The sequence below is a fragment of the Micromonospora sp. DT44 genome (assembly GCF_049841635.1).
Classification (GTDB): Bacteria; Actinomycetota; Actinomycetes; order Mycobacteriales; family Micromonosporaceae; genus Micromonospora.
On sequence record NZ_JBNCKS010000012.1, the window covers coordinates 90,505 to 134,120 of the forward strand.

The following is a 43,616-nucleotide window of genomic DNA, read 5'->3' on the forward strand; positions in this document are numbered from 1 at the left end:
CGGCGACCGTCGCCAGCGGCAGGTGACCGATGTGCCAAAACCCGTCGACCAGGTCGCAGCGGTACTCCCGCATGCCCTTGTTGTTGCGGTGGGTACGCAGGTGCCGCTTGGCGAGCTTGCGGGTGGAGAAGAGGCGCTTCTGGTGGGTGTCGCAGTAGCCGACGTATCCGGGTTCAGCCACGGTCCACCGTCCGGAGGGCGACGGTGAGGCGGTGGATCTCCTCACGCAGGGCTGGCACGTCCTCGACGAGCGCCGCGGTGAGGAACCGGACGGTCGCCTCGTCGCCGCGCTCGCGGGCGTCGAGCAGGTCGGTCCACCGGTCGGCGACCGCGTCCAGGTCGAGGGCCTGGGCGGGCGGCCCGGCCGGGGCCGGCGCGAGGCCGGCCCCGGGGAACAGCTCGATCACGGTGTCGGGCTCGTACTTCTTGCACCCGGCGGCGGGAATGCCGCCGCGACGGCCGGGCCCGACGACGGGGTGGAGGGTTTCCATCCGCCCGCACCGGCAGCGGCGCATCGGCCGGACCGCGCCACCGTTCGCGGCGCCCGGGTCGCGGCGGGTCACCGGGCGCCGCCGGGCTGCGCCGCCTCGGGCCAGTCGTCCTCGGCGAAGCCGGCGGCGGTGTCCGGGCCGGCCGGCTCGGCCGACGCGTCGTCGACGACCTCACCGTCGACGTAGTCCGTCTGGACGGTCGCGGCGCCCGCCGGGGCGTCCGGGGCGGTGGCGATCCGCTGCGCCTCGGCGGCGGCGCGGAGCTGCTCGCGGCGGAACTCGGCGGAGGTGGGCACCCACTTCTGCAACTGCCGGACGCTGGACTTGAGCCACATTGCGGCCTCGTGGTTGACCCACGGGCTGTACTTGCTGCTCGACCCCTGCGACGACTTCTTGATCCGGTCGATGTCGTCCTGGCCCAGCTCGACGACCCGGGACACCGCACCGTTGAGCATCCGGGCGTAGGCGTAGACGCCGATGAGCTTGCCCCGCTGCTTCTCGCTGCCGAAGTTCCCGCCGGCCTTCTTGTGCCAGGGGATCTCCTGCGGCCCGACCCACCGGGCCGGGTGCCGGTGGTCGAGCTGGCCGGGCGCGTACTCGTACTCGTCGTTCTCCCGGACCACCTCGGCGACCACGCTGGACACCGCGCCGGCCCGGTACATCAGCTCGATGTGGCCCTGGTAGCCGGTGATGCCCAGGATCTCCAGCCGCTCACCGACCGCACGGGGGGTGAGGTAGTACTGCTCGGTGCCGGGCTCGAGGCCCTGCCGGGCGGCGTCGAGGAGGGCGGCGAGGAACACGCCGGGGTTGTTGGCGGCGGCGATCTCCAGCTCGAAGCGGCCGTCGTCGCCCCGCTTGCCCTTCTTGAGGGCGCCCTGGGCGAGGCGAACCCAGGTGGCCGGCTTGACGTGGGACGGCAACACCTGGGCGAAGCTGTCGGAGTACTGCTTGATGAGGCCGGCGGGGCTGTTGTCCCGGGTGGCCACGGCCTGGCTGACGGTCTGCGTCACTTCTTGCTCCTGGCGGGTGTGAGTCGGTCGGTGGTGGAGGTGGCGAGGTACGCGGCGGCCACCTCCGGCTGTTCCGCCTTCAGGCGGGTCGAGTCGAGCCGCGTCGTGTCGTAGATCGAGCGGGTGGCGACCTTGACGCCGTCGTGCACGGCCACCCGGTTGGCGCCCATCTCGGCCCGGAGGCGGGCCTCGAAGCGGTCGCATAGCTTCTCGGCGGCCTTCTTGAGGGCGCGGGCCCGGCGGTACCCGGCGGCGGTCGTGTGGCTGATCTCCGCCTCGGCGTCGACGAGGTCCGGGTGGAGGCGCTTCACTGCGGCGAGGGTCGCCCGGTGGCCGTCGACGTCCGGCGGGTCGTCAGCCGCAAGACGGTCGAGGAACCGGCGGGCGGCGTCCCGCATCACGGTCAGGTCCCGCTCGTCACGGCGGATCCGGTACGCCCGGAACCCGCCGGGGCCGAGCATCGAGAGGTGTCCCTCGTCGGTGCCGAGGACGTCCATCTGCCAGAGCACCTGGCAGCGGTAGTAGACCGGGACGTCGTCGGTGCCCGGGTCGCCCCAGCCGTCCCAGGACGCGGTCCACTTGCACTCCAGCGGTGCCAGCACCTGCCCGGTGGTGCCGGAGGGCCGGCCGAGGCAGTCGGGGCACGAACCGATCCCGGTCTCGAGGTCACCATCCAGGCCGGTCCCGTCGCATCCCGGGCACACCCGGTAGACGAGCCGGTCGGGGGTGGCGAGCTGCCACGGCCGGCTCGGGTGGGCGTACAGGCCGGCGCGGGCACCGGTCAGGTTCTCGTTCGGGTCGTGGGTGTCGAGCCACCAGTCGGCTACGACGGGCTCGACGCGGCGGCCGGTGGCCATCTCCTCGTTGTCGGGGGTCTCCCACCCGTTGCGCTTCTGCCAGAACAGGGAGAACGGCGACTCCCACGGGGACAGGCCGAGCACGGCGGCGATCTCCGACGCGGACACGCCCTCGCGGCGCAGCTTGTGCCACTCCGGGTTGTCGGGGGTGGCGACCGCTGCGGGTAGCACCTCGATGGCGGTCACGCGGCACGTCGCTTGATGGCCCGGCGCTCACGCTCGGACAGTCCGCCCCACACGCCGAACGGCTCCATGCGCTGCATGGCGGCCTCTCTGCACTCGGTCTGGACCTCGCAGCGGGCGCAGATGCTCTTCGCCGGGCGGGTCGACTCGCCCTTGTCGGGGAAGAAGATCTCCGGGTCGACCTGGCGGCAGAGACCGCGGTCCTCCCACCGGCCGCCGGTGTCGACTGGGGCGACCTGGAGGGCTTCGTCGTTGCGGATGACCCGAAGGTGTGGGCTGCTCACTGCCCCTCCCCAGTGGTGTCGGCCGGGCGGGCGTGGGTGGCGAAGATGTCCGCGACGGCGGCGGCCGGGTCGGCGAGGGCGCCGCGCATCTCGGCCAGCACCTGGCCGCGGTCGACGGGTTGCGTCCACTGGTTGGTGAGCCGCACCTCGGCCGGGTTGAGCAGCCCGGTGGCCTCGTCGGAGCCGACGGGCAGGAACTGCTCGGTGCGGGTGGCGAGCTGCTGGGCGGCGGGGCTGATCCGATGGCCGGGTCCGACCGGGTTGGGGATCTGCTTGCGGCCGTTGTCGTCGACGGGGCCGCCCTTGTCCCAGCGGTGCCGGCCACCCGGGCGGGGCTGCTCGACGGTGTCGGTGCCGGACCAGGGCAGGCCGAGCGCAGCGGCGGTCTCAACGTCGATGCTCACCTCAGGTCCTCCCGGTCGAAGTCGGCGGCGCTGGCGTAGTCGAGCCAGGTGCGGAAGTCGCTGACCATCGCCTGCTGCTCGACGGTGAGGAACACCTCGGCGTCGGGGTTGAGGGCGGCCTGCGCGGTCAGTTCCTGGCAGGTGTCGGTGAGTCGGCGGCCCTGCATCCGGACCTCAAGGAGCGCGTCGATAAGGAGCAGCAGGGCCAGGAGGGCACAGCAGCCGAGGGAGGCGATGGCCCAGATGATCAGCGCGGTGCTCACGCGGCCCACCCGCTGACCTGCCCGGTGGCGCGGCCCGCGCGGTCCGTCCACATGTATTCGCGGTCCAGCTCGGCGCGCTCGTCGTCGGTCAGCGCGGCCAGGGCCTGGCCGAGGAGTCCGGACAGCCACAGGACGCGGGCGATGGGGTCCTCGCCGAGGCCGCAGTTGGCGGGGGTGACCTCGATGTGCTCGCCGGGGCCGAGCAGCGCCGGATCAGTAGCGACCGGGAAGCACGGGTCGTCGGCGAGGGCGAAGGGCTGCACATCGGGCATTGGACGGATCGGGGCTGCGGCGGGGAACACGGTGGTGCGGGGCAGGGGCGGGATCTGCGGCGGGTTCGGCCAGGGTGACGTCATCGGGTCGCCACCTGTCCCGTGTGGATGTTGGCGGAGTACGACTGACGCAAGGCGTGGTCCGCCATGGTGGCGGCCGGGATATGGAGGACACCGACCTCGATCGGGCCGAAGTACCGCTGCGCCCGGAAGTGCCCACGGCGGCCGGTCCTCTCCGGCTCCACGCCGAGCAGCTCGGCAGCCACACGAACCTGCTCGGCCTGGGTCTCGTCGTCGCCCTCGGCGTGCACGACGAGGTTCGGGTAGAGCGGGATCGGCATGGTCGTGTTGGCCTCGTAGAAGTCGGCCGCTGCGCGCAGGCCAGCGATGAACCGCTGGCGCGGGTCCGGCTCAACCCGAGTGACGACGAACCGGGGCGGCTCCGGCTCGATCCGGGTGATGGAGCCGTGTTCGATCACCCGGCCGTCGACCAGCACGTTGACCGTGCCGATGCCCATTTCGGTGTTCTCGATCGTCACGGCGAACCGGTGGCCGTCGCGGATGACGTCGGCGGCGAGGAACGCGGCGCGGAGCCGGTCGGTGATCTCGGCGGTGGTGGCGCTGGACGGGAACGTCAGCGGCTCGATGCCGGCATTCACGTCGAACGCGACGCGCACGGTGGCCGTCTGCTGGTCGGGTAGGGTCTGCGGTTGCATCTGGACTCCTTGCTGGTAGGTGGGTGTCCGGGTGGGAAGCCCTTCGTCGTGTCCGCGGCGGGGGGCTTCGTTCGTTCAGGCCCTGGCGGGCTGACGGCGTGCGCGCTGGCGGGTGACCCGCTCACGGGTCTGCTGGATGGCCTGCTCCCGATCGCTCGGCGGGGCAGCCTCAGTGCTGACGGTGTGGCTGGCGAGGAACGCGGCCAGCTGCTCGTCGGTGAGGTACCGCTCCTTGCCGATCCGCACGTGCGTGAACTTGCGGTTGCGGGCCCGGTCGGCCAGTCGGCGCGGCGGGATCCCGAGCTTGGCGGCGATCTCGCCGAGGGGGGTGAGGTTGGGCAGGGCGCTGAGGGGGGTGGTCATCGCGTCCTCTCTTCCGCGGTGACGGTGTGGGCGTCGATGTACGCCCGGTAGCTGCTGATGGGGATCCGGACGGGGCCGTTGCGGCCGTCGCCCTTGATCGCGTGGAGGGCGCCCGACGTGATGTAGCGGCCGACGCTCCAGCGGGAGACCCGCAGCCGCGCGGCGACCTCATCGACGGTCAGGAATTCCTCTTCCACGCGACGCCTCCAAGCTGCTTCATGTTGCTTCGTGATGTGCGATGCCTACGTTAACTTACGACGCATCACGAAGCAACATGAAGCAGCGAAAGCGCGAGAAGTTGTGCGATGGCTTAAGTTGCGTCGCCTTGCTATGTCCGATACGGCACGTCGTGCTACAACCTGCTACATGGCTGAGCGGGGACCGGCGTACGCCTTCTGGGCGCGTGTGAAAGCCGAACAGGCGACCAGGGGATGGACGGACTCCGAACTCTTCCGCCGATCAGGCGTCACCCGTAACACGATCAACGGGCTCAAGACGCGTGAGCGGGTCACGGCCTCGACCGTGAACGACTTGGCCGATGCCCTGGAGATCCCCCGCGACGAGGCGCACAAGCTGGCCGGCCTCGTACCGGCGGACGACGAGCCCGACGGGGAAGCAGCCAACGCCCGAGAGGCGATCCTGCGCGACCCGATCTACAACGACGAGCAGCGCGCCGCGATGTTGCAGCTACACGACCTGTTCGCCCGCGCCAACCGCCCCGACTAGGGTCGCGACCGTGAATGACGAACTGGTGACCTGGCTCCGCGCCCAGCTCGACAAGGACGAGCGGGTGGCCAAGCGCGCGGGCGTGCATCACCCGTCGTGGGCCTACGACCGTGAGACGTTCACCGTCTCCAGCGACGGCGGGTGGTCCATCGCAGCCCGCAAGGATGACGGCTCACCGATCAACGACGTCGACGGCGAGCACATCACCAACCACGATCCGGCCCGGGCGCTGGCCGAGGTGGACGCCAAGCGGCGCACCCTCGACCGCTGCGTGCACTACCTCCGCTACGAGGACTACGGCGGCCCGCTCGCCGAGGAGGTCCTCGCCCTGCTCGCCTTGCCGTACGCCGGCCGGCCCGGCTACCGCCGCGAATGGGCGCCCGACGCCTAACCCTCCGGCTGCGGCTCGCCCTGGTCGTCGTTGAGGAGGTCGTCGAGCGCGTCGACCGCAGCCTCCTCGGCCTCGGGCATCAGGTCGCCGTAGATCTCCGACGTCGTCGACAGCTGGGCGTGTCCGAGCCGCCGACTGATCGCCAGCGGCGTCATCCGCCGATCCGAGAACAGCCAGGCCGCGTGCGTGTGGCGTAGGTCGTGAGGGGTCGGCCGGCGCCGCAGCACCCCGGGGCAGTCGCACGTGGATGCCACGCCGGGCTCAGGGCCGAGATGGTCACGGCAGCGCGTCCAGCCGGCGGCCGCGAGGGCACCGCACGGCTTGCCACGATCGTTGGTGCCGCCGAAGTCCCGGCAGCGGGCCCGGACCGGCCCACCGTCGGGGCGAGGCTCACCGCGGTTGGGCGGCGGGTGCTCGGCGCAGCGGCCGGCAGCGTCGAGTGCCGGGTTCCAGCGACGCTGCAAGAAGTTGGAGTAGTGGATCGGCCCGCCGCCAGGTGCCGTGAGGAGGAAGGCGTCGTCGGGCCGGTCGGCTATGCAGGGCTTGAGGGTGGTCATCAGGCTGGAGCGCACGGGTGGATGGCGCCGGCGGCGACCCTTGGTCGTGCCCAAGTACCAGCCACCTCGTCCGTCGCGCTTCCAGGCACGCCAGATGCGGACGCGGTCTTTCTCGCCCGGCGTCGTGGCTGGGCGGATGTGCCCGACGCTCAGCGCGGTCGCCTCGGACCATCGGGCGCCGGTCGCCGCGAGCACCTCGACGAGCGGCCGGTCCTCGGGGTTGAAGGCGTGCAGCAGGATCTTGTACTCGACCGGGGTGAGCCGGACCTGGGTGGGTTCGCCGGTGTCGTCGTGTTCGATCTGGTCGCGCTTGTACTTGACGCCCTCGGCCGGGTTGTCGGTGATGACCTTGTCGCGGACGGCCGCTTCGAAGATCTGGTTGATCAGCGTGAAGTAGCGGGTGACCGTTGTGTTCTTCAGGCCGGGCTCGTCGTCCTCGTCGGGGTCGTGCAGCTGGTTGAGCAGCGTGCCGATGTTGGTGGCGGTGACCTTGTCCATCGGCTTCTTGCCGAACGCGGGGAAGATGCGGTTCTCCAGCTGGCTCTTGTAGCCCGCTCGCGTGCCGGGGGTGATACCGGTCTTGGCCGCGAGCCACTCCGGGGCGTACTCCTCGAAGGTCGGCACGATGGGGCCGGCGTCAGGGTCGATGACGCCCATGTCGACGTAGACCTGGTCCTCGGTGCGGTTGCCGCGGTAGCCCTCGACGATGGCCTTGGCCTCCAGGGCGACTTCTTCGGTGGGCCAGGTCGTACGCTGCTTCTTGCCTTGGTAGCGCCAGATCACGCGGTACGACGGGCCGTGCTTCTCGATCGACGCCACGCGGCGAACCTATGTCCCCATGGGGACAGCGGCAAGGTCCGAGACGGTAAATCCCCGTCACCTACCGTACGGATCGCACATGGGGAATCGGGACAGAATCGGACACCGACAGGTCATGATCACTAGCCGTGGCAGACTGAAAATCGGAAGGTCGGCGGTTCGACCCCGCCCCTGGCCACATAGCCTTTCGCCGGGCTACAGGAGCGCCGACCAGCGGAAACGCCGGTCGGCGTTCTGCATTACCTCGTGCAACGGCAGACGCCGGTTTGACCTAGAAGGACCGCTGTAGACCCTCGGTTGCCGTTGCTCGCTGCACGTTGGCTGCACGACCAAGCGGGTCGAGGGGATCGGAGGCACGTCGTGACCGAGTGGCAACGGTTGTCAGTTCGACGTGGCGCTTCGGCCGATGACGGCCCTTACGAGGGCGTACCTGATCACCTTTTGGCCTCCCTGGACCATTGGGTGAAGATCACCCTGATGACTGTGCAGGGGGTAGGCGTACACCAACGAAGGGTGATCGACACCAACATGATCCGGCGGGTCGCTCTGGCCGTGCGACTTCCCCTCCGCACCGAGATCCAGCCCCTGGACCTCAGGAACACTTTCCTCCAGAGCTGCCGGTCCGCCGGCGACCGGTACTTGGACGTTCTGGACGCAATCCTTCACCTGGCACGAGCAGACTCCGCCGCACTCGCCAAGATTTTGAGTGAAGGCGGCTCCGTCTGGAGAGTGCGGGAGGACGGCAAGGCCCTCGAACGGCGCGTGGACCCAGTGTCGACTGACGCGTTCGGGCAGGCGACGGCAGTGGAGGACCTCGCGAGTGCAGAGCTTCGCCAAGCCTGGTCCCGTGCCTTCGGACGGGACTCGGACGCGTCTGACGCTTGGGACCATGCGATCAAGGCGGTAGAGGCCATCCTCGCGCCGCTCATCGTGCCAGCGCAGGACAAACCTCAAGTAGGGCACGTGCTAGGCCAACTCCGCAGCCAGGGTGAGCGGTGGCGACTCGTAGTCCCCGGTCCGGGCGAAGATCACTCCGTTGGCCCGTTGATCACGATGCTGCAGACCATCTGGCCGAACCCCGACCGTCACGCGGCCGGCAATCCCCGTACACCGTCAATGGCCGAGGCGCAGGCAGTGTTGCACCTAGCTGTGACAATCGTCCAGTGGGCACGATCCGGAGCAATCGCCCGCGCCTGACGTATTGAGACGATGCATATGCAGGGCGCGTGACTGCCTAGGGCAGAGCTACTATGGTCGGATCGACTAGGCCGCCGCACCTAATTGACGAGGCCGTCGAAAGATCCTCAGGTCAGGAGGAGAGCGTGCCACTCGATTTCGATTCATCTCGCGCCCCCATGACTTCCAGAGATTACCTCTCCCTCGCCATGGCCGTAAAGGATGCGCGAGATAGCGATGAATCGGATTGGATCGAATGGAAATCCACCCTCGATCTAGCATCAGTTGATGGCAAGGTAGCGGTCGCTCGGGGCATCATAGGCATGGCCAACCGATCCCCTTCGGTGGCCTCAAGCCACTGCGAGGGCAGGTCCTTCTTTGTGGTGGGCATCCATCCGGGAGCGGTGCCAGGAATCGATGAAATCGATCCGGCCGTATTGGAGGATCGGCTTCGACCGTATCTCGGAGATGACGGCCCACGCTTCGCCGCTCATTGGGTTTCTGTTGAGGGTCGGACCGCTCTGGTCATAGAGGTCGCCGCGCCTCGCGACGGCGATCCTGTGCACCACATTCGGAAAGAGGGGCCGGGTGTCCGGGACGGGGACATCTTCGTCCGCCGTGGAGCCAAGACGACTCGCGCATCATCAGTGGAGCTTCAACGGCTATTTCAGCGCGCTCGGAGTACGTCTGGACTTCGTGGAATAAGCCTGACTATGACTGGGCCACCCGAGGTCTCTACTGTAGATTTCTCCGACGAGATGCTGGACCGTTGGATCTCGACCACGAGACGTAGCCTGCTCGCGAGCCTCCCCGGTCCGCCTGAGAGTGGAATAGAATTCAACCCCGGGCTTGAGATATCGCGGCAAATACAAAGCACGCTTGTCAGAATTTCGCGCCTCTTTCCTCAAACCGAAGAGGACCGCACTCCGGAAGAATACCGGAGTGAAGTTACAAAATATTTGGAGAAGTGTAGGGTTGCGCTTCCACATGTTCTGCGTCGAACTGCGTACTCGAAATTGCCTCCAGTTCAACTAGCGCTCACGAACGATACGGAAGAAAATTATTCCGCAGTTCAGGTGGTCGTATACCTACCTGGCACAGTGAGTGCCGAGCGCCCGTTAATGCTTGCGGCGAACGAGGCACGGCTACCCAAGCCTCCTCGCCCCTACGGCCCTTACATGGATTCGCCACTCGGCAGGCAAGTTGACATATACAGGCACTCTGCGTTTCAGGGCAGTTCCGAGAACGTGATTTTCGGGAACGTGAATGTGACGGGTCCGCCGGGCGTCCAGATAGACAATGGCGGGTCGGTCACACTGACTTTCTCGCCGGTCGACCTTCGCCCTCTGGAATGTGATGTATTGCTGACTCCGGTGGTGCTGCTGCCCCAGGTGCCGATTGACGGGTCAATCGTTGCTACCTGGACAGCCACTTCCAAGAGCGTGCGTGGCGTCGAGAAAGGAAGCCTTGAGATTCCGCTTGCGATAGAGCCTGCATCAATTAGTGACTTCATCCAGTAGGACCAGCGGACGCTGCGGAGCGACAACCCCCGCTGCCATCCCGTCTGCCGCCGACCCACGCACCGTGGAGCGGGCCAGGGCCAGGGTGACAAGGTCGTTCGTCCGGTAGGGCGCTCCACCGCCTTCCGATTGCTGAGAACGGACAGAGGCGTCCGACCCGGCCACGGTCTTTCGGGCCCCGTCACCGGGTCACCTCACTGGCCCAGGGGTGACGCGCGGGGTGGGGTGTGAGGTTCGGGGCAGGCTGACTTTCCGCCCCGGCGCCGTAGGCGGCCGGGGCGGCGGCTCCGTCAGGAGCCGGTTACCGCGCCCCGGCCCGCGCCGCGCGGAGCGCCTTGATCGAGTACAGGCAAATTCGGCAACAGATCGCAGGCAGGCAGTGTCCCGTCACGGCTGATGCTTGACACTCGCGTCCCACCTGATGCTTGACATGATCACCGTTTGGCTTCTTGATCGCGTGTTGTTGCGGTAGCACTCGATCTGGGAGCCGGGATTGGCACTGGTGGAGATGTCGATCGTGGAACAGCGGTATCAGGCCGTGATGGCGGTCCTGGCTGGTGATCCGGTCGTGGACGTGGCCGAGAGGGTCGGGGTGTCGCGGCAGAGTGTGCATGGGTGGCTGCGCCGTTATGCCGACGAGGGTCTGGTTGGCTTGCAGGACCCGGTCTCATCGTCCGGACGGGTGTGCTCATCAGGCGTCGCCGGAGGTGGAGGCGTTGGTGTGTGAGCTGCGCCGGCACCATCCGAAGTGGGGGTCGCGGCGGATCGCGTTCGAGTTGGGCCGTCATGGCTGTCCCGAGCCGGTGCCGTCGCGGATGACGGTCTATCGGATCTTGATCCGTCACGGTCTGATGACCCCGGCCAAGCGTCGTCGGGGCCGCAAGGACTACGTGCGCTGGGAACGTGATCGGCCGATGGAGTTGTGGCAGATGGACATCGTCGGCGGGATCTTCCTGCCTGACGGTTCGGAGGCCAAGGTCGTCACCGGCGTTGATGACCATTCCCGTTATTGCGTGATCGCTTCGGTGGTGCGCCGGGCCACCGGCCGTGCGGTCTGCCTCGCGTTCGCCGAAGCGCTGCTGGAGTTCGGCGTGCCCGAGGAAGTGCTGACCGACAACGGCAAGCAGTTCACCGCCCGGTTCGGTAACGGCGGTGAGGTGATGTTTGACCGGATCTGTCGGGAGAACGGCATCGTGCACCGGCTCACCCAGCCCGCGACACCGACCACCACGGGCAAGGTGGAACGGTTTCACCAGAGCCTGCGACGTGAGCTGCTTGATGACGTGCCGGTCTGGCCGGACATCGATACCGCTCAGGCGGCGATCGAGGTGTTCCGGCACGAATACAACACCGACCGGCCGCATCAGTCCCTCGACATGGCGTTTCCCGCCAGCCGCTTCCGGCCCGCCGAACCCGGCGTGGTGCCGGTCAAGTTGCCCGCCTCGGTGACGACACCGGCCCAACCACCGGCCTGGCCTGAGCCAGTCATGGCCCCGCAGCCGGTGGAGCACTGGTCGCCGTCAGCGGTGGAGTTCGACCGGGTCGTCCCACCGTCTGGCAATCTGCAGGTGGCCGGGAAACAGTTCTAGCTCGGACCGGCCCGTTCCGGAGTCACGGTGACGTTCTGGGCCGACACCGACGTCATCCACCTGCTGATCGCCGGCGCCCGGATCAAGTCAGTGCGTTCGCACCTGTCGGTCGCCGACCTCGCTGCCCTGCTGCGTCAGGGTGGCCGCCCGGCCGGTCCGCCACCGCTGCCGCCAGCCGAGCAGGGTGAAGCGGTCGAGGTGGACCGGACCGTGAACCGGACCGGCAGCGTGTCGCTGGGTCAGCACCTGGTCCTGGCCGCGGACATCCTCGGCGGGCGCCGAGTCGGGATCCGCATCGACGCAGCGACGTTGAGCTTCTTCGACCTCGACACCCGGCAGCTGCTGCGCACCCGGTCGAACCCGCTGACCCCCGCCGACATCAGCCGACTGCGAGGTGTCCGCCCCGCCGGCCCACCACCACAACCAGCAACCGGACCAGTGCCCGTTCAACGCCGCGCGTCGAACTCCGGCGTGGTCATGGTCGTCGGGCAGAAAGTCGCGCTCGGCCGAAACCACGCCGGCAAGACCGTCAGAATCGACGTCACCGCCACCGACCTGACCATCCACACCGACGCCGGACCCCGCACCGTCAGACGCACCAACGACCAACCCGTCCGTAGCATCAAAGCCCACCGACCCCGCAAGGTCAGCAACAAAACCTAGACCAACCGTCAAGCAACACCCGGGACGGATCCGTCAAGCATCAGGTGGGACTAGACAATGCAGGCAGGCAGGCTGCTATCGCTTCTCGGCCGACCGCTTCCGGGTGAGGGTGACCCCAGCGAGGACCAGGACGATGCCGGCCACGATCGCGACGGTGACGGCTTCGTGCAGGAAGATCCCGCCGAGGATCACGGCGGCGATGGGCAAAAGGTAGGTGACCACCGATGCGGCGGTCGGGCCTTCATCATCGATGATGCGGTAGTTCAGGACGTAGGCCGCTCCGGTGCCGAGTGCGCCGAGGACGAGCAGGCTTGCGACGGCGTCGAATCGCCATGTCGGTGCGTCCAGTCCTGCGAACGGGAGGGCCAGGCCGAGCAGGACTGTGGCTGCGCCCAGCTGGGCCGCCGACAGCAGGAGCGGAGGAATTCCACGGCCGGTCAGGAACCTGCCCATGTAGACGTAGCCGAGTCCGTAGCTGGCGGCGGCGGCGAGGCAGGCAAGGCCGCCCCAACTGGCGATCTCACTCGCGGACTCCCACGGCGAGAAGATGACCACGACGCCGAGGAACCCGAGGGCAAACCCGGCGGCCTTCTTCACGGTGACGGCCCGGTCGACGCCGACGAGGAGGGCTAGGAGCAGCGTCCACAGCGGCGTGGTTGCGTTCAGCACGCCTGCCACGTTCGATCCGACCGTCGCCTCCCCGATACCGAACAGCACGTACGGCACGGCGTTGGAGACCAGGCCCGCGACGAGCAGATGCCACCAGACATGTCGCTCTCTCGGAAAGCGCAACCCCCGGGACAGGGCGATGGGCGCCAGAACCACGAAGCCGAGCAAGAGCCGGGCGAACACGATCTGCACCGGGTTGAAGCCCCGCAGCGCGAGCTTGATCCACAAAAAGCTGGAACCCCACAGCAGCGCCAGAGCAGCCACCCGAACGATGCCCGTCCGGGTGACGCCTTGGTGGTCAGTCTTCAACGGGCATCTCGTAGTCCAAGCCGTTCACGTCGGCTCGCATGACGAATTTCGTCACCTCGAATGCTCGCCCCTCGCCGTCGGTGCTGGTGTGCAGCACCTCGATCACGGGCACGCCCGGCGGCATCACCAGGCCCTTCACTTCTTCGGGCGTCGGCATGCGGGAGCTCACCTCCTCGCGGATACGCACGATCGGGTAGCCGAGATCCTCCAACCGCTGGTAGATGCTGCCTCGACCGAGCTTCTTCTCACTCGCCAGCGGCGATCCCTCGACCACCGCCGTAGGGATGTAGGTGACCGCGACTTGCACCGGTTCGTCATCAGCGAAGTACCAGTTCTCGCGCCGGACGACCTCTTGGCCGGCGTTCAGTCCCAATCGCTCGGCAACATCAGGCGGTGGCTGGACGGTCGTGACTGACCGGCACTCCGTGTGCGGGACCCGCCCTTGTCGCTCGACCTCGATTCGGAACGGCGAAAGGCCGGTCTCGTTCCGTGCTCGTCGGGAGTACCGGTCCCGGCCCATCCTCACCAGCGGCCGGCGCTGGCGTACGAAGACGCCTCGGCCATGCTGAGCCTGCGCAAGCCCCTCGGCTTGCAGGATGCCCAACGCCTCGCGCGCCGTGTTTCGGGCAGTGGCGTACCTGGACGCCAATTCACGCTCGGACGGAAGCTGGTCGCCGTCTACGAGATCACCGCGCATGATCGCGGCCCGTAGCTCCTCGGCGATACGGCGGCTCGGGGGCTGCCGTTCTTCCTGATTACTCATCGGATCACCCGTTCCTCAAGGTGATCCCAGGCTACCGCTACTGGCTCAAGCCAGCTATTGACAGATGCCCGCCCCTTCACCCAAGCTGGCTTAAGCCACTACTGGCTCAAGCCAGTTGGCCGGCGGGCAAGTCGCCCGCCAACGCCGGGAAGCCGGCGCAACCAAGAGAGGGCGGGGGCGGCCGCGCCGAGAGAGACCGGCCGGCCACCTCAGTCCTGATGAGGCGAGAGGGCAACCCGCGATGAGGATCCGCAATCCGTTCCGCCGGCACGGACGCCGGCTCGCGCAGCTCGACCAGACCGGCCCGGCCACCTGCTACCCGCACGGCTTCGGCGCGTACCCCGCTCCGCCCGCGTGGGCCGGCCCCACCCTCATGACGACCGTGTCCCCGCTGCTCACCCCCGGACAGCGTCACCGTGCCGGCGGCAACTGGTGATGGGCGAGGAGCCGACCACCGCACGCGCGGCCCGTATCGAAGTCGGCCAGCGTTCGGTCCGGGCGCTCGCGAACCACCTGCAAGGTGAGCACCTGCCGCGGCGGCCGGACTGGGACTGCCTGACGTGTGACCCTTCCACGCCCTGGCCGTGCGACCCGGCGCGGGTGCGCCTCGCCGAAATGTACGAGGAGCACGACAACCGGATCGGCCTGTCGATGTACATGGGTTCGCTGCTGCACGCTGCGCTCGAGGAGATGCCGGACACCCCGGCGAACGAGTTGCACGAGAGGTTCGTCGCCTGGACGCGATGAGCGACACATCGCCGCAGTCGAGTCGATCAACTCTCGCCCGAGGCCCCGTCGGACGGGTCGGCGCACGGCAGCCCGGTCACTGGTCGCTGCGGCCCTGTTGGCGGTGCTGGGCGATCCCACCCTGGATCGCCTCCCACACGCTGCGGCCCGCTTGCCGGAGGCTCTCGCCGGCCTGCTCGGCGAGCTGCGCCGCGCTCTGGGCTGCCGCCTGCGCCCCACCCGCGACACCGCCGCCATCCTGCTCACCACCTCGCTGCTGACCACCACCTGGCTGCTGGCCGCCGCCCTGCTGATGCTGGCCACCACGGCCCTGCTGACCACCACCGCCGTCCTGCTGACCTCCGCCCCGCTGCTCACCGCTCGGGCTGCCCTCAGGCCGACCGTCCCCGCCTCGGCTCGTCGTGCCACCACCAGTCGGACCACCCGCGGTAGGGCCACCACCGCCCGGGCCACCACCGCCCGGACCACCACGGCCGGGACCGCCACCAGCCGGACGGCCTGCGCCCGGGCCACCGCCGGTAGGGTTACCGCCGCCCGGGCCGCCACCGGTCGGACCACCGCCGGTCGGACCACCGCCGGTCGGACCCTTGACACCCCTAGCGCCCCCGGGAGGCCCGGACGGGCCAGGTGCGGAGGTGGGAGCGGGCGGACCGGCCGGACCCGCCGGGCGGGCGGGTCGTGCCGGCGACTGGTCGCCAATGGGTACACCGCTTCGCCCGGCCAGTTCGTCGCGTACCCCGGCATGTTCTGCCCGGGCGGTGATCTCGGCGGCGGCGGCCGCCAACTGCTCGCTACTGCGGTTCACGTCGTCGAGCGCGCCGGTGCCCGCGCGGGCGAGAGACTCGATGACCTGCGGGTTGTTGTCGATGGTGTCGAGCGCGCGGCCCAGGAGCGACACCAACTGCTCCAGTCGTACCCGCAGTTGCGCCTCGGCGTGTACCCCGTCGATGTCCAGTTCGACACCGTGCAGGTGGACCCGTACGCCCGCGTCGAGTTGGAGCAGGTTGGCCAGCCGGGCACGCAGCGAGATGTCGGCGTCCAGCCCGTCCACGGCCAGCCGGATCGAGTCGACCGAGACCTTCGGGATGTCGAGGAGGACGTCCGGGTCTCCGGCGTCGGCGTCCCGCTCCGGCCGTCGCTGCTGCGCGTTCTCGCTCATGCTCTCCCGCTCCGCCCGTGCGCCGTCCCGGGGGTCCGGGCCGTCCGGCGCGGTTACCCGCTTTCCGGCGGGCCATCCCGTCCGTGACGACTCGGCAACCCACTGTCTGGAAAAGGGCACGCGCGAAGCTGCACACCCGGGCATCAGCCGGTATGGTCCGGGCCTATGGGACAGGGGATGGCTGATCCGGCCGACATTCGGCAGGACCTGGAGCGCTTCTCCTTACGGTGCAGTCTCCTCGTCCCCGGTTCGGCCGAGCGGGCGTTCGCCGTGTTCACCGATGAGCTGACCGAGTGGTGGGTCACCGAGTACACCTGGTCCGGTCCGGAAGCTCTCGCCGAGCTGGGCATGGAGCCCCGGGCCGGCGGAATGCTCTACGAGATCGGCCCGTACGGCTTCCGCGCCGACTGGGGTCGGGTGCTCACGTGGGATCCGCCTCGCCGGTTGGTCTTCGCCTGGCAGCTCGGGCCGGACCGGGTGCCGGTGCCGGATCCGGCGAAGGCGAGCGAGGTCGAGGTGCTGTTCCTGCCCGACGGGCCCGAACGGACCCGGGTCGAGCTGGAGCACCGGCACTTCGACCGGCACGGCGAGGCGGCCGAGGGCTATCGCAAGGCGCTCACGGCGGGCTGGCACGAGTTGCTCACCCGCTATCTCGCCACGGTGTCGCGCGGCCCGCACACCGCCTGAGCCCTGCCGGGCCGGAGTCAGTGGCCGAGTTGTCGACCGACCCGGCCGGTGTCGAGATTCCGGCCGCCCAGGTGAGCGCGGCTGCCCGCCTCGGCGCCGGAGCCGAAGCCCGTGCCGCCGAGGCGACGAGCCGGTGCGGTGCGCAGTCGCGGGTACTCCTCGGTGAGCCGTCGCTGCACCCGGTCGGAGCGGTCGGCCAGCACCAACGCCATCGACGGGGCGCCTGACTCGCTGACCGCCGCCGACTCGGCCGCCCAGAGCCGTCCCCCGATCACCTCCGCGAAGCCCGCGAGCCAGGAGCGTCGGAAGGCGGCCGGATGGTCGTCCGCCGGCACCGCCGTGGCCGCCAGCCCGTGTGCGGCCTGTACGAGCAGCGATGTGAAGAGCAGATCCACGCGTTCGAGGTCGCTGGCGAAGCCGAACAGGTGGGCGACGAAGCCGTTGCCCTGCTTACGCCGGACGCAGCGGCAGCGCAGCGGCTCGGCGACCGCCGCGAGCAGGCCGACCTTGTCCCGGGCGTACGGGGCGACGATGTCGAGCACGCGGTCGCCGACCGGGTCGGTGGTCGGGTCGCGGACCGCGAGCAGCGCCCTGTCGACGCCGTAGCGGGCGATCAGCTCGGTCGCCTTGGCGGTGAACGCCGCCGACTCGGCGGGAGTGCAGGCCGGGTCCTCGGCCTGGGCGAGCAGCTTGCGCACCTTGCTGAGCATGGCCTCGGACATGCCCCAGAGCTATCACACCCGACCGACGATCCCGGACCACGCCACGATTGATCGATCAGTATCATCGTCACGGTCAGCTCGTCCGTCCAATACGGACAGTCAGTTAACTGTTTTCGGAGGCCGCCTGCATGTCATCCCCGACCGCTCGCCTGCTCGCCGTCGCCACGGCCGCCGCGCTGCTCGCCACCGGCGCACCCGCCCAGGCCGCCACGGCCACCCCGGGCGCCGACTCCACCGATTTCGCCTCGGGGCCGAACCTCTTCGCGCCGCTCGCCACCTGCTACGGCGGCGCGGTCCGCTCGTTCTTCCAGACCGGCGGGTACGGCGGCCAGGCCGGCCCGTACCGCACCACAACCCGGTGCCGCGACATCAACGTCCGCAACACCAGCGCGTACGCCACCGAAGCCTGCGTGATCTTCATCGACAAGACCAGCAACTGCAACTACTGGACCTACCTGCCGGCCAACTCCGGGTGGACCACCGTCGCGACGAACGTCCGGGACGGGGTCAACTTCCGGGTCCGCTTCGACAACCTCCGCTACGAGTACGAGCCGCTGGTCGCGTACCACGCCTTCTGAACGGCCCGCGCGGACGCGGCACCCAAAGCGGTGCCGCGTTCATTCGGCGCGGCTGCGCAGGGTGGCGATTGTCGAGCCGGCGAGCGTGAGCAGGCAGTCGGAGAGCAGCCCGTCGGCCGCCGCCGCGCCGAACAGGGCCTCGCCGGTCGATACGTCCCGGTTGGCGTAGGCGCTCACGAAGCGGGCCACCCAGCGGGTGTCGTAGTCCGCCTGCTCGATGCCCGGGAACTCCAGCGCGCATCCGGTGCTCGTCGGCGCGTCACCGACCATCGTCGCGGCCAGGCACCAGGCGACCCCGTACGCCCCGGACAGGCCGGCCCGGTCGACGACGGCGTCGAACGTACCTGTCACGGCGTCCCCGTCCCCGGCCAGCGCCCATCGGAGCACGGCGGTCGCGTCGTCGAACGTCTGCTGTGGTAGGTCCGTCACGCAGCGCACAGTAGGACGGGGGGTCAAGCCACGGTGTTTCCGTCACTGTGTGTATTCACAGTGAGCTACCTACGCATTGCGCCGCCTCCACGGTCCCGCGACCGGCCGCGGCACGCTAATGTGCGCAGCGGACCTTCGCCGGAGGAAGGACGACCATGCTCGTATCACGCCGCTCGCGGGTGGCCACACTGGCTGCCTGCGCGACGATCCTGCTCGCCACAAGCGCTTGCGGGGATGACAAGGCCCAGGAGGGGAGCGCCCAACAGGTGCGCCTCTACGGCACGGACGGCAACATGCTCAACTCCTACCCAGCGGAGTTGAAGGAACGCGCCGACCTCGTCGACGGAATGAAGGGGACCACGCCACTCACCCCACTGCCCGACGACTTCAAGGGCCGGCTACGGTCCGTCAATCCGGCGCTGACGGACTACCTGTACTCCGCCGAGACGTACGACGCGGTGGTCATCGGTGTGCTCGCCGCTCAACTGGCCGGCAGCACCGACCCGGCGGCTATCGCCAAGCAGATCGTCGGCGTGACCAACAACGGACAGCGCTGCGAGACCCCGGCCAACTGCCTCGCGCTGGCCCGGGCCGGGCAGGACATCGAGTACCGCAGCGTGTCGCTGACCCGCGCCGGCTTCACCGACAAGGGTGAGCCGGCCACCGCGAGCTACGCCACGCTGACCTTCGACGGCCAGCAGCTCAACGACGGCAAGACCGAGTTCGTCGGCGCGGGCTCCGAATCGGCGGCGAGCACCAAGACGCCGCCGAAGGGCAAGAAGCCGCGCCCCGGTGACGCCGCCGACCAGAAGCCGCTGATCGTCGGCGGTCTGCTGCCGAAGACCGGCGACCTGGCGATCGCGTACCCGCCGATGGCGGCCGGCGCGGCGCTGGCCATCCGGGAGATCAACGCCGCGGGCGGCGTGCTGGGCAAGCCGGTGACGTGGAAGGACGGCGACGACGGCACCAACCCGGCGGTGGCCAAGGCGACCGTCGCCAAGCACGTGGCGGACGGGGTCAGCATCATCATCGGCGCGGGCGCGTCGGGCATCTCCCGCGAGGTGCTGCCGGACGTGGTCAAGGCCGGGAGGATCCTCTTCTCGTCGTCGAACACCGACGCCGGCCTGACCGACGTCGAGGACAAGGGCCTCTACTTCCGTACCGCCCCACCGGACAGCCTCCAGGGCCGGGCGCTGGCCGACGTGGTCCTCCGCGACGGGTCGCAGAAGATCGTGATCGTCGCCCGTAAGGACTCCTACGGTGAGGGCCTGCAGGCCACCGTCCGTGACGAGCTGGAGAAGGCCGGCATTCCCGGTGACCGACTCAAGCTGCTCACGTACGACCCGCCAGCCGACGCCAAGGCCGCGCCGGTGGACTTCTCCGGCGGCGCGAAGGCGATCAAGCAGTTCGGCGCGGACGCCGTCCTGATCATCGGCTTCGGTGAGTCGGCCCAGGTGATCCGGGCGCTCGCCGACGGCGGGGTGCAGATCCGGCACTGAGCAGTACCCGCGGACCGCGTACGGCCGCACCGGCTCGACAGCCGGTGCGGCCGTTCCCGTTGCCGCGTCAGCGGGCCCGGCGGCGTTCCAGGAACTCGGTCATGCGGCGGTGCTTCTCCTCGTCCTCGAAGAGCACCGCCTGACTCACCAGGTCGAGCTGCGGGTGCGCGGCGGCCGGCGCGTCGACGGCCAGTTTGGTGAGCCGCAACGCCAGGGGCGAGGCCTTGGCCATCTCGTCCAGCAGCCCGTGCGCCGTCGTCAGCAATTCCCCGGGCTCGTCCACCACCCGGTTCACCAGACCGATCCGCAGGGCCTCCGCCGCGTCCACCCGACGGCCGGTGAACAGCAGTTCCTTGGCCCGACCTTCGCCGATGAGGGCGGGCAGTCGGTGGGTCGCGCCAGCGCCGGCCAGGATGCCCAACCGCACCTCCGGCTGACCGAAAACCGCCCGGGCCGTGCACACCCGAAGATCGCAGGCGTACGCCAGTTCCGCGCCGCCGCCCAGCGCCGGCCCGTCCACGGCGGCCACGCTCGGCATGGGTAGTGCCCTGATCCGCGCGAAGGCCGCCGAGTTGATCGCGGCCAGGGCGTCCGTGCGGCCCCGTTCGCGGAGCTGGCCGATGTCGGCCCCACCGGCGAAGATGCCCTCCGCGCCGCCGGTCAGGAGCAGCAGCCGGGGGCGGGCCTCCAACTCGGCGCAGACCTCGTGCAGCTCGGCGATCAGGTCGGCGTCGATGGCGTTGCGCTTCTCCGGTCGGGCCAGCGTCACCACGAGCCGGTCCGACCGCTCCTCGATCCGCAGACCACTCATTGCTTGACGCCACCTTCCCAGCGGTAGAAGCCGTGCCCCGACTTCTTGCCCAGCCGTCCGGCCGCCACCATCTCCACCAGCAGCTCCGGTGGCGCGAAGCGGTCCCCGTACGCGGCCTGGAGGGTACGGGCGATGTCGAGGCGCACATCGAGGCCGACCAGGTCGGTGAGTTCCAGTGGCCCGATCGGGTGCCGGTAGCCGAGCACCATCGCCTTGTCGATGTCGGCCGGGCTGGCCACCTGGTCGGCGACCATCCGGATCGCCTCCAGCCCGAGGGTGACCCCGAGGCGGGAGGTCGCGAAGCCGGGCATGTCGCGTACCACGACGGGGTCCTTGCCCAGCCGGCCGGCGAGCGCGACGGCCGCGGTGGTGGTCCCCTCGGCGGTGGCCGGGCCGACCACGATCTCCAGCAGCGCCATCGCCCAGACGGGGTTGAAGAAGTGCAGGCCGAGGAAGCGCTCGGGCGCGTCCAGATCCACGGCCAGCTCGCCGATCGCGATGCTGGACGTGTTGCTGCCGAGCAGGCCCGGGTCCAGGGCGGCGGCGGCGCGCAACACGGCCCGCTTCAGGTCCAGCCGCTCCGGCACCGCCTCCACGACCACTCCGGGGGCGGGGGCGACCTCGGCGAGGCTCGGCCGCAGGATCACCCGTTCCCGGTTCGCGGCGGCCTCGTCGGCGGTCAGCCTGCCGCGCTGTACCGCGCGCTCCCCCAGGTCGGCGAGCCGGGTCAGCGCGGTCGCGCCCCGGTCCGCGTCCACCTCGACGAGCTCGACGGCGTGGCCGGCGCCGGCCGCCACGTACGCGATGCCGAGCCCCATCGTGCCCGCACCGACGACCACGAAACGATCGTTCATCACGCCTCCCTGTCGGTCCCGGTGGCGCGCGGGGTCTCCGCCACGCCGGCCCGGGTGCCCGGTCCGCTGCGCTCGCTCATGGTGCGACCCTAGACAGCCCGGGCCCCCGCCCATGCGTGGGGGAGCGCGGGATCGGGTACGTACGGCCCGTCAACTCAAGGGGAAGGACCGCATCGAGATGAGCCAGGCACCGGAGAGCGTCACCACCGACTCGGAGACCGTGGAGACCCGTGGCGACGAGCGGGTCGACCTACTGCGCGCCGACACCAACAACGACGGCAAGACCGACGTGTGGGTGGTGGACACCGACGGCGACGGTAAGGCCGACCTGTTCCAGTTCGACACCGACGGGGACGGCAAGGTGGACATCACCATGGTCGACCTCGACGAGGACGGCACCCCCGACGAGGTGGTCGACGGCGACGGCGGCCTCCCGCCCGAGCCGCTGCCCCCGACCGTTCAGGTCTGAGCCGTACGACGGCTCCCGTGTCCGACGCGGCGCGGGAGCCGTCGCTCAGCCGGCAAGGCGCAGGGTGGCCAGGTAGTAGGGGGCATCGCGGTCGTCCACATCGACCAACCGCCAGCCGCTCCCGTGCACCAGCTCGGCGAACTCGTCCGGCGAGCACACCAGGTAGTCGAACCATTCGGTGCCGAGTTCCCGGTAGCGCAGCCGGAGCCGGAGCTGGCCACCGAGCCGCCCCCGGCGTCGGTTGCGCTCGTGGTAGCCGGTGTGAACGGGGTCGCGGGTGCCGTACGGGTTGGTGCCGTGCGCGATGATCTGCGCTCCCGGTCGGGCCAGGGCGGCGAGCGCGGCGAGGAACACCGGGGCCCGCTCGCGCCCCTCGAACAGCCCGAGGTTGTTGCCGAGCAGCAGGAACGTGTCGTAGCGCCGGCCGTCGGCGACGTGCGTGTCCACCGTTCCGTGCACCAGCCGCCGTACGCCCCGCCGCCGGCTCACGTCGAGCGCGCCCGCGGACGTGTCGAGGCCGGTGACGGGTACGTCGCGCTCCTGGAGCAGCAGCGCGATCCGGCCGGCGCCGGTGCCGACGTCAAGCGTCTCGCCCCGGGCCCGGTCGACGGCCCGGTGGTCGTACGGCTGCCAGTCGGCCGGCCCATCGAGGTAGTGCGCCGCCGGTGCACCGTTGATCAGGCCGTCGTCCCGCTCGATGATCTCGATGACCGGCCGGGGCAGCCGGCCGCCAACCATGGGCCGGGGGCCGACCCCGGTCGCCACGGCGAGCACGTCCCGCAACAGTTCACCGACCACGTCACCAATTGCAGGCTCCCCCGTCACGCCGTTCACGCTATCTGGCCGCTCAATGGCCCGCAGCGGCCTATCCTGGCGGCGTGACCACGCTGGACCGGCTGTCGGCCGAGAAGTACATCCTGCTCACGACCTTCCGAAAGGACGGCCGGGCGGTGCCGACCCCGGTCTGGGCGGTCCGGGACGGCGACGCGTTGGCGGTGTGGACCCGCGCCGACTCGGGGAAGGTCAAGCGGATCCGCCACAACGGCGAGGTGACTGTCGCGCCGTGCGACGTGCGGGGCCGGCCGCACGGCGCCGAGGTGCCCGCCCACGCGACCCTCTACGGTGGCCGCGACACGGGCCGCGTTCGCGACCTGCTCAAGCACAAGTACCGCCTGATCGGTCGGCTGAGCCTGCTGGGCAGCCGGTTGCGTCGCAGTGAGGGCGGCACGGTCGGCATCCGGGTGACGTTGACCGGCCCCGACGCGGACTGACGCGCCACCGTCGGAGCCGAGCGGACAGAGAAAGGGGCGGCGGATCGAGATCCACCGCCCCTTTCCGGAAACCTCTATCGGGTCAGTCGCCCTGCCGCTGCTGCGGGATCTGGCCCTGTAGCAGCGCCCTGACCTCCGACTCGCGGTATCGACGGTGGCCACCCAGGGTGCGGATGGCACTGAGCTTGCCCGCCTTCGCCCACCGGGTCACCGTCTTCGGGTCGACACGGAACATCGACGCCACCTCGGCCGGTGTGAGCAGCGGCTCTGGTTCATGCGTTCGCGATGCCATCGGTCACTCCTCCACATGTATAGACATCGGCCGGGGTCCCGCCGGCCGACGCGTCTCCCATGGTCCGGCTAGTCCCCGATGTCCGACATGGGCCGAACGGATGAAGGTCCCTAGACGGACGGATGAACCATGCCCGATTTTTACGACTTTTACACGGTAGAAAGTACCTTATTCGGACTCATGATCACGGTTCGTGATGCGTCAACTACGAGACACCCTCGCTTTGGGAGCGCTCCTAGGGGCGATTTGCCTCAGTTGCACCGCTCCAGGAGCTGCACCGCGCGCCAGCGAGCCACCAACTTGTCGTACGCGGCCGACGCCTCGTCCGCCTCACCCCGCGACAGGCCCGCGAGGCCACCGGCAACCAACTCCGGCGAGTCGTCGGCGGCGAGAGTCTCATCGGAGAGCAGGTCGACGAGGCCGCCGTAGTCCAGCTCCACTATCGAGCCCGGGTGGAACTCCTCAAGCCAGCGCGCCGCCTCCTGGACCGCCTCGGTGATCGGCGCCTCGCCCACCGACTTCCGCAGCACCGACAACGCCCGGGACGAACGACGACGAGCCTTCGAGATCTCCGTCCGGTAGCGCAGCGCCCGCCGGCCCGGCTGGGTGACCAGGTCCCGCTCCGTCGGGTCGAAGAGCACGAACCACCGCAGGGGTACGCCCCAGGTGGCGATCTGCTCGTGCACCCGGGGCACCCCGTGCTCCAGAACCCGTGCGCCGCTGCGCCAGTCGTCGACGACCGCCCGGGCCTGCCCGGCAAGCACCGGCGGCACGAAGGCGTCGGCAAGCACCGGGGGTACCCCGTCCCGGGCGTTGAGCGCCGCCTCAGCGACCCGGATGCGCAGGTTCCAGGGGCAGACCAGCAGGCTGTCGTCCGTCTCCAGGACGTACGCCTCCTCGGGCAGGTCGGGTAGGCGGGTCCAGCCCGCGCCCAACGCCTCGATCACCGCCGTCCGCTGACGACCGGGCCCCTCCACCGGGGCGACCGCCCGACCCTCCGAGACATAGCGACGCCAGTAACTCTGCCGGTCCCGGTCGAAGGCGGTCAGCGGCTCGTACACGCGCAGGTAAGAAGCGAAGAGCGACGGCACCGCGCGATCCTCCCATGAACCGCACCCGCGCGCGGCCAGCGGCCGGACCGTGCGCCCCGCACCGTGGGACGGCGGCGGCACGTCGGGCGGTCGTACGGCGTCCGATACTAGGCTCGATCACACCGGCAGCATCCCCGCCGGGGTCCACCAGGTCCGCGTCCCACAAGGTACGCACACCATCGTAGGAGCCAGTCATGGGCGTATTCGCGAGCACCGACGACCCGGTATCGACAGGTCACGAACAGGTCGTCTTCTGCCAGGACAAGCAGAGCGGCCTCAAGGCGATCATCGGGATCTACTCCACCGCGCTGGGGCCCGCGCTCGGCGGCACCCGCTTCTACCCGTACGCCAACGAGGACAACGCCCTCGCCGACGTGCTCGACCTGTCCCGTGGGATGGCGTACAAGAACGCGCTCGCCGGCCTGGACCTGGGCGGCGGCAAGGCCGTCATCTGGGGCGACCCGGAGCAGATCAAGAGCGAGGCGCTGCTGCGCGCGTACGGCCGCTTCGTGGAGTCGCTGGCGGGCCGCTACTACACCGCCTGCGACGTCGGCACCTACGTCCCCGACATGGACATCATCGCCCGCGAGACCCGCTACGTGACCGGCCGCAGCGTGGAGCACGGCGGCGCCGGCGACTCGTCGATCCTCACCGCCTGGGGCGTGTTCCAGGGGATGCGGGCGGCCGCCGAGCACGTCTGGGGCACGCCGAGCCTGAACGGCCGCCGGGTCGGCGTGGCGGGCCTGGGCAAGGTCGGCAAATACCTGACCGGGCACCTGCTGGACGACGGCGCCGAGGTGGTCGCCACGGACGTCAACCCGAAGGCCCTGGCCTGGGTACGCGCCAACCACCCGCAGGTCACTCTGGTGGACGACGCGAGCGCGCTGGTCGCTGCGGACATCGACGTGTACGCCCCCTGCGCGCTGGGCGGCGCGCTGAACGACGACACCGTTCCGGCGCTGCGCGCCAAGGTGGTGACCGGCGCGGCGAACAACCAGCTCGCGCACCCGGGGATCGAGAAGCTGCTGGCCGACCGGGGCATCCTCTACACGCCGGACTACGTGGTCAACGCCGGCGGCGTGATCCAGGTGGCCGACGAGATCGAGGGCTTCAACTTCGACCGGGCGAAGCTGCGGGCCACCCGGATCTACGACACCACCCGGGAGATCCTGCGCCTGGCGGACGCCGAGGGCGTGCCGCCCGCGGTCGCCGCGGACCGGCTGGCTGAGCGGCGGATGGCCGAGGTCGGTCGGCTGCGCACGATCCACCTTCGCTGACGCATCCCGGAGGCGGATCGACCGGGATCCGCCTCCGGGCCTCCTGTACCGGCCCGACTCTGTAAGCTGAGGCCCGGGTCACGTTTGGCGTGTTTTGCCCGGTGTCACGGGTGCTCTCCGTTCCGCTCCTTACCAGGTACACTGGGTGACGGCCGGATCGCCGCGACGCGCAGAGCCGGCTGACGGTAACCCGAGGTGCCGAACGATGGCATCCCCATGTACCGTAAGAGCCACGAGAGATGCCTGACGTCATCGGGGCCCGCCTTCGGGCTGCCCCGCATTCTGTGCGAGGGGGTCGAGCCATGGGGCGCGGCCGTGCTAAGGCCAAGCAGACAAAGGTGGCCCGGGAGTTGAAGTACCACTCCCCGAACACCGACCTCACCGCCTTGCAGCGCGAACTGGCGGGTGCTGGTAAGTCTGAGCACCACTTCGACGACGACTCAAAAGAGTTCGTCGACGACGATGATGAGAATCATGCGGACGACGACCCCGATCCCTGGGTCCGTCCGACCCGCTGACCTCTCGACGTAGCTGAGCACGCGGTAACGCCCGCGTGCTCACGCATGTGTCCTTCGGGAGCGAGATCGGTGCCGATCATCAGGGGCCTGCCCTGGCCGGGGACTACCCCGTCTGACCGACAGGCCCCTGATCACGGTCGCCTAGCGCGGCCGGTTGTTCCAGTTGTAGAAGGTCGGGATGTTCTCGAAGTGGTTCCAGGCGCAGACCGCGCTGACGCCGTCTCCGCCCGCCACCTCGGCCCGTAGCCGCCGTGCGTCCGCGGCTTCCTGCAACAGCGCGACAAGCCCGGGGGCGGCCTCCCGCACGCGCTCGGTGACGTCGTCCGGGGCATCGTCCGCTTCGCGTTCAGGCCGCCGGTGACTGGTGATCTCGGGCATGCTCCAACACTCCCTCCAATAGGCGGATCTTGCTGTTGCGGCAGTGCTCGGTCTCCGTACCGTCAAAACGCCCCAGCTCGAAGTAACGGTTGGCGGCGTGGCCGCCGCCACAGAAGCCGAAATACGGGCACGACACCCGACACGCTTCCACCCCCGTCAGGAACTCGCCGACCCACGAGGTCGACGCGGCACCGGCCAGGATCCGGGCCAGCGGGGTGGTCAGCACGTTCCCACTGCTGAAGTCGCCGTAGCGCGGGTCGGTGAAGCCGGCCAACTCCGGGGAGAGCACCGTCACCGAGCCGTCGTGCCCGATGGTAGGTATCGGATCCAGCCGGCGGGGCAGCACACCGTCCGCCGTGCCGTCGAGGACCGCCGCCGCGTACCGCAGCGACCACTCGACCTCGCGCAGGTGGATCCGGGGCGCCCGCCGCCAGGCCGCCACCAGTTCGGCCCAGAACGTGGTCACCGCCGCCGGGTCGTGGCTGTTGTCGCGGGTGTTGACCCCTTCGGTCTCCTCGATGTTGATGCCCAGCACATCGCAGCCCAGATCGAGGAAGTAGTCGTAGAGCTCCGCGGCGAGGCCCGGCGTCGGCCGGGACACCACGGCCAGCGCGGAGAAGGGCAGGTCGTGCCGGCGCAGCGCGGCCACACCACGCAGGATCCGGTCGTACGCCGGCTGACCGCCACGGTTGACCCGGTCGCCGTTGCGCTCGCGCGGCCCGTCCACGCTCACGCTGACGCGCATCTCGTGCCGGGCGAAGAACTCGCACCACTCGTCGTCGATCAACGTGGCGTTCGTCTGCACGTGGTGTTCGACCTCGGGCCCGAAGGGCGCGATCAGGGCGGCCAGGTGCTCCCGACCGGCCGCCAGCGGCTCGCCGCCGTGCCACACGACGGAAAAGCGCCCGGAGGCCGCCCACGGGTTGACCGCCGCCGCCACCGCCTCGGCCACCGGCACCGACATCCGCCGGTCGGCGGCCCGGAACGGCAGGTAGCAGTACGCGCAGTCGAGGTTGCACAGCGTGGTGGGCTGCATGACGACGTACGACGGGACGGCGGCCAGCCCGCGCATCCCGCTGAACGTCGGTTCTCCAGCAGCCATCACCCTCCTCCGCCCAGCCCGAGCCTTTCAGGCTAGGCGGCACCGGCCACTCGGGTGAAGCCCTGATCAGGTACCCGTACGGTCACCGGAGCGTGATCAGCCGCGGGTGTGCTGACCAACCATCTGGACGTTGCCGGTGCCCTCGATGATCTCGCCCGCCTGCCAGGCCTCGACCCCACGGCCGGTCAGCGTGGCCAGGGCGCGATCGGCGTCCTCGGCCGAGACGATCGCGAACATGCCGACGCCCATGTTGAACGTCGACTCCATGTCCTGGTCGTCGATCCGGCCCTTGGACTGGATCAGGTCGAAGATGGGCTGCGGCTTCCAGGTGGACCGGTTGACCACCGCGTCGACGTGCTCGGGGAGCACCCGCACCAGGTTGCCCGGGATGCCGCCGCCGGTGATGTGCGACAGCGCCCGCACCTCGGCCTCCTCGATCAGCTTGAGGCAGTCCTTGGCGTAGATCTTGGTGGGGGTCAGCAGCTCCTCACCGAGGGTCCGCTGCCGGCCGAAGTCATCGATCACGATGTCCAGCCGCATCCGGGCGGCGCCGAGCAGCACGTGCCGGACCAGGGAATAGCCGTTGGAGTGCAGGCCGGAGGAGCGCATGGCGATGACGACGTCACCCACCTCGACGCGCTCCGGGCTGAGGATGTCAGCCTCCTCGACCACACCGACGCCGGTCGCGGAGATGTCGTACTCGTCCGGGCGCAGCACACCGGGGTGCTCGGCGGTCTCCCCGCCGAGCAGCGCGCAGCCCGCGTACCGGCAGCCGTCGGCGATGCCGGCGCCGATCTCGGCCACCTTGTCCGGAACAACCTCGCCGGTGGCGATGTAGTCGAGCAGGAACAGCGGCTCGGCGCCGCAGGCCACCAGGTCGTCGACGACCATCGCGACCAGGTCGATGCCGACCGTGTCGTGGATGTCCATCTGCTGGGCGATGACCAGCTTGGTGCCCACACCGTCGGTCGAGGACGCCAGGATCGGGTTCTTGTACTTCTTCGTGTCCAGGCGGAACAGGCCGGCGAAGCCGCCGAGGTCACCCAGTACCTCGGGGCGCCGGGTCTCGCGCACCTTCGACTTCAGCAGCTCGACCGCGCGGTCGCCCGCGTCGATGGAGACCCCGGCGTCGGCGTACGAGACAGAACGCTTGCCCCGCTGGCGGCCGGCACCGCCCGTCCACGGCTGGTGGTCGCTGCCAGCGCCGTTCGGGCTGCTTCCTGCGCCGCTGCGCTCGGACACGTGCGTCACGGTTCTCCCCTTTTGTGGTTCTCGGTGCCGCGCCGGCGGTGGCCGGGCCGCGCCGGTTGGTGCTACGGGCGGTTTGCGGTCACGCCACCCGGAGTGGCGACGAGTGAGCCGAAGCTCTCCGGAGCCTCCGGCGTCGCGTTGGCGACCCGGCGGCCCATCCCTTCGAGCACATGCTTGCCGATCAGGTTGCCGGCCGGCAGCTCGATCGGGTACTCACCATCGAAACACGCCCGACACAGCCGGGTCTTCGGCTGCTCGGTCGCGGCGATCAGGCCGGGAAGCGACACGTAACCCAGCGTGTCGGCGCCGATGGAACGCCGGATGCCGTCGTTATCCAACCCGTTGGCCAGCAGCTCCGCCCGGGTGGCGAAATCGATGCCGTAGAAACACGGCCAACTCACCGGCGGGGAGGAGATCCGGACGTGCACCTCGAGCGCCCCCGCCTCGCGCAACATCCGGACGATGGCCCGCTGCGTGTTGCCGCGCACGATCGAGTCGTCCACGACCACCAGCCGCTTGCCACGCACGTTCTGCCGCAGGGTGTTGAGCTTGAGTCGGATGCCGAGCTGACGCAGGGTCTGCGACGGCTGGATGAAGGTCCGCCCCACGTACGGGTTCTTCATGAGGCCCGCGCCGTAGGTGATACCGGACGCCTCCGCGTACCCGATCGCGGCCGGGGTGCCGGACTCGGGCACCGGGATGACCAGGTCGGCCTCGACCGGATGCTCCTTGGCCAACTGGCGGCCGATCTGCACCCGCGCCGCGTGCACGTTCCGCCCGGCGATGGTCGCGTCGGGGCGGGCGATGTAGACGTACTCGAAGAGGCAGCCCTTCGGCTCGGGCGCGGCGAAGCGGGTGGACCGCAGCCCCTCCTCGTCGATCGCGATCAGTTCGCCGGGCTCGATCTCGCGCACCACGCTCGCGCCGACGATGTCCAGCGCGGCGGTCTCGCTCGCGACCACCCAGCCACGCTCCAGCCGGCCGAGCACCAGCGGGCGTACGCCGTGCGGGTCGCGGGCCGCGTACAGCGTCGACTCGTCCATGAAGACGAAGCTGAACGCTCCGCGTAGCTGCGGCAGCACCTCGAGCGCGGCGGCCTCGACCGACAGGTCGGGGCGGCTGGCCAGCAGCATCGTCACCAGTGAGGTGTCGTTGGTCGAGCCGTCCGCGACCAGGCCGCGCTCGGCGACCTCCTTCTCCAACTCGGCGGTGTTGACCAGGTTGCCGTTGTGGGCCAGCGCGATGGTCGTGCCGGAATCGGTCGACCGGATGGTCGGCTGGGCGTTCTCCCAGTTGGACGCGCCGGTCGTGGAGTATCGGGCGTGCCCGATCGCCAGGTGGCCGCGCAGGCTGGCCAGGGTGGGCTCGTCGAAGACCTGGGCCACCAGGCCCAGATCCTTGTAGACCACCACGCCCGAACCGTCGCTGACCGCGATGCCCGCTGCCTCCTGGCCACGGTGCTGCAGGGCGTAGAGGCCGAAGTAGGTCAGATTCGCGACCTCTTCGCCGGGGGCCCACACGCCGAAGACGCCGCAGGCATCCTGGGGGCCAGGTCGTTGGGGGTCAAGGTCGTGGCTCAGCCGGCCGTCGCCTCGGGGCACTACCGCTCCCTCATGCTGGTCTGGACCGGCCTGGCGGGGATCACGGGTCGGATCCACACTTCTCGGCCGGGACCACTCTCGTCGCCTGACAGTGTACGCGAGTCAACGTCAATACATATAGTCACGGTTTCCCTGCCGAGAGTCACTATCACTCGGACATCGGCGAAGCTAGAGGGGCAGATAGGCCGAGATGTCCGCCCGAATGCCGCTCACCTGCACACGACCATCGGTGACCGCATCGGCCCACCCGAGCCGGCCGGTGGCGAGCTCCAACCAGGTTTGCGGCGACATCTCGACCACGTTCGGCGGGTTTCCCCTGGTGTGTCGAGGACCGGGGACGCACTGGATCGCACCGTATGGTGGAACCCGCACCTCCACCGATCGGCCGGGGGCGCGCTCCGTGAGGACGGCCAACAAGGACCGGACCGCCTCCCGGAGTACCGGCCGTTCGGGCGTACGCCCCTCGTCAAGCGCCGACAAAGCTGCCACGACGGCGGTGGACTTACTGTGCGGAGAGGACACGACGGGACGATACGACCCACAGGTGGAGCACCTGACGCTGGCCCTGGGTCGCGCCGATCCAGTGAGACAAGGCATAGTGGCCGACGGCGTATTCGTACCGTGATGATCCCCGGCCCGGCGCCCCGCCGGTCGAGGGACGTCAGCCCGGAAGGCGGTGGACGTGTCAACACACCGACGTGCCTGGAAGCAGCGGGCCGGTGTGGTCGTAGCGCTGGTTGCCGGCGCTCTGCTCGCCGTCCCCGCCACACCAGCCCTGGCCGAGCCCGGCATCAACAACGTTACGGCCTCGCCGAGTTCGGTCGAGGCAGGCAAGACCACTAAGGTGAGCTACACCCTCAACTTCGCCCTAGGGGCTGATGATGCCGACATCTCGGCCAGCTCGAACAACCCGAAGCTGAGGTGCGTCGACGGCTGCAATCGCAACCAGGTCAACACGAGCGGCACCTTTGACGCCACGTTCCAGCTTGCCGACGACGCAACCAACGGCTCTGCGGTCATCACGATCAAGGCTGTGAATTCCACCGGCCAGAAGAACGAGCGTCAGGCGTCGACGAACGTCAACCTAATTGCCAAGGCCGCATCGCCGCCCCCGCCGCAGCAGAACCAGACGGTGAAGTCGGTCTCCGGCAAGGTGGTCAAGAAGGCCGACGGCGAGCCGGTACCGAACGCGTTCGTCCTCCTCCAGGACACCGCCGGTCACCGATACGACGCCGTCGCCGATGGCAGTGGCAACTTCAAGTTCACGGGCAGCAGTCAGAGCCCGATCGCTCCCGGTCGAATCGACCTGGGGGCCTCCTCCGAGAACATCAAGGCGTTCAAGAGCTTCACCGCGAACGCCGGGCAGACCATCACCGGCCAGCGGATCATCTTGGAGATCAAGGTCGAGGTGACGCCGAGCGCCACCCCGTCGCCCACCGCGGACGCCACCCCCACCGACGAGGCGACCGAGGAGGGTGCCGAGGACCAGCCCTCCGAGGCGGCCAGCCCGGGCGCCCCGGCGAACGCCAGCAAGGAAGAGGACGACGGCGGCGGCTTCGGCTCGTACCTGATCATCCTACTCGGCGGCCTGCTCGTCGCGGCCGGCGTCGGCACGATCGTCCTGCTGTGGATGAAGCGCCGCGACAGCGGCGACGACGATGACGACCCGGCGGCGGGCGGCGCTGCCGGTGCCGGCGGCGCGGTGCCGGCGGCCCGTGGGGCCTTCCGCGGGGCCGACGACCAGACCCGGGTGGTCAACCGCCCCGGTGGCGCGCCCGACCCGACCATGGTCGGCGGCGCGGCGCTGAGCGAGGCGCCGACCATGATGCACCGCCCGGTCGTCGACGACGTCCCGCCGGACCCGTACGGCGCGCCAGCGCAGCCCTACGGCGCGGCGGGCCAGCAGGGCTGGGGCGGGACCGGCTACGACGAGGAGCCCGCCCAGGGCGGCTACGGCGGCTACGGCAACGCCCCCGCCTCGGGTGGCGGCTACGGCACCGGGGCCACGCCGGACGGCGGCTACGGCGCTGGCGCGGACGGCTACGGCGCCGCACCCGGTTCCGGCGCGGGCTACGGCGGCGCCGCGGCCCCGGTTGCGGGCTATGGCGGCGCTGCGGCCCCGGATGGTGGCTACGGCGGCACTGCGGCCCCGGATGCTGGCTACGGCGGCGCGCCCTCCTCGGGTAGCGGCTACGGCAGCCGTGACTACACCGCGCCCACCGGCGCGGGCGGCTACCCGCCGGCTCCCGCCGGTGGGGCGGCCGGCGGCTACGGCGAGCGCTTCGACGAGCCGACCGGCCGGTACACCGGCGACAGCACCCAGTACCCGGCGCCGGCCGACCCGTACGCCACCGGCGTGTACCAGCCGGAGCAGGGCCAGGGCTACGGCCAGCCCGACCCGACCGCCCCGTACGGCGGCGGTCGTGGGGCGGAGCCGACGGGCGGCTACGGCCAGCAGACCAACGCGTACGACCAGGGTGGCTACGGCCAGACCGGTGGCGGGTACGACCAGGGCGGCTACGGCCAGGAGCCCCCGCAGCAACGCGGCGGCTACGACGACCGGGGCTACGACCAGGGCGGCTACGGCCAGACTGGCGGCGGGTACGACCAGGGCGGCTACGGCCAGGAACCCCCGCAGCAACGCGGCGGCTACGACGACCGGGGCTACGACCAGGGCGGCTACGGCCAGCAGCAGGGTGGCCGGACCCGTCCGGACAGTCCGCCGCCCACCGAGCGCGGCGGCCGCCGCCTCGACTGGCTGGACGACTAACACCAGCACGACCCACAGCGCACAGCGAACGGCCGCCCAGAAAACCGGGCGGCCGTTCGCTGTAACCCCACCCACCCGTCCCACCCCGCCCCACTTCGTCGATCATGAAGTTATTGCCCATTTACGCGGCGTGTCGGGGCAATAACTTCATGATCACCGGGGTGGGCGGGGGCGCGGCGGGGGGCGCGACGGGAGGGCGGGGGCGTTCGGGGTGGGTCAGGCGGCGGAGAAGACGCCTTGGCGGAGGACCGGCACCACGTCGGACACGCCGAACTGGACGGCGACGTCGACGTCGGCTTCGAAGCCGCCCTCGGTCAGTTCCCGGCCGGAGACGCTGCCGCGTACCGCGGCGGGTACGTCCGGAGTGCTGGCCAGCGCGGCGAGGGCCATAGCCGCCTCCACGGAGAGACCGCCCGGCACCCCGGACAGGGCGTCCAGCACGCTCGCCGCACCGAGTTGGTCTTCGACGCAGGGGCGCAGCGACCCGTCCGGCCAGCGCTCTCCGGAGGCGATGACGCCGATCGGGGCGTCCGTCGTGCCGTACCCCTGGCGGCGCAGCCAACGCCCGACGGCGCGCGCGTTACGCAGGCACGCCGCGACCACCGGGAGCCCGGTGGCGCTGGCGGCGGCGCTGATGGCCGAGCCGTTCGGCGAGGGCAGCACCAGGTCCGCGACGGCCGGCGCGGCGCTCAGCGCGGCGGGTGAGAGTGACCACGGGTGTTCGGCTGTCACCCGGCGACGGCCGACCGCCGCCACCGCGCCGACCCGCAGCGCGTACTCGGCGGCCTGCTCACCCCACGGGAAGGGGTGAACCCGCGTACCCCGGGCGACCGCCACCTCCACGGCGGTGGTGAACGAGAGCACGTCCACCACCACCAGCGCCGCGCAGACCCGGCCGAGTTCGGCCGCCCCGGTCAGGCCCCAGTCGAACCTGGCGCCTGACCCGGGCTGGCCGTAGACGGCCGCCGTCAACGCCTCAGCGCTCGTCAGGCGACGGCTCGGTGGCACCGGAACCAGACTCGGACGGCTGCTCCGACCCGATCGGGTCGACAGCCCCGGTCTGCGGGGACGGGCCGGCCGAGGCGATCGGCTCGGAGAGCACCTCCGACGCGTCCACCGGCTCGGCCGGGGCGGCCGGCAGCGGCACGGCCTCGACCGCGCCCGCCACGCCGGCGGCCGGGGCGGGCACCTCGGCGACGGTGGGCTCCACGGTCGCGGCAGCGGCCGACTCGGACGCCTCGTCGGCCGCCGCCGCCTCGACGGCGGCGGTGCCACCGAAGAGGCGCGGAAGCGTCTCGGTGTGCGCGGCGCGCAGCTCGTCCAGGCCGATCCGGAACTGCCCGTGCACCTCGAGCGCCCCGCCGGACGGGTCGGTGACACCGATCAGCTCGAACGGCACGCCCCGCTCGGCGCAGAGCGCCGCGAACGCCTTGTCGTGGCCACGCGGCACCGACACCAGCGCCCGCGTGGCGGACTCGCTGAACAGGTAGACGAAGGGCATCGAGCCCTCGGCGAACTGCTCCGGCACGGCGATCCGGGCGCCGACGCCACGCCGCAGGCAGGACTCGACCAGGCTCTGGGCGAGACCACCGTCGGACAGGTCGTGCGCCGAGCTGAGGTGGCCCACCCGGGCAGCCTCGGCCAGCAGGTCGGCCAGCGCCTTCTCGCGGAGAAGGTCGACCTGCGGCGGGATACCGCCGAGGTGCTCGTGCGTCACCCAGGCCCACTCCGAGCCGGACAGCTCCACGTTCGTCTCACCGAGCAGGTAGAGCTGGTCGTGGTCGCCGCCGGGGCGCGGGACGAAGCCCATCGGCACCCGGTCGGCCACGTTGTCCAGCACGCCCAGCACACCGACCACCGGGGTCGGGTGGATGGCCGCGGCACCGGTCTGGTTGTAGAAGCTGACGTTGCCGCCGGTGACCGGGATGCCCAGCTCCAGGCAGCCGTCCGCGAGGCCGCGCACGGCCTCGGCGAACTGCCACATCACGCCCGGGTCCTCCGGCGAGCCGAAGTTGAGGCAGTCGGTCACGGCGATCGGCTTCGCGCCGGTCACCGCCACGTTCCGGTACGCCTCGGCGAGGGCCAGCTTGGCACCGTTGTACGGGTCGAGCCGGGCGTACCGGCCGTTGCCGTCGACCGACAGCGCCACGCCGAGCCCGGTCTGCTCGTCGAGCCGGATCACACCGCCGTCCTCCGGCTGGGCGAGCACGGTGTTGCCCAGCACGTAGCGGTCGTACTGCTCGGTGACCCAGGTCTTGTCGGCCAGGTTCGGCGACGCGATCATGCGCAGCACGGTCTCCCGCAGCGCGTCCGGGTCGGCCGGGCGGGGCAGCGTCTCGGCACGGTCAGCCTGGAGCAGGATCAGGTCGGCCGGCTCACGCATCGGACGGGCGTAGACCGGGCCGTCGTCCACCAGCGAACCCGGCGGCACGTCGACGACCAGGTGGTCCCGCCAGGTGATCAGCAGGCGACCGGGACGGCCGTCCGGCTCCGGGGCGGTGACCTCACCGATCGCGGTGCCGAGGACGCCCCACTTCTCGCAGGTCTTGAGCACCGCGTCGAGCTTGTCCGGCTCGACGACCAGCAGCATCCGCTCCTGGGACTCGCTGGCCAGGATCTCGTGCGGGTCCATCGAGGGCTCCCGCAGCGGCACCCGCTCCAGCCAGACCCGCATGCCGGTGCCGGCTGCGGCGGCGGTCTCGGTGAGCGCGCAGGTCAGGCCGGCACCACCGAGGTCCTGGATGCCGACGACCAGCTGGCCGTCGTACAGCTCCAGGCACGCCTCGATCAGGAGCTTCTCGGTGAAGGGGTCGCCGACCTGCACGGCCGGGCGACGGGCCTCGCTGCCCTCGTCGAAGGTGGCGCTGGCCAGCACCGAGACGCCGCCGATGCCGTCCCGGCCGGTCTTGGCACCCATCAGCACCACGACGTTGCCGGGGCCGGCGGCGGCCTTGTTCTGCAGCCGGTCGACCGGCAGGACGCCCAGGCAGAGCGCGTTGAGCAGCGGGTTGCCCTGGTAGGACGGGTCGAAGACCAGCTCGCCGCCGATGTTGGGCAGGCCGAGGCAGTTGCCGTAGCCGCCGACACCGGCGACCACGCCGGTGAGCACCCGGGCGGTGTCCGGGTGGTCCGCCGCGCCGAAGCGCAGCGGGTCCATGACCGCGATCGGGCGGGCGCCCATGGCGAGGATGTCCCGGACGATGCCGCCGACACCCGTCGCCGCGCCCTGGTACGGCTCGACGAAGCTCGGGTGGTTGTGCGACTCGACCTTGAAGGTCACCGCCAGCTTGTCGGAGACCTGCACGACACCGGCGTTCTCACCGATGCCGGCGAGCAGGCGGTCGCTGTGCGGTGCCTTCTCACCGAACTGGCGCAGGTGCACCTTGCTCGACTTGTAGGAGCAGTGCTCGCTCCACATGATCGAGTACATGGCCAGCTCGGACTGGGTGGGCCGGCGGCCGAGGATCTGCCGGATCCGGTCGTACTCGTCGTCGCGCAGGCCCAGCTCGGTGTACGGCTGCAGCTCGCCCGGGGTGCCACCGGCACGCGGCACGGTGTCCACGCCGTCGGTCCAGTCGACGCTCGCCGGCTGCGCGGGAGCGGCCGCCGGGGCGGTGGGCTGCGCCGGCGGCTCGGTCGGCTGCGCCGGGGCGGAGTACGCCTCCGGAGTGTCCCGTACCGGGTCCGGATGGGTGGTCATGACCTCTCCTCGCTGCGCTCGTGCCCGCCAGACCGGCGGTTGAGCTGACCGATGCTCACGCTGGGGTCCCCACCAGGTGCTTGAGGACCGAGGTAAAGAACCCGAGACCGTCCAGCGAGGGGCCGGTGAGCGCCTCCACCGCGTGCTCCGGGTGCGGCATGATGCCGACCACGTTGCCGGCAGCGTTGGTGATCGCGGCGATGTCGCGCTGCGACCCGTTCGGGTTACCGCCGACGTAGCGGGCGACGACCCGGCCCTCGGCTTCGAGCTGGTCCAGCGTCGCGGTGTCGGCGACGTAGCAGCCCTCGCCGTTCTTGACCGGGATCAGCACCTCCTGGCCGGCCTGAAACGCGTTGGTCCACGCGGTGCCGGCCGACTCGATGCGCAGCACCTGGTCCCGGTTGCGGAAGTGCAGGTGCTGGTTGCGGGTGAGCGCGCCCGGCAGCAGGTGCGCCTCGCAGAGGATCTGGAAGCCGTTGCAGATGCCGAGCACCGGCAGGCCGCCCTGGGCGGCGTCCACGATCGTCTCCATCACCGGAGCGAACCGGGCGATGGCCCCGCAGCGCAGGTAGTCGCCGTAGGAGAACCCGCCGGGCAGGACGACGGCGTCCACACCGTGCAGGTTCTCATCGCCGTGCCAGAGCCGGACCGGCTCGGCGCCGGCGATCCGGACGGCGCGGGCCGCGTCCCCGTCATCGAGCGAGCCGGGGAACGTGACCACACCGACCCGGGCGGTCACGAGCGGGCGTCCGCGGTCTCGTCGGTCTCGACCAGGCGGACGGTGAAGTCCTCGATGACCGGGTTGGCGAGCAGCTTGTCGGCGATTTCCCGGGCCCGGTCCAGGTCCGGTTCACCGGTGAAGTCGATCTCGATCCGCCTGCCGATCCGGACTGAGGCGACGTCGCTGACGCCGAGCCGGGGCAGCGCGTTTGCGACGGCCTGGCCCTGCGGATCGAGGATCTCGGGCTTGAGCATGACGTCGACGACGACGCGAGGCACTGGGCACTCCTGACTGTGTACGCAGTTGGGTGCCTACCCACAACGGGCGAGCGCAGCCAGCCTACCTGGCAGATTCCGTCGCGGACGCACCGGCCGGGCGCAGTCCAGGCAGTGATCCACATAACGGGCGGCAAGGGGGCCCGGCAACGCGGGACAGGCCGCCTCAGCAGGGCATATACGGCGCAGCGGGTAGCCGAATCGTTACATTGATTGATGTCGATCAGCTTCTTGAAAACGATACCCGCCAGCCCTACATTACATCGACATGGCTCGATGGCGGCGGCGATGGGGACCTCCCGTCGCCGCCCCCGGCCACCCGGTGACCCCGGGCCCCAACCCGCCCCAAGGAGTCCACCGATGCGCGTTCGTCCCCTGCTGGCACTGATCAGCACGGCGCTGGTCGGCGCCCTCGCCGTCGCGTCCGGCGCGTCCGCCGCCCCGGCCGGCCCTCAGCCCATCATCGGCGGCGGCACCGTCTCGTCCGCCCCCTGGGCCGCCGCCGTGCTGAGCAACGGCTCGTTCACCTGCTCGGGCAGCGTGATCGCCGCGCAGTGGGTGCTCACCGCCCGGCACTGCATCAGCGGCACGATGTCCGTCCGGGTCGGCAGCGTCTACCGCGCCTCGGGTGGGGTCACCCGCACCGTCAGCGCCACCTACACCCGTAACGACCTCGCCCTGATGCGCCTGTCCAGCACCGTCAGCACCTCGACGGTTTCCCTGGCGAGCAGCAACCCGCCGGTCGGCTCCACCAACTCGATCTACGGGTGGGGCATGACCTGCTACAGCGGCTGCTCCGCGTCCAGCCAGCTCAAGACCGCCACCGTCCAGGTGACCAGCACCAACGTCACCGACGCGTACGGCGGCCAGGCCATCCGCAGCACCCGGATCAACGGCAACGCCTGGCGGGGCGACTCGGGCGGCCCGCAGTTCTACAACGGCCAGCAGGTCGGCGTCGCCTCCACGGCCGACGGCTACAACATCCAGAACTACGGCAGCGTCGCGTACAACCGGGCCTGGATCACCTCGGTGGCCGGTGTCTGACGGTTAGCGCCCGTGCGGCGCGGATGGTCGGCCGCGCGCCGGCCGTCCGCGCCGCGCCGTTTTGCAGCATCCGATCAGGTGAACACGGCACACGATCGGGTCGCGCAACTCCTGACAGCATCGGAAACGTGCTGGTCGTGACGACAGAGCAACTGCCCGGCTACGAGATCCGCCAGATTCTCGGTGAGGTGGTGTCATCGATGGCCAGGACGCGCAACCCGTACCGCGAGGGGGTCAAGAACCTGCGCGGTGGCGCGTACGACCCGATGGCGCCCGACAACCTGACCCGGTGGCGTACCGACTCGGTGACCCGCCTCGGCGAGGAGGCCCTGCGGCTCGGCGCGAACGCCGTGATCGGCATGCGCTTCGACAGCCGGGACTGCGGCGAGATGTGGATGGAGATCTGCGCGTACGGCACGGCGGTCGTCGCCGTACCGACGATGCCCGCGGTCATGCCGCCCGACCAGCCAGCGGTGGCGGCGGACACCGCCACCGACCCCGCGTTCGCGGAGTCCCTCGGCGGCATCGCCGAACCAGCAAGCGCCCCAACCCTGCGAACAGCCGCCGAAACCCCCACCGGCGACTAGCCCCCCAACCCCACCCCCTCACCCCCACCCTCACCCCGTTGATCAAGAGGTTTGCGTCACCAGGGAGATCAAAATTGACGCGAACCTCTTGATCAACGGGTGAGCCGGGGGCGGGAGGGGGCGGGAGGGGGAGGCGGGGGGGGTTAGAGGATGGGGGGTGGGGTGTAGGTGGCGGCGTTGGGGTGGGTTTCCACCACCTTGGTGATTCGGCGGGTTACCGACTCCACCTGGGACTTGGCCGCTCCGACGAAGGCTGTGCGGTCGGCTACCAGGGTGTCGATGTCGGCGCGGGACAGGCCGAGGCGGCCGTCGGCGGCCAGGCGGTCGAAGAGGTCGTTCTCCGGGGCGCCCTTCTCGCGCATGGCCAGCGCCACCGCGACCGAGTGCTCCTTGATCACCTCGTGGGCGACCTCCCGACCGACGCCACGCCGGACCGCCGCCACCAGGATCTTGGTGGTGGCCAGGAAGGGCAGGAAGCGCTCCAACTCCCGGTTGATCACCGCCGGGTAGGCGCCGAACTCGTCGAGCACGGTGAGGAAGGTCTGGAACAGCCCGTCGGCGGCGAAGAACGCGTCCGGCAGGGCGACCCGACGGACCACCGAGCAGGAGACGTCCCCCTCGTTCCACTGGTCGCCGGCCAGCTCGCCGACCATCGACAGGTAACCCCGGATGATGACCGCGAAGCCGTTCACGCGCTCGGACGAACGGGTGTTCATCTTGTGCGGCATCGCGCTGGAACCGACCTGACCCGGCTTGAAGCCCTCGGTGACCAGCTCCTGGCCGACCATCAGCCGGATCGTGGTGGCCAGCGACGACGGCGCGGCGGCGGTCTGCGCCAACGCGGCCAGCACGTCGAAGTCCAGCGAGCGCGGGTAGACCTGCCCGACGCTGTCCAGCACCCGCGAGAAACCCAGGTGCTCGGCGACCCGTCGCTCCAGCTCGGCCACCTTGTCGGCGTCACCGTCGAAGAGGTCGAGCTGGTCGGCAGCCGTGCCCACCGGGCCCTTGATGCCGCGCAGCGGGTAGCGGGCGATCAGCTCCTCCAGCCGGTCGTACGCGATGAGCAGCTCCTCCGCCGCCGACGCGAAGCGCTTGCCCAGCGTGGTGGCCTGCGCCGCCACGTTGTGCGAGCGGCCGGTCATGACCAGCTCGGAGTGCTCGTACGCGAGCCACGCCAGCCGGGCCAGGGTCGCCACCACCCGGTCCCGGATCAGCTCCAGCGAGGCACGCACCTGAAGCTGCTCGACGTTCTCGGTGAGGTCCCGCGAGGTCATCCCCTTGTGCACGTGCTCGTGCCCGGCCAGCGCGCTGAACTCCTCGATGCGGGCCTTCACGTCGTGCCGGGTGACCCGCTCCCGCTCGGCGATCGATGCGAGGTCGACCTGGTCGAGCACCCGCTCGTACGCCTCGACCACGCCGTCCGGGACCGCCACGCCCAGGTCACGCTGTGCGCGAAGCACGGCGAGCCACAGCCGCCGTTCCATCCGGACCTTCTCCTCGGGCGACCAGAGGGCGACCAACTCGGGCGAGGCGTACCGGTTGGCGAGCACGTTCGGGATCGTCGTCACGTACCTCATTGTCCGTCACCCGCCCGAGCCGGCCGGGACCGGGCCGGCTCGGGCGGGAGTCCGCCCGGCCCAGGTCAGGGCAGCTCGTAGATGATCACCGGCCCGGAGACCAGGCGGATCGGGGCCAGCTCGGCCAGGGCCGGCGACACGCGGCCGGCCCGGGTGTCGGCGAACAGCCACCGGACGCCGTACTCCCGGCGCAGCCGGTCCAGGTCCGCCGCCACGGGCGCGTTGAACACCCGCTCGTTGAGCGCGAACAGCGCCGCGTCGGGGGGGTCCTGCCGGGCGTACCCCAGTCCGTAGCGACCGTGCGCGGCGAGCGCCGCGTCGGTGTAACCCCAGCTCTCCACCACCGCCCGGTGCCCACCCAGCCCGGTCACCCAGAACGCGCGGGCGTCGCAGTGCCGCGTCGTCCGCACCGGTCGGCAGTGCACATTGGTGGCGACCACGTCGTCGGCGTCGGCGTGCGCGTCGAGCCAGAGGGCGGCCCGAGCCTCCGCCCGGGTGAGCACGTACCGCGTCTCGCTCGGCGTCGGCGGCACGCCGGCCACCGTGGACCGGCTGTCGCGCAGCCGCAGCGCCGCCGACACCGTCCCCTGGGTGCCGACCGCGACGCTGGCCGCGAGGATCGCCGCGGTGGCGGCGGCCACCGCCGCCGCCCACCACCGACCGCCGTCCCGACGGCGCAGCAGGACAACGACCAGGACACCGAGTACGCCCGCGAGCAGCACCAACGCCGCGAACCGTCCCGCCGACGCGGCCAACGCCCCCCACCAGCCGCGCAGCGAGGCGGAGGGCTTGCCGGCCTTTGGGACGGCGAGAGCGAACGCCACGCCGGCCAACGCTCCGACGGCCAGCACCGGCCAGCGGGGGCGCGTGGCGGCGAGCAGGTGACCGGAGAGCAGCACCCCGATCGGCAGCACCGCCAGCCAGAAGTAGACCTGACTGGCCGACGGGTGGTGGAACACCCAGGTGGCGCCCACCCCGGCGAGAACGGTGCCGCTGAGCAGCCAGGTCGCCGGGTCGGCGCGGTGCCGGCGGGAGAACAGCAGCAAGGTGCCGGCCAGCCGAGGCGCCTGCATCAGCAGCCACCAGCCGAGGATGCCGCAGGCGAAGAGCCCGGCCGGCCCGCCACCGGCGGCGAGCCCGGGCGGCACGAGACCGCCCGCGCGGGTGCCGTCGTGGCCGCCGAAGGTCTGCCCGTACGGCAGCATGAAGCGCAGCAGCCCGAACACCTGCACCCGTAGCGTCCCCGCGCCGCCACCGGCGAAGAGCCGGTAGCCCACGGCCGTCGCCGCGAGCAGGAGGGCCAGCGCCACGACGGTGGGCCAGGGCACCCGACCCCGCCGCCACACGGTCACCACGGCAGTGATCACAAGGCCGGCGAGCAGGGCCGGCAGCGCGCTGGACTTCGACCCGGCGCACGCCAGGCCGAACGCCGGCACCAGCGCCCAGCCGGGCCCGAGCGCCCGGCCGCGCACGGCGTCCAGGCAGAGCCCCACGAGCGCGACGAAGAGCGCCAGCACGTACGTCTGCGACGGGCTGGCCACGGACAGGACGCCGGCCGCGTCGGTCAACGCCGAGCCGAGTGCCACCGGGAGCCCGACGTACGTCACGGCGGCGACGACCGGCCCGGTCCACCAGACCCGGCTCAGATCACGAGCCACTCCCGCGCTGACGAGCACGGCCGTGACCGCCACCGGCACCAGCCACAGGCGCAGCAGCACCAGCGCGGGCGAACTGCCGGTGATCATGCTGGCGCTGGCCATGTGGGCGTCGGAGAGGTAGTGGTAGCGCAGCGGCTCCCCGGCCACGTGCGGCAGTACGAACGGCATGTCGCGGGTCAGCTCCTGCACCAGCGACAGGTGGTAGAAGAGGTCCGGATAGTAGGTGTGGTCGGCTGCCGGTGGCACCGGGTTGCCGGGCCACTGCACAGCGGCCCAGGCCAGCACCAGCAGCAGCACCGCCGCCATCGCCACGTGCCAGGCCAGCGGCAGAGGGTTGCGCCGCTCGATCCGCCAGTGCCGACGCAGTCGCGGCACGGCCAGGAAGAGCAGCACCACCGGTGCCGCCCACCAGCGCAGCAGGTGCTGCTGGCCGGTGGCCGCCGCCAGGGCCCAGGCGGCGAGTTCCAGCACGAGACCGGTGGCGGCGCCGAACCCGAGGTCCTCGGGCAGGTTGCCCCGGCTG

The 43,616-nt window shown here is 70.5% G+C and carries 49 protein-coding genes, 1 tRNA gene and 1 pseudogene (1 of these 51 running past the window's edge); 18 read left to right on the forward strand and 33 right to left on the reverse strand.

Going from position 1 to position 43,616, the window contains the following annotated elements; all coding sequences use genetic code 11:
- From ACLQ25_RS09640 to ACLQ25_RS09690, 11 genes are all read right to left on the reverse strand, one after another.
- A protein-coding gene (locus ACLQ25_RS09640; protein ID WP_425730557.1) for a hypothetical protein crosses the window boundary here: on the reverse strand, positions 1-181 show its 5' portion. Its footprint begins 44 nt before the window's first position; the window shows 181 of its 225 coding nt (coding positions 1-181); its start codon is at positions 179-181; its stop codon lies off the left edge, out of view.
- The gene (locus tag ACLQ25_RS09645; RefSeq protein ID WP_425730558.1) at positions 174-491 is read right to left on the reverse strand and encodes a hypothetical protein; all 318 of its coding nucleotides are present in this window, start codon (positions 489-491) and stop codon (positions 174-176) included. The genes ACLQ25_RS09640 and ACLQ25_RS09645 overlap by 8 nt, the downstream gene beginning before the upstream one ends.
- A gap of 68 nt (positions 492-559) precedes the next feature.
- Positions 560-1,501: a recombinase RecT gene (locus tag ACLQ25_RS09650; protein ID WP_425730559.1), complete on the reverse strand. Its 942-nt coding sequence runs from the start codon at positions 1,499-1,501 to the stop codon at positions 560-562.
- Positions 1,498-2,544, reverse strand: a complete 1,047-nt coding sequence (locus ACLQ25_RS09655; protein ID WP_425730560.1) for a YqaJ viral recombinase family protein — start codon at positions 2,542-2,544, stop codon at positions 1,498-1,500. Before ACLQ25_RS09655 ends, ACLQ25_RS09650 begins: the two co-directional genes overlap by 4 nt.
- Positions 2,541-2,801 carry a WhiB family transcriptional regulator gene (locus tag ACLQ25_RS09660; protein ID WP_425730598.1) on the reverse strand — a complete coding sequence of 87 codons (261 nt, stop codon included), beginning with the start codon at positions 2,799-2,801 and terminating at the stop codon, positions 2,541-2,543. The genes ACLQ25_RS09655 and ACLQ25_RS09660 overlap by 4 nt, the downstream gene beginning before the upstream one ends.
- A 20-nt stretch (positions 2,802-2,821) precedes the next feature.
- Positions 2,822-3,229 (reverse strand): hypothetical protein, encoded by a 408-nt coding sequence (locus ACLQ25_RS09665; protein WP_425730561.1) that lies wholly within the window; start codon positions 3,227-3,229, stop codon positions 2,822-2,824.
- Complete coding sequence (locus ACLQ25_RS09670; RefSeq protein ID WP_425730562.1) at positions 3,226-3,492, reverse strand: hypothetical protein; 267 nt, start codon at positions 3,490-3,492, stop codon at positions 3,226-3,228. Before ACLQ25_RS09670 ends, ACLQ25_RS09665 begins: the two co-directional genes overlap by 4 nt.
- Positions 3,489-3,848 (reverse strand): hypothetical protein, encoded by a 360-nt coding sequence (locus ACLQ25_RS09675; protein ID WP_425730563.1) that lies wholly within the window; start codon positions 3,846-3,848, stop codon positions 3,489-3,491. The genes ACLQ25_RS09670 and ACLQ25_RS09675 overlap by 4 nt, the downstream gene beginning before the upstream one ends.
- On the reverse strand, positions 3,845-4,480 hold the full coding sequence (locus tag ACLQ25_RS09680) for a hypothetical protein (RefSeq protein WP_425730564.1): 636 nt from the start codon (positions 4,478-4,480) through the stop codon (positions 3,845-3,847). Before ACLQ25_RS09680 ends, ACLQ25_RS09675 begins: the two co-directional genes overlap by 4 nt.
- 75 nt (positions 4,481-4,555) lie before the next feature.
- Positions 4,556-4,843, reverse strand: coding sequence for a hypothetical protein (locus ACLQ25_RS09685; protein ID WP_425730565.1), 288 nt, complete (start codon positions 4,841-4,843; stop codon positions 4,556-4,558).
- Positions 4,840-5,040, reverse strand: coding sequence for a helix-turn-helix domain-containing protein (locus tag ACLQ25_RS09690; RefSeq protein WP_425730566.1), 201 nt, complete (start codon positions 5,038-5,040; stop codon positions 4,840-4,842). Before ACLQ25_RS09690 ends, ACLQ25_RS09685 begins: the two co-directional genes overlap by 4 nt.
- 169 nt (positions 5,041-5,209) lie before the next feature.
- Between ACLQ25_RS09690 and ACLQ25_RS09695 the strand changes: the two genes are divergently transcribed.
- A complete protein-coding gene (locus tag ACLQ25_RS09695) occupies positions 5,210-5,569 on the forward strand; it encodes a helix-turn-helix domain-containing protein (RefSeq protein ID WP_425730567.1) in 360 nt (119 codons plus the stop codon).
- A 10-nt stretch (positions 5,570-5,579) separates the two neighbouring features.
- Positions 5,580-5,960: a DUF6221 family protein gene (locus tag ACLQ25_RS09700; protein ID WP_425730568.1), complete on the forward strand. Its 381-nt coding sequence runs from the start codon at positions 5,580-5,582 to the stop codon at positions 5,958-5,960.
- On the opposite strand, the gene ACLQ25_RS09705 is transcribed toward ACLQ25_RS09700, so the two are convergent.
- Complete coding sequence (locus ACLQ25_RS09705; protein ID WP_425730569.1) at positions 5,957-7,336, reverse strand: tyrosine-type recombinase/integrase; 1,380 nt, start codon at positions 7,334-7,336, stop codon at positions 5,957-5,959. The two genes, ACLQ25_RS09700 and ACLQ25_RS09705, sit on opposite strands and share 4 nt — an antisense overlap.
- Before the next feature lie 107 nt (positions 7,337-7,443).
- On the opposite strand from ACLQ25_RS09705, the gene ACLQ25_RS09710 reads away from it, so the two are divergent.
- From ACLQ25_RS09710 to ACLQ25_RS09725, 4 genes and pseudogenes are all read left to right on the forward strand, one after another.
- Positions 7,444-7,514: transfer RNA gene (locus ACLQ25_RS09710), tRNA-Phe, on the forward strand.
- A gap of 284 nt (positions 7,515-7,798) precedes the next feature.
- Complete coding sequence (locus tag ACLQ25_RS09715) at positions 7,799-8,533, forward strand: hypothetical protein (RefSeq protein ID WP_425730570.1); 735 nt, start codon at positions 7,799-7,801, stop codon at positions 8,531-8,533.
- 125 nt (positions 8,534-8,658) lie between these two features.
- Positions 8,659-10,032 carry a hypothetical protein gene (locus ACLQ25_RS09720; protein ID WP_425730571.1) on the forward strand — a complete coding sequence of 458 codons (1,374 nt, stop codon included), beginning with the start codon at positions 8,659-8,661 and terminating at the stop codon, positions 10,030-10,032.
- A 508-nt stretch (positions 10,033-10,540) separates the two neighbouring features.
- Positions 10,541-12,284: pseudogene (locus ACLQ25_RS09725) on the forward strand (IS481 family transposase).
- Positions 12,285-12,359: 75 nt separating this feature from the next.
- Here the strand turns inward: ACLQ25_RS09725 and ACLQ25_RS09730 are convergent.
- Both ACLQ25_RS09730 and ACLQ25_RS09735 read right to left on the reverse strand, forming a co-directional pair.
- Positions 12,360-13,217, reverse strand: coding sequence for a DMT family transporter (locus ACLQ25_RS09730; protein ID WP_425730572.1), 858 nt, complete (start codon positions 13,215-13,217; stop codon positions 12,360-12,362).
- Positions 13,218-13,251: 34 nt separating this feature from the next.
- Positions 13,252-14,025 carry a GntR family transcriptional regulator gene (locus tag ACLQ25_RS09735; protein ID WP_425730573.1) on the reverse strand — a complete coding sequence of 258 codons (774 nt, stop codon included), beginning with the start codon at positions 14,023-14,025 and terminating at the stop codon, positions 13,252-13,254.
- A gap of 241 nt (positions 14,026-14,266) precedes the next feature.
- On the opposite strand from ACLQ25_RS09735, the gene ACLQ25_RS09740 reads away from it, so the two are divergent.
- Positions 14,267-14,461 (forward strand): hypothetical protein, encoded by a 195-nt coding sequence (locus tag ACLQ25_RS09740; protein ID WP_425730574.1) that lies wholly within the window; start codon positions 14,267-14,269, stop codon positions 14,459-14,461.
- A complete protein-coding gene (locus ACLQ25_RS09745) occupies positions 14,461-14,772 on the forward strand; it encodes a hypothetical protein (RefSeq protein ID WP_425730575.1) in 312 nt (103 codons plus the stop codon). Before ACLQ25_RS09740 ends, ACLQ25_RS09745 begins: the two co-directional genes overlap by 1 nt.
- A 76-nt stretch (positions 14,773-14,848) precedes the next feature.
- On the opposite strand, the gene ACLQ25_RS09750 is transcribed toward ACLQ25_RS09745, so the two are convergent.
- Positions 14,849-15,931 carry a hypothetical protein gene (locus tag ACLQ25_RS09750; protein ID WP_425730576.1) on the reverse strand — a complete coding sequence of 361 codons (1,083 nt, stop codon included), beginning with the start codon at positions 15,929-15,931 and terminating at the stop codon, positions 14,849-14,851.
- Between the two features lie 165 nt (positions 15,932-16,096).
- Here ACLQ25_RS09750 and ACLQ25_RS09755 point away from each other — a divergent pair, with 165 nt between their 5' ends.
- Complete coding sequence (locus ACLQ25_RS09755) at positions 16,097-16,618, forward strand: SRPBCC family protein (protein WP_425730577.1); 522 nt, start codon at positions 16,097-16,099, stop codon at positions 16,616-16,618.
- A 17-nt stretch (positions 16,619-16,635) separates the two neighbouring features.
- On the opposite strand, the gene ACLQ25_RS09760 is transcribed toward ACLQ25_RS09755, so the two are convergent.
- Positions 16,636-17,340, reverse strand: coding sequence for a DUF2786 domain-containing protein (locus ACLQ25_RS09760; RefSeq protein WP_425730578.1), 705 nt, complete (start codon positions 17,338-17,340; stop codon positions 16,636-16,638).
- A 128-nt stretch (positions 17,341-17,468) separates the two neighbouring features.
- Between ACLQ25_RS09760 and ACLQ25_RS09765 the strand changes: the two genes are divergently transcribed.
- Positions 17,469-17,918 carry a hypothetical protein gene (locus ACLQ25_RS09765; protein WP_425730579.1) on the forward strand — a complete coding sequence of 150 codons (450 nt, stop codon included), beginning with the start codon at positions 17,469-17,471 and terminating at the stop codon, positions 17,916-17,918.
- A gap of 39 nt (positions 17,919-17,957) precedes the next feature.
- On the opposite strand, the gene ACLQ25_RS09770 is transcribed toward ACLQ25_RS09765, so the two are convergent.
- Complete coding sequence (locus ACLQ25_RS09770; protein ID WP_425730580.1) at positions 17,958-18,347, reverse strand: hypothetical protein; 390 nt, start codon at positions 18,345-18,347, stop codon at positions 17,958-17,960.
- A gap of 155 nt (positions 18,348-18,502) precedes the next feature.
- Here ACLQ25_RS09770 and ACLQ25_RS09775 point away from each other — a divergent pair, with 155 nt between their 5' ends.
- On the forward strand, positions 18,503-19,846 hold the full coding sequence (locus ACLQ25_RS09775) for an ABC transporter substrate-binding protein (protein ID WP_425730581.1): 1,344 nt from the start codon (positions 18,503-18,505) through the stop codon (positions 19,844-19,846).
- A gap of 67 nt (positions 19,847-19,913) precedes the next feature.
- On the opposite strand, the gene ACLQ25_RS09780 is transcribed toward ACLQ25_RS09775, so the two are convergent.
- Positions 19,914-20,657, reverse strand: coding sequence for an enoyl-CoA hydratase/isomerase family protein (locus ACLQ25_RS09780; RefSeq protein ID WP_425730582.1), 744 nt, complete (start codon positions 20,655-20,657; stop codon positions 19,914-19,916).
- Positions 20,654-21,511, reverse strand: coding sequence for a 3-hydroxyacyl-CoA dehydrogenase family protein (locus ACLQ25_RS09785; RefSeq protein WP_425730583.1), 858 nt, complete (start codon positions 21,509-21,511; stop codon positions 20,654-20,656). The genes ACLQ25_RS09780 and ACLQ25_RS09785 overlap by 4 nt, the downstream gene beginning before the upstream one ends.
- A gap of 178 nt (positions 21,512-21,689) precedes the next feature.
- Here ACLQ25_RS09785 and ACLQ25_RS09790 point away from each other — a divergent pair, with 178 nt between their 5' ends.
- Entirely contained in the window at positions 21,690-21,980 is a 291-nt protein-coding gene (locus ACLQ25_RS09790) for a hypothetical protein (protein WP_357132114.1), read from the forward strand.
- A gap of 45 nt (positions 21,981-22,025) precedes the next feature.
- On the opposite strand, the gene ACLQ25_RS09795 is transcribed toward ACLQ25_RS09790, so the two are convergent.
- Positions 22,026-22,805 carry a class I SAM-dependent methyltransferase gene (locus tag ACLQ25_RS09795; RefSeq protein WP_425730584.1) on the reverse strand — a complete coding sequence of 260 codons (780 nt, stop codon included), beginning with the start codon at positions 22,803-22,805 and terminating at the stop codon, positions 22,026-22,028.
- 53 nt (positions 22,806-22,858) lie between these two features.
- Between ACLQ25_RS09795 and ACLQ25_RS09800 the strand changes: the two genes are divergently transcribed.
- On the forward strand, positions 22,859-23,251 hold the full coding sequence (locus ACLQ25_RS09800) for a PPOX class F420-dependent oxidoreductase (protein WP_425730585.1): 393 nt from the start codon (positions 22,859-22,861) through the stop codon (positions 23,249-23,251).
- Between the two features lie 82 nt (positions 23,252-23,333).
- Here the strand turns inward: ACLQ25_RS09800 and ACLQ25_RS09805 are convergent, their stop codons facing one another.
- The gene (locus ACLQ25_RS09805) at positions 23,334-23,543 is read right to left on the reverse strand and encodes a BldC family transcriptional regulator (RefSeq protein WP_007073996.1); all 210 of its coding nucleotides are present in this window, start codon (positions 23,541-23,543) and stop codon (positions 23,334-23,336) included.
- Between the two features lie 251 nt (positions 23,544-23,794).
- Positions 23,795-24,634, reverse strand: a complete 840-nt coding sequence (locus ACLQ25_RS09810) for a hypothetical protein (protein ID WP_425730586.1) — start codon at positions 24,632-24,634, stop codon at positions 23,795-23,797.
- 194 nt (positions 24,635-24,828) lie between these two features.
- Between ACLQ25_RS09810 and ACLQ25_RS09815 the strand changes: the two genes are divergently transcribed.
- On the forward strand, positions 24,829-25,911 hold the full coding sequence (locus tag ACLQ25_RS09815; RefSeq protein ID WP_425730587.1) for a Glu/Leu/Phe/Val family dehydrogenase: 1,083 nt from the start codon (positions 24,829-24,831) through the stop codon (positions 25,909-25,911).
- Positions 25,912-26,213: 302 nt separating this feature from the next.
- A complete protein-coding gene (locus ACLQ25_RS09820; protein ID WP_007454329.1) occupies positions 26,214-26,429 on the forward strand; it encodes a DUF3073 domain-containing protein in 216 nt (71 codons plus the stop codon).
- 141 nt (positions 26,430-26,570) lie between these two features.
- Here the strand turns inward: ACLQ25_RS09820 and amcA are convergent, their stop codons facing one another.
- The 5 genes from amcA to ACLQ25_RS09845 form a co-directional block, all read right to left on the reverse strand.
- Positions 26,571-26,807: a multiple cyclophane-containing RiPP AmcA gene (gene amcA, locus ACLQ25_RS09825; protein ID WP_357132129.1), complete on the reverse strand. Its 237-nt coding sequence runs from the start codon at positions 26,805-26,807 to the stop codon at positions 26,571-26,573.
- Positions 26,776-27,879 carry a cyclophane-forming radical SAM peptide maturase AmcB gene (amcB, locus tag ACLQ25_RS09830; RefSeq protein WP_355048778.1) on the reverse strand — a complete coding sequence of 368 codons (1,104 nt, stop codon included), beginning with the start codon at positions 27,877-27,879 and terminating at the stop codon, positions 26,776-26,778. The genes amcA and amcB overlap by 32 nt, the downstream gene beginning before the upstream one ends.
- A gap of 126 nt (positions 27,880-28,005) precedes the next feature.
- Positions 28,006-29,160, reverse strand: coding sequence for a phosphoribosylformylglycinamidine cyclo-ligase (purM, locus tag ACLQ25_RS09835; RefSeq protein WP_355048408.1), 1,155 nt, complete (start codon positions 29,158-29,160; stop codon positions 28,006-28,008).
- 62 nt (positions 29,161-29,222) lie between these two features.
- Entirely contained in the window at positions 29,223-30,761 is a 1,539-nt protein-coding gene (gene purF / locus ACLQ25_RS09840) for an amidophosphoribosyltransferase (RefSeq protein ID WP_425730588.1), read from the reverse strand.
- 168 nt (positions 30,762-30,929) lie between these two features.
- Positions 30,930-31,283, reverse strand: a complete 354-nt coding sequence (locus ACLQ25_RS09845) for a sterol carrier family protein (RefSeq protein WP_425730589.1) — start codon at positions 31,281-31,283, stop codon at positions 30,930-30,932.
- A 160-nt stretch (positions 31,284-31,443) separates the two neighbouring features.
- Between ACLQ25_RS09845 and ACLQ25_RS09850 the strand changes: the two genes are divergently transcribed.
- Complete coding sequence (locus tag ACLQ25_RS09850; protein ID WP_425730590.1) at positions 31,444-33,531, forward strand: carboxypeptidase-like regulatory domain-containing protein; 2,088 nt, start codon at positions 31,444-31,446, stop codon at positions 33,529-33,531.
- A gap of 216 nt (positions 33,532-33,747) precedes the next feature.
- Here ACLQ25_RS09850 and ACLQ25_RS09855 read toward each other — a convergent pair whose 3' ends face one another.
- Genes ACLQ25_RS09855 through purS form a run of 4 tightly spaced genes read right to left on the reverse strand, consistent with a single transcriptional unit; the run spans position 33,748 to position 38,230 of the window.
- On the reverse strand, positions 33,748-34,503 hold the full coding sequence (locus tag ACLQ25_RS09855; RefSeq protein ID WP_425730599.1) for a 2-phosphosulfolactate phosphatase: 756 nt from the start codon (positions 34,501-34,503) through the stop codon (positions 33,748-33,750).
- Positions 34,504-34,507: 4 nt separating this feature from the next.
- Positions 34,508-37,231 (reverse strand): phosphoribosylformylglycinamidine synthase subunit PurL, encoded by a 2,724-nt coding sequence (gene purL / locus ACLQ25_RS09860; protein ID WP_425730591.1) that lies wholly within the window; start codon positions 37,229-37,231, stop codon positions 34,508-34,510.
- A 55-nt stretch (positions 37,232-37,286) separates the two neighbouring features.
- Positions 37,287-37,970, reverse strand: a complete 684-nt coding sequence (purQ, locus tag ACLQ25_RS09865; protein ID WP_355048413.1) for a phosphoribosylformylglycinamidine synthase subunit PurQ — start codon at positions 37,968-37,970, stop codon at positions 37,287-37,289.
- Complete coding sequence (gene purS / locus ACLQ25_RS09870; RefSeq protein ID WP_007454310.1) at positions 37,967-38,230, reverse strand: phosphoribosylformylglycinamidine synthase subunit PurS; 264 nt, start codon at positions 38,228-38,230, stop codon at positions 37,967-37,969. Before purS ends, purQ begins: the two co-directional genes overlap by 4 nt.
- A 357-nt stretch (positions 38,231-38,587) precedes the next feature.
- Between purS and ACLQ25_RS09875 the strand changes: the two genes are divergently transcribed.
- Both ACLQ25_RS09875 and ACLQ25_RS09880 read left to right on the forward strand, forming a co-directional pair.
- A complete protein-coding gene (locus ACLQ25_RS09875; RefSeq protein WP_425730592.1) occupies positions 38,588-39,271 on the forward strand; it encodes a S1 family peptidase in 684 nt (227 codons plus the stop codon).
- 23 nt (positions 39,272-39,294) lie between these two features.
- Positions 39,295-39,858, forward strand: coding sequence for a YbjQ family protein (locus ACLQ25_RS09880; protein WP_425730593.1), 564 nt, complete (start codon positions 39,295-39,297; stop codon positions 39,856-39,858).
- A 143-nt stretch (positions 39,859-40,001) separates the two neighbouring features.
- Here ACLQ25_RS09880 and purB read toward each other — a convergent pair whose 3' ends face one another.
- A complete protein-coding gene (gene purB, locus ACLQ25_RS09885; RefSeq protein WP_425730594.1) occupies positions 40,002-41,426 on the reverse strand; it encodes an adenylosuccinate lyase in 1,425 nt (474 codons plus the stop codon).
- Between the two features lie 74 nt (positions 41,427-41,500).
- A partial coding sequence (locus tag ACLQ25_RS09890) for a hypothetical protein (protein WP_425730595.1) occupies positions 41,501-43,616 on the reverse strand: 2,116 nt, incomplete at its 5' end.

Coding starts and splice junctions, on each gene's coding strand:
- ACLQ25_RS09645 (WP_425730558.1), bottom strand. CDS start 491: ATGGAAACCCTCCACCCCGTCGTCGGGCCCGGCCGTCGCGGCGGCATT.
- ACLQ25_RS09675 (WP_425730563.1), bottom strand. CDS start 3,848: ATGACGTCACCCTGGCCGAACCCGCCGCAGATCCCGCCCCTGCCCCGC.
- ACLQ25_RS09680 (WP_425730564.1), bottom strand. CDS start 4,480: ATGCAACCGCAGACCCTACCCGACCAGCAGACGGCCACCGTGCGCGTC.
- ACLQ25_RS09685 (WP_425730565.1), bottom strand. CDS start 4,843: ATGACCACCCCCCTCAGCGCCCTGCCCAACCTCACCCCCCTCGGCGAG.
- ACLQ25_RS09695 (WP_425730567.1), top strand. CDS start 5,210: ATGGCTGAGCGGGGACCGGCGTACGCCTTCTGGGCGCGTGTGAAAGCC.
- ACLQ25_RS09735 (WP_425730573.1), bottom strand. CDS start 14,025: ATGAGTAATCAGGAAGAACGGCAGCCCCCGAGCCGCCGTATCGCCGAG.
- ACLQ25_RS09740 (WP_425730574.1), top strand. CDS start 14,267: ATGAGGATCCGCAATCCGTTCCGCCGGCACGGACGCCGGCTCGCGCAG.
- ACLQ25_RS09745 (WP_425730575.1), top strand. CDS start 14,461: ATGGGCGAGGAGCCGACCACCGCACGCGCGGCCCGTATCGAAGTCGGC.
- ACLQ25_RS09750 (WP_425730576.1), bottom strand. CDS start 15,931: ATGAGCGAGAACGCGCAGCAGCGACGGCCGGAGCGGGACGCCGACGCC.
- ACLQ25_RS09755 (WP_425730577.1), top strand. CDS start 16,097: ATGGGACAGGGGATGGCTGATCCGGCCGACATTCGGCAGGACCTGGAG.
- ACLQ25_RS09760 (WP_425730578.1), bottom strand. CDS start 17,340: ATGTCCGAGGCCATGCTCAGCAAGGTGCGCAAGCTGCTCGCCCAGGCC.
- ACLQ25_RS09765 (WP_425730579.1), top strand. CDS start 17,469: ATGTCATCCCCGACCGCTCGCCTGCTCGCCGTCGCCACGGCCGCCGCG.
- ACLQ25_RS09775 (WP_425730581.1), top strand. CDS start 18,503: ATGCTCGTATCACGCCGCTCGCGGGTGGCCACACTGGCTGCCTGCGCG.
- ACLQ25_RS09780 (WP_425730582.1), bottom strand. CDS start 20,657: ATGAGTGGTCTGCGGATCGAGGAGCGGTCGGACCGGCTCGTGGTGACG.
- ACLQ25_RS09785 (WP_425730583.1), bottom strand. CDS start 21,511: ATGAACGATCGTTTCGTGGTCGTCGGTGCGGGCACGATGGGGCTCGGC.
- ACLQ25_RS09790 (WP_357132114.1), top strand. CDS start 21,690: ATGAGCCAGGCACCGGAGAGCGTCACCACCGACTCGGAGACCGTGGAG.
- ACLQ25_RS09805 (WP_007073996.1), bottom strand. CDS start 23,543: ATGGCATCGCGAACGCATGAACCAGAGCCGCTGCTCACACCGGCCGAG.
- ACLQ25_RS09815 (WP_425730587.1), top strand. CDS start 24,829: ATGGGCGTATTCGCGAGCACCGACGACCCGGTATCGACAGGTCACGAA.
- ACLQ25_RS09820 (WP_007454329.1), top strand. CDS start 26,214: ATGGGGCGCGGCCGTGCTAAGGCCAAGCAGACAAAGGTGGCCCGGGAG.
- amcA (WP_357132129.1), bottom strand. CDS start 26,807: ATGCCCGAGATCACCAGTCACCGGCGGCCTGAACGCGAAGCGGACGAT.
- amcB (WP_355048778.1), bottom strand. CDS start 27,879: ATGCGCGGGCTGGCCGCCGTCCCGTCGTACGTCGTCATGCAGCCCACC.
- purL (WP_425730591.1), bottom strand. CDS start 37,231: ATGACCACCCATCCGGACCCGGTACGGGACACTCCGGAGGCGTACTCC.
- ACLQ25_RS09875 (WP_425730592.1), top strand. CDS start 38,588: ATGCGCGTTCGTCCCCTGCTGGCACTGATCAGCACGGCGCTGGTCGGC.
- ACLQ25_RS09880 (WP_425730593.1), top strand. CDS start 39,295: ATGGTCGGCCGCGCGCCGGCCGTCCGCGCCGCGCCGTTTTGCAGCATC.